At 43.7% G+C, this 56440-nt stretch carries 51 protein-coding genes and 1 pseudogene (1 of these 52 only partly in view); 24 read left to right on the top strand and 28 right to left on the bottom strand.

Annotated elements, in window-relative coordinates; genetic code table 11:
* The 3 genes and pseudogenes from K5R16_RS07655 to K5R16_RS07645 all read right to left on the bottom strand — a co-directional run.
* Positions 1-237, bottom strand: a pseudogene (locus K5R16_RS07655) (IS4 family transposase); the annotation flags it as partial.
* A gap of 358 nt (positions 238-595) precedes the next feature.
* Positions 596-2248, bottom strand: coding sequence for a chaperonin GroEL (gene groL, locus K5R16_RS07650; RefSeq protein ID WP_220736939.1), 1653 nt, complete (start codon positions 2246-2248; stop codon positions 596-598).
* A 95-nt stretch (positions 2249-2343) separates the two neighbouring features.
* Positions 2344-2634 carry a co-chaperone GroES gene (locus K5R16_RS07645; RefSeq protein WP_020910789.1) on the bottom strand — a complete coding sequence of 97 codons (291 nt, stop codon included), beginning with the start codon at positions 2632-2634 and terminating at the stop codon, positions 2344-2346.
* A 244-nt stretch (positions 2635-2878) separates the two neighbouring features.
* Between K5R16_RS07645 and K5R16_RS07640 the strand changes: the two genes are divergently transcribed.
* From K5R16_RS07640 to K5R16_RS07630, 3 genes are all read left to right on the top strand, one after another.
* Positions 2879-4246, top strand: coding sequence for an MATE family efflux transporter (locus tag K5R16_RS07640; protein ID WP_220736938.1), 1368 nt, complete (start codon positions 2879-2881; stop codon positions 4244-4246).
* A gap of 12 nt (positions 4247-4258) precedes the next feature.
* A complete protein-coding gene (locus K5R16_RS07635) occupies positions 4259-4915 on the top strand; it encodes a Qnr family pentapeptide repeat protein (RefSeq protein WP_220736936.1) in 657 nt (218 codons plus the stop codon).
* 179 nt (positions 4916-5094) lie between these two features.
* The gene (locus K5R16_RS07630) at positions 5095-5493 is read left to right on the top strand and encodes a c-type cytochrome domain-containing protein (RefSeq protein WP_220736935.1); all 399 of its coding nucleotides are present in this window, start codon (positions 5095-5097) and stop codon (positions 5491-5493) included.
* A gap of 75 nt (positions 5494-5568) precedes the next feature.
* Here the strand turns inward: K5R16_RS07630 and K5R16_RS07625 are convergent, their stop codons facing one another.
* A complete protein-coding gene (locus K5R16_RS07625; protein ID WP_220736934.1) occupies positions 5569-6513 on the bottom strand; it encodes a LysR family transcriptional regulator in 945 nt (314 codons plus the stop codon).
* Between the two features lie 192 nt (positions 6514-6705).
* Here K5R16_RS07625 and K5R16_RS07620 point away from each other — a divergent pair, with 192 nt between their 5' ends.
* The 4 genes from K5R16_RS07620 (at position 6706) to K5R16_RS07605 (ending at position 12109) form a co-directional block, all read left to right on the top strand.
* Positions 6706-7788 carry an efflux RND transporter periplasmic adaptor subunit gene (locus K5R16_RS07620; protein WP_220736933.1) on the top strand — a complete coding sequence of 361 codons (1083 nt, stop codon included), beginning with the start codon at positions 6706-6708 and terminating at the stop codon, positions 7786-7788.
* A gap of 123 nt (positions 7789-7911) precedes the next feature.
* A complete protein-coding gene (locus tag K5R16_RS07615) occupies positions 7912-10989 on the top strand; it encodes an efflux RND transporter permease subunit (protein ID WP_220736932.1) in 3078 nt (1025 codons plus the stop codon).
* Between the two features lie 333 nt (positions 10990-11322).
* Entirely contained in the window at positions 11323-11694 is a 372-nt protein-coding gene (locus K5R16_RS07610; RefSeq protein WP_220736931.1) for a hypothetical protein, read from the top strand.
* A gap of 64 nt (positions 11695-11758) precedes the next feature.
* Positions 11759-12109 (top strand): DUF6677 family protein, encoded by a 351-nt coding sequence (locus tag K5R16_RS07605; protein ID WP_220736930.1) that lies wholly within the window; start codon positions 11759-11761, stop codon positions 12107-12109.
* Between the two features lie 435 nt (positions 12110-12544).
* Here the strand turns inward: K5R16_RS07605 and K5R16_RS07600 are convergent, their stop codons facing one another.
* The 5 genes from K5R16_RS07600 to K5R16_RS07580 form a co-directional block, all read right to left on the bottom strand.
* Entirely contained in the window at positions 12545-12856 is a 312-nt protein-coding gene (locus tag K5R16_RS07600; protein WP_220736928.1) for a hypothetical protein, read from the bottom strand.
* Positions 12857-12992: 136 nt separating this feature from the next.
* Positions 12993-13397 (bottom strand): hypothetical protein, encoded by a 405-nt coding sequence (locus K5R16_RS07595; RefSeq protein WP_220736927.1) that lies wholly within the window; start codon positions 13395-13397, stop codon positions 12993-12995.
* Between the two features lie 149 nt (positions 13398-13546).
* Entirely contained in the window at positions 13547-15946 is a 2400-nt protein-coding gene (locus K5R16_RS07590) for a zinc-dependent metalloprotease (RefSeq protein WP_220736926.1), read from the bottom strand.
* A gap of 125 nt (positions 15947-16071) precedes the next feature.
* Positions 16072-19776: a response regulator gene (locus K5R16_RS07585; RefSeq protein ID WP_220736925.1), complete on the bottom strand. Its 3705-nt coding sequence runs from the start codon at positions 19774-19776 to the stop codon at positions 16072-16074.
* A 238-nt stretch (positions 19777-20014) separates the two neighbouring features.
* Positions 20015-21409: a PhoH family protein gene (locus K5R16_RS07580; RefSeq protein ID WP_220736924.1), complete on the bottom strand. Its 1395-nt coding sequence runs from the start codon at positions 21407-21409 to the stop codon at positions 20015-20017.
* A 312-nt stretch (positions 21410-21721) separates the two neighbouring features.
* Here K5R16_RS07580 and rapA point away from each other — a divergent pair, with 312 nt between their 5' ends.
* Together rapA and K5R16_RS07570 are read left to right on the top strand one after the other, a co-directional pair.
* On the top strand, positions 21722-24628 hold the full coding sequence (gene rapA / locus K5R16_RS07575; RefSeq protein WP_220736923.1) for an RNA polymerase-associated protein RapA: 2907 nt from the start codon (positions 21722-21724) through the stop codon (positions 24626-24628).
* 162 nt (positions 24629-24790) lie between these two features.
* On the top strand, positions 24791-25669 hold the full coding sequence (locus K5R16_RS07570) for a DUF3530 family protein (RefSeq protein ID WP_220736922.1): 879 nt from the start codon (positions 24791-24793) through the stop codon (positions 25667-25669).
* Between the two features lie 11 nt (positions 25670-25680).
* Here the strand turns inward: K5R16_RS07570 and K5R16_RS07565 are convergent, their stop codons facing one another.
* Both K5R16_RS07565 and K5R16_RS07560 read right to left on the bottom strand, forming a co-directional pair.
* Positions 25681-26178: a YqhA family protein gene (locus K5R16_RS07565; RefSeq protein ID WP_374758387.1), complete on the bottom strand. Its 498-nt coding sequence runs from the start codon at positions 26176-26178 to the stop codon at positions 25681-25683.
* Positions 26179-26289: 111 nt separating this feature from the next.
* Positions 26290-27096, bottom strand: a complete 807-nt coding sequence (locus K5R16_RS07560; protein ID WP_220736920.1) for a crotonase/enoyl-CoA hydratase family protein — start codon at positions 27094-27096, stop codon at positions 26290-26292.
* 383 nt (positions 27097-27479) lie between these two features.
* Between K5R16_RS07560 and K5R16_RS07555 the strand changes: the two genes are divergently transcribed.
* Together K5R16_RS07555 and K5R16_RS07550 are read left to right on the top strand one after the other, a co-directional pair.
* Complete coding sequence (locus tag K5R16_RS07555; protein ID WP_020910767.1) at positions 27480-28475, top strand: response regulator; 996 nt, start codon at positions 27480-27482, stop codon at positions 28473-28475.
* A gap of 13 nt (positions 28476-28488) precedes the next feature.
* Complete coding sequence (locus tag K5R16_RS07550) at positions 28489-29457, top strand: sensor domain-containing diguanylate cyclase (protein ID WP_220736919.1); 969 nt, start codon at positions 28489-28491, stop codon at positions 29455-29457.
* A 77-nt stretch (positions 29458-29534) separates the two neighbouring features.
* Here the strand turns inward: K5R16_RS07550 and rraB are convergent, their stop codons facing one another.
* From rraB to K5R16_RS07520, 6 genes are all read right to left on the bottom strand, one after another.
* Positions 29535-29930 (bottom strand): ribonuclease E inhibitor RraB, encoded by a 396-nt coding sequence (rraB, locus tag K5R16_RS07545; protein WP_220736917.1) that lies wholly within the window; start codon positions 29928-29930, stop codon positions 29535-29537.
* 28 nt (positions 29931-29958) lie between these two features.
* Positions 29959-30687, bottom strand: coding sequence for a 1-acylglycerol-3-phosphate O-acyltransferase (locus tag K5R16_RS07540; RefSeq protein WP_220736916.1), 729 nt, complete (start codon positions 30685-30687; stop codon positions 29959-29961).
* Between the two features lie 199 nt (positions 30688-30886).
* A complete protein-coding gene (locus K5R16_RS07535) occupies positions 30887-31672 on the bottom strand; it encodes a metal ABC transporter permease (RefSeq protein ID WP_220736915.1) in 786 nt (261 codons plus the stop codon).
* 79 nt (positions 31673-31751) lie between these two features.
* Positions 31752-32675: a metal ABC transporter solute-binding protein, Zn/Mn family gene (locus K5R16_RS07530; RefSeq protein WP_220736914.1), complete on the bottom strand. Its 924-nt coding sequence runs from the start codon at positions 32673-32675 to the stop codon at positions 31752-31754.
* Positions 32659-33855, bottom strand: coding sequence for a hypothetical protein (locus K5R16_RS07525; RefSeq protein ID WP_220736913.1), 1197 nt, complete (start codon positions 33853-33855; stop codon positions 32659-32661). The genes K5R16_RS07530 and K5R16_RS07525 overlap by 17 nt, the downstream gene beginning before the upstream one ends.
* A gap of 80 nt (positions 33856-33935) precedes the next feature.
* Complete coding sequence (locus tag K5R16_RS07520) at positions 33936-34226, bottom strand: ABC-type zinc uptake system zinc chaperone (RefSeq protein WP_259649795.1); 291 nt, start codon at positions 34224-34226, stop codon at positions 33936-33938.
* A 223-nt stretch (positions 34227-34449) separates the two neighbouring features.
* Here K5R16_RS07520 and K5R16_RS22475 point away from each other — a divergent pair, with 223 nt between their 5' ends.
* A complete protein-coding gene (locus tag K5R16_RS22475; protein WP_020910759.1) occupies positions 34450-34575 on the top strand; it encodes a hypothetical protein in 126 nt (41 codons plus the stop codon).
* An 82-nt stretch (positions 34576-34657) separates the two neighbouring features.
* On the opposite strand, the gene K5R16_RS07515 is transcribed toward K5R16_RS22475, so the two are convergent.
* Positions 34658-34921, bottom strand: coding sequence for a hypothetical protein (locus tag K5R16_RS07515; protein ID WP_308440803.1), 264 nt, complete (start codon positions 34919-34921; stop codon positions 34658-34660).
* 359 nt (positions 34922-35280) lie between these two features.
* On the opposite strand from K5R16_RS07515, the gene K5R16_RS07510 reads away from it, so the two are divergent.
* On the top strand, positions 35281-36888 hold the full coding sequence (locus tag K5R16_RS07510) for a mechanosensitive ion channel family protein (RefSeq protein ID WP_220736911.1): 1608 nt from the start codon (positions 35281-35283) through the stop codon (positions 36886-36888).
* Positions 36889-36952: 64 nt separating this feature from the next.
* Here the strand turns inward: K5R16_RS07510 and K5R16_RS07505 are convergent, their stop codons facing one another.
* Positions 36953-38665, bottom strand: coding sequence for a formate--tetrahydrofolate ligase (locus K5R16_RS07505; protein ID WP_220736910.1), 1713 nt, complete (start codon positions 38663-38665; stop codon positions 36953-36955).
* A gap of 140 nt (positions 38666-38805) precedes the next feature.
* Here K5R16_RS07505 and K5R16_RS07500 point away from each other — a divergent pair, with 140 nt between their 5' ends.
* Positions 38806-39696, top strand: coding sequence for an aldo/keto reductase family oxidoreductase (locus K5R16_RS07500; protein WP_220736909.1), 891 nt, complete (start codon positions 38806-38808; stop codon positions 39694-39696).
* A 61-nt stretch (positions 39697-39757) separates the two neighbouring features.
* Here the strand turns inward: K5R16_RS07500 and K5R16_RS07495 are convergent, their stop codons facing one another.
* Both K5R16_RS07495 and K5R16_RS07490 read right to left on the bottom strand, forming a co-directional pair.
* A complete protein-coding gene (locus K5R16_RS07495; RefSeq protein WP_220736948.1) occupies positions 39758-40591 on the bottom strand; it encodes a MaoC/PaaZ C-terminal domain-containing protein in 834 nt (277 codons plus the stop codon).
* Positions 40592-40721: 130 nt separating this feature from the next.
* Complete coding sequence (locus tag K5R16_RS07490; RefSeq protein ID WP_220736908.1) at positions 40722-41606, bottom strand: TraB/GumN family protein; 885 nt, start codon at positions 41604-41606, stop codon at positions 40722-40724.
* Between the two features lie 44 nt (positions 41607-41650).
* Here K5R16_RS07490 and K5R16_RS07485 point away from each other — a divergent pair, with 44 nt between their 5' ends.
* Positions 41651-41962: a prephenate dehydrogenase gene (locus K5R16_RS07485; protein WP_220736906.1), complete on the top strand. Its 312-nt coding sequence runs from the start codon at positions 41651-41653 to the stop codon at positions 41960-41962.
* A gap of 170 nt (positions 41963-42132) precedes the next feature.
* Positions 42133-43875 carry a GGDEF domain-containing protein gene (locus K5R16_RS07480; protein ID WP_220736905.1) on the top strand — a complete coding sequence of 581 codons (1743 nt, stop codon included), beginning with the start codon at positions 42133-42135 and terminating at the stop codon, positions 43873-43875.
* A gap of 30 nt (positions 43876-43905) precedes the next feature.
* Here K5R16_RS07480 and K5R16_RS07475 read toward each other — a convergent pair whose 3' ends face one another.
* Positions 43906-44445, bottom strand: coding sequence for a DUF3016 domain-containing protein (locus K5R16_RS07475; protein WP_220736904.1), 540 nt, complete (start codon positions 44443-44445; stop codon positions 43906-43908).
* Positions 44446-44703: 258 nt separating this feature from the next.
* On the opposite strand from K5R16_RS07475, the gene K5R16_RS07470 reads away from it, so the two are divergent.
* Together K5R16_RS07470 and K5R16_RS07465 are read left to right on the top strand one after the other, a co-directional pair.
* Positions 44704-45009, top strand: a complete 306-nt coding sequence (locus tag K5R16_RS07470; protein WP_220736903.1) for a hypothetical protein — start codon at positions 44704-44706, stop codon at positions 45007-45009.
* Between the two features lie 288 nt (positions 45010-45297).
* Positions 45298-45606 carry a hypothetical protein gene (locus K5R16_RS07465; RefSeq protein WP_220736902.1) on the top strand — a complete coding sequence of 103 codons (309 nt, stop codon included), beginning with the start codon at positions 45298-45300 and terminating at the stop codon, positions 45604-45606.
* Positions 45607-45663: 57 nt separating this feature from the next.
* Here K5R16_RS07465 and K5R16_RS07460 read toward each other — a convergent pair whose 3' ends face one another.
* Positions 45664-46173, bottom strand: coding sequence for a DUF4240 domain-containing protein (locus K5R16_RS07460; RefSeq protein ID WP_220736901.1), 510 nt, complete (start codon positions 46171-46173; stop codon positions 45664-45666).
* A gap of 171 nt (positions 46174-46344) precedes the next feature.
* Between K5R16_RS07460 and K5R16_RS07455 the strand changes: the two genes are divergently transcribed.
* The 5 genes from K5R16_RS07455 to K5R16_RS07435 all read left to right on the top strand — a co-directional run bounded on the left by K5R16_RS07455 (position 46345) and on the right by K5R16_RS07435 (position 49649).
* On the top strand, positions 46345-46731 hold the full coding sequence (locus K5R16_RS07455) for a hypothetical protein (RefSeq protein ID WP_220736900.1): 387 nt from the start codon (positions 46345-46347) through the stop codon (positions 46729-46731).
* Between the two features lie 130 nt (positions 46732-46861).
* Positions 46862-47659: a response regulator gene (locus K5R16_RS07450; RefSeq protein ID WP_220736899.1), complete on the top strand. Its 798-nt coding sequence runs from the start codon at positions 46862-46864 to the stop codon at positions 47657-47659.
* 137 nt (positions 47660-47796) lie between these two features.
* Entirely contained in the window at positions 47797-48069 is a 273-nt protein-coding gene (locus tag K5R16_RS07445) for an HU family DNA-binding protein (protein ID WP_020910742.1), read from the top strand.
* Positions 48070-48304: 235 nt separating this feature from the next.
* Positions 48305-49000: a TorF family putative porin gene (locus K5R16_RS07440; RefSeq protein ID WP_220736898.1), complete on the top strand. Its 696-nt coding sequence runs from the start codon at positions 48305-48307 to the stop codon at positions 48998-49000.
* 469 nt (positions 49001-49469) lie between these two features.
* Positions 49470-49649 carry a hypothetical protein gene (locus K5R16_RS07435; RefSeq protein ID WP_044555588.1) on the top strand — a complete coding sequence of 60 codons (180 nt, stop codon included), beginning with the start codon at positions 49470-49472 and terminating at the stop codon, positions 49647-49649.
* Between the two features lie 87 nt (positions 49650-49736).
* On the opposite strand, the gene K5R16_RS07430 is transcribed toward K5R16_RS07435, so the two are convergent.
* The 5 genes from K5R16_RS07430 to K5R16_RS07410 all read right to left on the bottom strand — a co-directional run bounded on the left by K5R16_RS07430 (position 49737) and on the right by K5R16_RS07410 (position 55221).
* The gene (locus K5R16_RS07430) at positions 49737-51107 is read right to left on the bottom strand and encodes a sodium:alanine symporter family protein (protein ID WP_220736897.1); all 1371 of its coding nucleotides are present in this window, start codon (positions 51105-51107) and stop codon (positions 49737-49739) included.
* Between the two features lie 248 nt (positions 51108-51355).
* The gene (arsJ, locus tag K5R16_RS07425; protein ID WP_220736896.1) at positions 51356-52564 is read right to left on the bottom strand and encodes an organoarsenical effux MFS transporter ArsJ; all 1209 of its coding nucleotides are present in this window, start codon (positions 52562-52564) and stop codon (positions 51356-51358) included.
* Positions 52565-52666: 102 nt separating this feature from the next.
* Positions 52667-53680 carry an ArsJ-associated glyceraldehyde-3-phosphate dehydrogenase gene (locus K5R16_RS07420; RefSeq protein ID WP_220736895.1) on the bottom strand — a complete coding sequence of 338 codons (1014 nt, stop codon included), beginning with the start codon at positions 53678-53680 and terminating at the stop codon, positions 52667-52669.
* Positions 53681-53800: 120 nt separating this feature from the next.
* On the bottom strand, positions 53801-54826 hold the full coding sequence (arsB, locus tag K5R16_RS07415; RefSeq protein ID WP_220736894.1) for an ACR3 family arsenite efflux transporter: 1026 nt from the start codon (positions 54824-54826) through the stop codon (positions 53801-53803).
* Between the two features lie 50 nt (positions 54827-54876).
* Positions 54877-55221 (bottom strand): metalloregulator ArsR/SmtB family transcription factor, encoded by a 345-nt coding sequence (locus K5R16_RS07410; protein ID WP_220736893.1) that lies wholly within the window; start codon positions 55219-55221, stop codon positions 54877-54879.
* 148 nt (positions 55222-55369) lie between these two features.
* Here K5R16_RS07410 and K5R16_RS07405 point away from each other — a divergent pair, with 148 nt between their 5' ends.
* Positions 55370-56440: the 5' portion of an alpha/beta hydrolase gene (locus tag K5R16_RS07405; RefSeq protein WP_259649794.1), read on the top strand. It continues 216 nt past the right edge of the window; only the first 1071 of its 1287 coding nucleotides appear in the window; its start codon is at positions 55370-55372; its stop codon lies beyond the right edge, outside the window.

Genomic DNA, 56440 nt, shown 5'->3' with positions numbered 1-56440 from the left:
GGTATAAATGAACTCGATATCGCGATGTAAATAGGTGTTACTACAAAGCCTATCTACGCGTTTAATCTTATGTTTTTCCATGGCTTTGCTCTCAATCTCACGACCAAGACCTGTGATTGAAAGTGAACCACCGTTCATTGAGCTTTCTATTGATGAGAATAAACTTTGTCGGCAAGTTTTGTGCATTAACGGGGTGACAAGGGATAGGCATTTTGATAAAACTTGTTTCGCATTCATGGTATTTACTCGTGGTAATTTTTGTTTGGCGATAAATTTGATCACCAAATGCCATGAATGTTCCTTATTATTTTGCCTATCTCATTATTTCTATTTGTCTTTTTGTGGGGATTCGTCAGGGTCAGAGTAAACTTTAACTAAACCGCTCTTAACCATCTAAAATCAAAAAGCCCCGATACCGTTAGGTATCGAGGCTTTTTATTCTTTTACAAGAAGTGGTTTTAGCTTTTAAGCTTCAGACCAGCAACGTATTTTACGTAGGATAAATCGTGTTAGAACAAGGCGCTTTACCACGACGTTTAGCTTTCTTAAACGAGTGTTGAAGCAACGCAGTTATCACCGATTTAGACCAGTAAAATTACATCATGCCGCCCATACCGCCCATTCCACCCATACCACCCATGCCGCCCATATCAGGCGCACCAGCTGCATCTTGTGGAACTTCACCAACCATTGCTTCAGTGGTGATCATTAGACCAGCAATTGAAGAAGCAAACTGTAGCGCGCTACGCGTTACTTTAGTTGGGTCAAGAATACCCATCTCTAGCATGTCGCCGTAAGTGTCGTTACCTGCATTGTAACCGTAGTTACCTGTGCCGTTCTTAACGTTGTTAGCAACAACTGAACCTTCTTCGCCCGCGTTAGTCGCGATTTGACGTAGTGGCGCTTCCATTGCACGTAGTGCGATAACCACACCGTGCTTCTGGTCTTCGTTGATCACTGCCACTTCACCGATTTTGCTTGCTACGCGTACTAGTGCAACACCACCACCGGCAACCACACCTTCTTCAACCGCTGCGCGAGTTGCGTGTAGTGCGTCTTCTACGCGAGCTTTCTTCTCTTTCATTTCAACTTCTGTTGCTGCACCAACTTTGATTACGGCTACGCCGCCTGCAAGTTTAGCCATACGCTCTTGAAGTTTTTCTTTGTCGTAGTCTGAAGTTGATTCTTCAGCTTGGATCTTGATTTGAGAAACACGTGCTTTGATTTGTGTCTCTTCACCCGTACCGTCGATGATAGTTGTATCATCTTTAGTGATAACAACACGCTTAGCTGTACCTAGGTCTTCTAGAGTGGCTTTTTCAAGCTCTAGACCTATCTCTTCAGCAATAACGGTACCGCCAGTTAGGATTGCGATATCTTGTAGCATTGCTTTACGACGGTCGCCAAAACCAGGGGCTTTAACAGCAGCAACTTTAACGATGCCACGCATGTTGTTCACAACCAATGTTGCTAATGCTTCGCCTTCAACGTCTTCTGCAACGATAAGCAGTGGCTTACCTGTTTTAGCTAGACCTTCAAGGATAGGGAGCAATTCACGAATGTTTGATACTTTCTTATCAACCAATAGGATGAATGGCGTTTCTAGTTCAACACTGCCAGTCTCTGGCTTGTTGATGAAGTATGGTGATAGGTAACCACGGTCGAACTGCATACCTTCAACAACGTCTAATTCGTTTTCTAGTGCTTGGCCTTCTTCTACAGTGATAACGCCTTCTTTACCAACGCGCTCCATCGCAGTTGCGATGATTTCACCGATAGTTTCGTCAGAGTTAGCTGAGATTGTGCCCACCTGAGCGATAGCTTTAGTGTCGCTACACTCTTGAGAAAGATTTTTAAGTTCAGCAACTGCAGCGATAACCGCTTTGTCGATACCGCGCTTAAGATCCATTGGGTTCATGCCAGCAGCAACCGCTTTAAGACCTTCAGTTACGATAGATTGAGCTAGAACTGTTGCGGTAGTGGTACCGTCACCAGCTGCATCATTGGCTTTAGAAGCAACTTCTTTAACCATTTGTGCGCCCATGTTCTCAAACTTATCTTCAAGTTCGATCTCTTTCGCCACTGAAACACCATCTTTAGTGATAAGTGGAGCACCAAAGCTCTTGTCTAGTACAACGTTACGACCTTTTGGGCCTAAAGTAACTTTAACTGCATTTGCGAGTACGTTTACGCCGGCAAGCATTTTTACGCGAGCGTCGTTTCCAAATAATACTTCTTTAGCTGACATGTTTATTATCCTTTAAATTCTTTTCGTTCCGCTGATGTGGCTAATGCACTGCCATCAACGGTGATCATGGTCTATCTATGTGGCTAGAGTGTGGTTTACCCAACAACTGCCATCAAGTCTGATTCAGATAAGATCAGTACTTCTTCACCATCAATCTTTTCTTTTTTCACGCCGTAACCTTCGTTGAAGATCACGATGTCGCCAACTTTAACGTCTAGCGCCATTACGCTACCGTTTTCAAGAATGCGTCCATTACCTACAGCTAAAACTTCACCGCGGCTAGATTGCTCAGCAGCACTACCCGTTAGTACGATGCCACCAGCTGACTTTGATTCAACTTCTGAACGTTTAACAATGACACGATCATGTAATGGGCGAATATTCATCGATGGATGCTCCTATTATTTTGTCGCCAACGCTTATTGCTGGCTATTAAAGATAGTAACGACTTTGGCTGATTTCACCTTAGTGAACCGCAAAAATCATTTGATGTTCGAGATATGGGGGTAAAGGTCGGCAGTTCCAAGCCCCATTTACAAAATAAATCGGTTTTTTTTGACTCTGATTTATAAATGTCGAGCCAATCCTGATAGAATTCGCCTCCGAGCAAAGACTAGGCAAGACTTCCCCATGAGAGACAGACACGGGCTGCTTACACAGCCAATTGGTCGTGTACTGCTAAATATGAGCCTCCCAAACCTGATTGGTATTCTAACCATTCTTGGGTTCAGCCTCGTTGACACTTTTTTTATCAGCCAGTTGGGCACTGAAGCGCTGGCTGCTATCAGCTTTACTTTTCCTGTTACGCTGATTATTTCAAGCATCGCTATCGGTATTGGCGCAGGCGTATCGACCAATTTGGGGCGTTTAATCGGTGGCGGGCATGCTGATAAAGCCAAAGTGTTTTTGCATGACGCCTTACTGCTCACCTTTTTGATCACCGCGTTAATATCGCTATTTGGCAGCTTGTTTATTGATCCCTTGTTTAGTTTGTTAGGCGCAAACCAAAGCAGCTTGCCGTTGATCCATGACTACATGTTTACTTGGTATTTAGGCGCGCCATTACTGGTGCTGTTAATGGTGGGTAACCAAGGGCTGCGCGCCACTGGCGATACTCGTTCCCCCGCCAAAATTATGATGCTAGCAGCATTGATAAACCTAATTTTAGATCCGCTACTTATCTTTGGTATCGGGCCGTTCCCTCGACTTGAGATCCAAGGAGCCGCGATTGCCACGGTGATCTCTTGGATAGTGGCACTGTCGCTATCGACTCATCTATTAATTTTCAAACGCCATCTAGTCGAGTTTGCCGAGTTCAATATTGCCAGACTTAGGTGCAACTGGAAGCAATTAGCGCATATCGCTCAACCCGCTGCACTAATGAACCTGCTCAACCCAGTTGCCAATGCGATGATAATGGCGATGCTGGCGCGTATTGACCACAGTGCGGTGGCGGCCTTTGGTGCAGGCACTCGCTTAGAGTCGGTAATGCTGATTGCAGTCATGGCGTTATCATCAAGCCTAGTGCCTTTTGTGGCGCAAAATCTTGGTGCAGGGCAAACCACTCGTGCCCGTGACGCACTGCTATTATCGCTCAAGTTTGTATTGATATTTCAAACCCTGCTGTACCTGCCACTCATTTTTATTGCCGAGCCGTTAGCACGACTATTTAGTAGCGACCCGCAGGTCATAGAGTGGTTAAGCTTTTACATCTTAGTATTGCCTGCTGCGTATGGGCCGTTGGGGATTGTGATTTTAGTGGCAACGTCATTGAACGCTTATCATAGGCCAATGAGTTCATTGGTCTTAAATATCTGCCGTCTATTTTTAATCATGCTGCCCTTGGCGGCCTTAGGTTCCTATTTAGGGGGTGTGAAAGGTCTATTATTAGCGCTACCTATCACCAATGCCATTATGGGCGTAGCTTGCTATATTCTGGCGCGCCGTATATCTGAGCCAGAACCTGAACTAATGCCTAACACTACTACTGGCGAGTAATCGAGGACGATAATGCAAGCTTCAAAGCAGATTTTTAGCCATGAAGATTTTAGCGACCAAGACCTACAAGATGCACATTTTGAGCATTGTGAATTTCATCACTGCCGCTTTAACCATGCAGACTTAACCGACGCCCGCTTTAGCCACTGTAAGTTTGTGCTGCAAGGTGAAGAGGATGGCTGCGACTTTAGCTACGCCACCCTCACCAGCGCCAGTTTTAAACATTGTAATTTGAGTATGGCGCTATTTAAAGGTGCTCGCTGCTATGGCATTGAAATGCGTGAATGCAACCTTCAGGGCAGTGATTTTAGCCGCGCTAGCTTTGCCAATTACATTACCGCCAAAAGCTATTTTTGCTCTGCTTATATCACCGCCTGTAACTTAGCCTATGCCGACTTAAACAGTGCACTACTAGAGGAGTGTGAGCTGTTCGATAACCGTTGGCGGGGCGCCAATCTAACAGGTGCTTCAATGAAAGGTGCCGATTTAAGTGGTGGCGAGTTCTCGGCCGAACAATGGGGCAGTTTTGAGCTTAGCGGCTGTAACCTCACCCGCGTCGAACTTGAAGGCTTAGATCCGCGCAACGTGTCCCTTGAAGGGGTGATGATTAACCAGTGGCAACAAGAGCAGTTACTGGCACCGTTAGGCTTGATCATTACTGCCGATTAACACTGTCATTGACACTCAATGCCTTGGCTATTTGAGTGTCATTTATTCTATATCAATTTATTATCAAATAAGCTGACAAAAGCGCCCCAATTGGGCTACTCCGCCAGAGCAACCACTATACTTAATATAGCAATTAACTCAGGCTCAACACTGTAAAAGTGTTATGTAAGGAGGTCTGTATGAACACCTTCAAAATTGCTCTTTTTGCGGCAGTGGTTTTCTTCGCTTTCTCTATTGGCGTTAGCTCTAACATCAGCTTTCAAAGTCAGGTTTTACCGATTTTTAATCACTCTTGCGTAGATTGTCACTCCACTGCGGGCGAAGCAACTGTACAAACAGGATTGCGACTCGATAGCTATGCTAATTTAATGCAAGGTACGCTTGATGGCCCCGTTATTGTCCCAGGTAGCTCAGCGTCGAGCACATTGTACTTAGCCATTAGCCAACAAGTTGACCCGGCGATACAGATGCCAAAACATCATGATGATGCGCTTAACGGTGATACTGATAACTCATTGACCTTAAATGACCTATACGTAGTTAGAGACTGGATTGAGCAAGGGGCACGTAATAACTAGGCTCATATAAAATAGTTGCAGTGACAGCTGAGTAACTTGACGGCAAGGCTGTAGATACGCTTGCCGTTTATCAGGCTACTTCATTGATTTAATCGCACCTCGAATACTGACGCTACGGTCACAACCGCCATTTTGAATACACTCTTCCATCGCCTCCATCATAAAATCGATAAAGCGTTGACTAGCTAGGCTAATAAAGCGCCTTGATGGATAAACTAGGTAACAGTGCCCTTCATGGGGTTCAACCTCTTTAAATAGCATCTCCAGTTTGCCAGCATCAACATGTTCTTGGGCGAAAGTGAGAGGCATCATCGCAATCCCTCGTCCCAACAATGTTGCTTCTAAACAAGTATCTAGGCTATTAACACAGAGGTTACCTTTTACTGAAAACATACGGTCGCTACCGAAAGGAACCTCATTGAAAATTCGACCATTAGGATAGCGAAATAAAATAAAGTTATGTTGTGCCAATGCTTCTGGCGTTGAAGGGTTCCCCGATTGAACGATATATTCTGGGCTTGCAAAAAAGTGCACTTTTTCAGTCAAAATATGCCGTGCAACCATCTCGTTTTCATTGAAAGCGTCTTCTAGCATAAATGCCAAATCGATATTATTGCGGATCATATCTTGTGGCTCTGAGCTAACGATTATCTCGACCGTTAATTCGGGGTGCTCATCCATAAAGTCGAAAATGGCGTGAGTAATATGCACCAATGCAGGAATCGGGTAAATAAGGATCCGTAAATGCCCCACCACCTCAGAGTCTTGACCCGTCAACTCTGATAATGTTTGCTCTAGAGTCGCCAGCATACCGGTGGTTTTATCGTAAAAATGGCTACCTGAAGCTGTTAAGGTCATGGTTCGACTTTGACGATGAAACAGCTTTACATTCAACTCATCCTCGAGCGATTGCAGTCGTCGACTCAAGGTCGATTTAGGCAGATTAAGTATGTCTGCGGCCTCCACTAAACTGCCAGTTTCTACAATTCGATGGAACAGAGCGATATCTTCAGTTTTCATTATTCAGGCTCTAAATATTAGGGGCTACTGGCTATTATCACTTTGCACACACTCAATTCGCTAAAGCAAGCATTAACAGTTCCGTTTTATGGAACTCATGATTCCATATAATTCCATTTTACTCAACTCAATTGGCTGTTATTGTTGCGCCCTAGTTAATACATATTGTCACATTTATACGGAATTCAATTTATGAAGCACTTGCCCACTACCCTCTCGTTTATTGTTCTTACCTCAGTGTTAGCGGGTTGCAGCGCAGAGTCAGTTGAAACACCAGCGCCAACTGTACGCCCAGTTAAACTACTTGAGGTCACCGATGTAAACGCCGGTTCCATTCGTGTATTCCCAGCCAAAGTGGCTGCAACTAAGCAAGCCGATCTTGCATTTAGATTATCGGGTCATTTAGTTGAGTTTGCCTTTTTTGAAGGGCAACACGTTAAAAAAGGCACAGTACTGGCAAGGCTAGATAGCCGTGATGCCCGCAATACCTTACTTAACCGTGAAGCTGACTATGAGTTAGCCTCTGCCGACTTTAAACGAAAAGGTGAATTGCTGCGCCGCGAGCTTATCTCTCAAGCAGAATATGACACTGCACAAGCACAACTTAAATCATCGCAGGCGAACCTTGCTAGCGCACAAGATCAACTCGGTTACACTGAACTAAAAGCGCCGTTTGACGGTACTATCGCCAAGATATCAATTGATAACTATCAGATGGTACAAGCCAATCAGTCTATTTTGGTACTGCAAAAAGATCGCAATATTGATGTGGTGATCCAAGTGCCTGAGTCGCTCGCCAGTAATATTGCCCGCTTTAATCCCAACGCGGTAACTCAACCTACGGTACGTTTTACCACTAAACCTGAGCTATCTTTTCCGGTAAAACTCAAAGAGCATGCCACTCAAGTGACCCCTGGAACTCAAAGCTACGAAGTGGTATTTACCCTGCCGCAGCCAACTGATATCAACATCTTGCCGGGTATGAGCGCCGAACTCACTATGGATGTCTCTAACAGCAAAGTGAGTGGCATTACCTCAGTATTACCCGCCAGTGCTATTACCAAACGCGACACTGATGGGCAGAACATTATTTGGACCTTCAACGCCGATAGCGGCAAGGTTCATTCACAGGTTGTTACCCTAGGTAAGGTGACCACCAACGGCATTGAAGTGACACAAGGTGTGAACGTAGGCGACAAAGTTGTGGTCGCTGGTGTGCAATATCTTGTTGAAGATCTCAATGTTAAGCCGCTTCGCTGGCAGCGAGGGGTGTAGTTAGCAACCCCATTCCAATCCCCGTTACTCACTCACATTCGATTGTTGTTGCTAGCGCATTAACAACCCATTGAGCTTGAGTGCTGCCAGCCGAGCAGGCGTTTTAACTAAGAGATTTTACCGATGAATTTTGCAGAGTATTCTATCACCCATAAGGTGATCAGCTGGATGTTTGCCCTACTGTTATTAGTAGGTGGTTCAGTGTCATTTTTGAACTTAGGGCAACTTGAGTTTCCAGAATTTACCATTAAACAGGCCTTGGTTGTTACCGCCTACCCCGGTGCCTCACCTGAGCAAGTAGAAGAGGAAGTCACCCTCCCGCTAGAAGATGCTTTGCAGCAACTTGAAGGGATTAAACATATCACCTCAGTTAACAGTGCAGGCTTGTCTCAGATTGAGATAGAGATGGCCGATAACTATGCCGGTGACCAATTACCACAAGTGTGGGATGAAGTCCGCCGCAAGGTGAATGACAAAATCAATGAGCTGCCACCGGGCGCACTAACACCGAAGGTTATTGATGATTTTGGCGATGTCTATGGTATTTTGCTCAACGTTAGTGGCGACGGTTATAGCGATCGTGAATTGCAGAACTATGCTGACTTTTTAAGACGTGAACTGGTACTGGTCGATGGTATTAAAAAGGTCACCATTGCCGGTAAGGTGATGGATCAAGTGGTGGTTGAGATCTCTCAGCAAAAACTTAATGCCCTCGGATTAGATCAAGACTATATCTATGGACTGATCCAAAGCCAAAATGTGGTGTCTAATGCGGGCAGCGTTCGTGTTGGGGACAACCGCATTCGTATTCACCCTACTGGTGAGTTCGACAATGTTAGCCAAATGGAACGTCTGCTAATAAGCCCCCCTGGTAGCGCTAAGCTTATCTATCTCGGTGATATTGCCAATATCTATAAAGACGTTGAGGAGACGCCAGGCAACATATACCACGCTGATGGTAAGCAAGCTTTGTCTATTGGTATCGCTTTTGCCAGTGGTGTCAACGTAGTGGATGTAGGCGCGGCAGTGAATGCCCGCATGAGCGAGTTAAATAGCGAGCTACCACTCGGTATGTCTTTAGATACCGTCTACGACCAAAGCAAGATGGTTGACGATACGGTTAGCGGCTTTTTGATTAACTTAGCCGAATCAATTGCCATTGTAATTGGTGTGCTGCTGATCTTTATGGGCGTGCGCTCAGGGTTGCTAATGGGCCTAGTGTTACTGCTAACCATTCTCGGTACTTTCATCGTAATGAATGTACTCAATATTGAGTTACAGATAATCTCCCTTGGCGCGCTGATTATCGCACTCGGGATGTTAGTTGATAATGCCATTGTGGTCACAGAAGGCATTTTAATTGGTATTAAACGAGGTAAAACTCGCTTAGAAACAGCCAAGAGTGTTATTTCGCAAACTCAGTGGCCGCTACTTGGCGCCACCATTATTGCCATTATCGCGTTCGCGCCAATTGGACTGTCTGACAATTCTACCGGTGAGTTCTGTGTATCGCTGTTTCAAGTGCTGTTGATTTCACTGTTTATCAGCTGGATCACCGCCATGACGCTCACACCGTTTTTCTGCAATATCATGTTTAAAGATGGCGTAGTCAACGAAGCGGTTGATGAAGATCCTTACAAGGGTTGGCTATTTACCCTGTATCGCCAAAGTTTAAACATCGCGATGCGCTTTCGTTCAGTCACCTTGTTATTGGTTATCGCGGCACTGGTAACGGCAGTGGTGGGGTTTGGACAGGTTAAGAACGTATTCTTCCCTGCATCAAATACACCGATGTTCTTTGTTGATGTTTGGATGCCTGAAGGCTCTGATATTAAAGCTACTGAAAAACTGCTTTCTCGAATTGAAGCAGATATTATGCAGCAACAAGCTAAGCAAGACTTCGGCCTTAGCAACTTAACCACGGTTGTAGGCCAAGGTACGCAGCGATTTGTACTCTCTTATGTGCCAGAAAAGGGTTATAGCGCTTATGGCCAGTTGCTCATTGAAATGAGCGATTTAACCACGCTTAATCAATATATGCGCAAGCTTGAAACAGAGCTGAGCCAAGACTATCCAGAGGCTGAATACCGCTTTAAGTACATGGAGAACGGCCCAAGCCCAGCAGCCAAAATTGAAGCGCGTTTTTATGGTGAAGATCCCGAGGTACTGCGTCAATTGGCCGCGCAAGCCGCCGCGATACTGAATAACGAACCGACTGCAACTGCAGTACGCCACAACTGGCGTAATCAGGTTAACCTTATTCGCCCGCAGCTTGCACTCGCACAGGCAAGAGAGACTGGCATTAGTAAGACAGACTTAGATAATTCGCTGTTGATTAATTTCAGTGGTAAGCAGATTGGTACCTATCGTGAAAACAGCCACCTACTGCCAATTATCGCTCGTGCGCCAGCCAGCGAAAGGCTGGATGCGGAAAGTATTTGGAAACTACAAATATGGAGTTCAGACAACAATACCTTTGTGCCTGTCACACAGGTCGTATCTAACTTCGAAACAGAGTGGGAAAACCCGCTAATTATGCGCCGCGATCGTAAGCGGGTTATTGCAGTGCTTGCTGACCCCATTAATGGCACTGGCGAGACCGCCGATTCGGTATTTAGAAAGGTAAAGACTGATATTGAAGCGATTACGCTACCACGCGGCTACGAGCTTGAATGGGGCGGCGAATATGAAACGTCACTGGAAGCGCAAGAGTCAGTATTTAGCTCAATCCCGCTCGGTTACTTGGCAATGTTTTTAATCACAGTAGTGCTGTTTAACTCAGTAAGACAGCCGTTAGTTATTTGGTTTACCGTGCCACTAGCAATTATTGGTGTGGTCGCTGGGTTACTGCTGTTTGATGCACCCTTTAGCTTTATGGCCATGCTCGGCATGTTAAGTCTAACGGGTATGATCATTAAAAATGGCATTGTGTTGGTGGATCAAATAAACCTTGAGCTCAGCGAAGGTAAAGATCCCTACCAAGCGGTAGTGGACTCTTCAGTGAGTCGCGTCAGACCAGTATTAATGGCAGCCATTACGACCATGCTGGGGATGATCCCATTGCTGTCTGATGCCTTCTTTGGCTCAATGGCAATTACCATCATCTTTGGTTTAGGTTTTGCGTCAGTGCTCACACTGATTGTACTGCCAGTAACCTACACCTTGATGTTCCGTATTCCTTATCCACATAAGCAAGCATGATAAGGGGGTTACCACGCATTAAATAACCCAATAGATCAAACAATAGCTCAAATGAGCTAGTTTCAAAAAATGCTTCCCGGCAGCTCAGGCTCAACTCAGTAATGTGTTGAGCCTGAATACGTCTATGGGATGTTGATCTTTCGAGCTTAGTTTTGTTCCAGTTAGGGCAAGGCTTGAGCGATGATGCTTAGCGAGCTAAGTGAAAAGCGGCTAACCCAGCGATACAGATCAACAGCCCAGAGTCACGTTCAATCAAAGATGAACAATATTTTATGAGTAATCACTAACAGACGCTGTTAATCTTAAATCAATTCACACTAAAGCTTGTCACTTATGAAATGCTTTGCACTAAGCCATGCTACTCGCTCAGCCACCGTTGTGGTATTACTGTTAAGCAGTTTGCTATCAGGCTCAGCATTGGCAGACAACGACTTATCGAATAACCAGTCAGAGTATCAAATTGGCTTCATGGTTAACGCCATCGACAAGGCTATAACTGATGCTCAGCCTGACTCCCTTGAATTAATCTACCAATACGGTACGGACTCAAGATATTACGTGATGATTAGAGGTTGGTTGGTACAAGAGCTAACGGGCGTGCAAAGTCAGCTTGATGCACACAGGCAGCAAGATGAACGTCGGCAACAGTTAGCACACAAGGTCAATTTTTTAAAGCAAGCCATTCGCCGAATTGATCTTGAGTAAGCGCTATAAATAGTAGCTGCTAAAGCGTATGTGGTTAGCCACTAAAAAGCACACAGGAAAGACCATGAAAACCTCAGTAAAAGCCGCGTTATTATCTGCATTTGTATGCCCAGGAGCGGGCCATTTTTACCTGAAGCAACGCACCGCTGGCAATATCATTTTGGTTACTGCTGTCGCTGCAATAAGTTATCTATGCTGGCATGCTTATCAAAAAGCGCTGCTGATCTCAGAGAAGATAATCAATGGTGAAATTCCACTACAGCTTGATGCTATTTACAGTGCTGTGACTCAAGCGCCTGCTGGCAAAGAGGCGCTGTGGATTAATATCGCGACTGCAGCCTTTGTATTATCCTGGCTTTTTGGTGTAGCAGATTCATACCGTTTAGGTCGGCAACAAGACAAACAAGAAAATTAGTTAAGTTGTCATAATTATACCAATTCCATTAAAGAGTTGCTCATTCAGCGGGAGCTAAAATCACTTTAGACAAGTTAGTGGCTTATCGCGAATAACTATTCTCGGCTCTGGCATCCTGCTTCGCTCTCGATAATTGCTCCTGCATTATTCTACCTTCGACTATCCTTGGTCTCGTACCTCCTAAATCTGACCGCCAAGGAGGGCCGCAATGTCTTATTTTGTATGGAACAAAATAGACCATTGAGTCATATATCGAAGGCCACATGCGCTGTATTAAGTGATTTCCCCATGCCTTAAATATCAACCGCACATTGTGAGCGTCTCTGAACTGAGTATATTCTTAATGGAATTAGTATTACGAGCCGTAATCCAATCACTCATTAAAAAAGGGCTACTCATTGAGTAGCCCTTTTTTTATCAATTAACTTAATCTATTTAGATGCAAACTTGATGAACAGCATCTGTTTTTGAAAAATCATGTTGAGTTGATGGTTTAACATGCTGCTTTACTTTCGCAGTAGGGTTTTTCGAGAACTCATAGCCATTTGTGGCAGCTGATGTTTTAGAGAAATCATGGCGAGTTGTGCCACGCTCAATATCATTGACCTGCTTAGCTGCAACATTTTTAGAAAAATCGTAATCAGCACGTGCTGCTGAAGTTTTAGAGAAATCAGGTCTTTCTGCCATTGCAGAGGCAGAAACTAAAGTAACAACTACTGACAAGGCTACGCTGGTTAACATTTTCATATACAACTCCAATCTTATTTGCCTATTCTTGTTAACAAACAGTCTAAGTCATTTACTTAGCATAGAGAACAAAAAAGAGGCTGAATTTGCAATTTGATACAAATAACATACAAAGCTTAAAAATTATGTTAGACGGTTATGCTATTGGAGGAGGATTAACTATATGAAGAGTAACTGTTTTAATTGACCAAGTTGGCGCAATTATTCTTTCGCGCTGTAGGCTATTTTGTGAGACGACAATGACATCATTGTGCAGTCCTACGCTACAACCACCATGAGTGGTGCACTGGCCTGATGCTAGTTCCTGGCACAAGGCTTCACAATCAAAGGTTATATTGTTGGTGGCAATATTAGATTTGAAGTCGTAAACGTCGCTTACGTTAGACACTGCTGATAATGGGGTAGACCGCGGTGCAGAGCTTATCGAATGCTGTTGACTTAAAGTATGTAGCATATCTGGCAGCGCCATCGCCGGCGTAAGCAGAAACTGCCCAAGCAAGGAAATGAGCAGCAAAATATGGGTTATAGCTTTAAATAACATTTTCCCAGTACTACAAGATAAAAAGGATGTGTAACCGTAGACTGCCTCGATGACTAAAAGTTGCACTATCCATCTAATTTATATCACTTTCAATAAAAAAGCGCTTAGTAAGTACCAAGCGCTTTTACAACATCTAAAAAGTAATCCGGTTAGATAGGCGAACCTGGCGGCATAGGTAGCGGTTTAACAATCAGTTTAATTTCGGGATTGAGTAATCCCTTTTCAATACCGTGCTGCAACCATGCAAAGTGCGCAGCTTCATATGCACTAACCCGCTTCACTTTGCGCTTCAATTGCTTAACGGTATAAGTTAATCGCTCAGCCAGTTGCGCTTTAACCTCAGGTCTGGTTTTTGCGTCATGGTAGGCCTGCAGTAACACATCGATAGTTACCGCATTAACACGCATCCATACACCAAGTTCTGGGCCGGTCGGAATGTCCGAGAACACAGTTTTAGCTAGCACCTTGTCGGTGATCTTAACCACTGACCACTGCTCTTTATCGTTAAGGTAAGCTTGATTCACTCGGTTAATTCGCTCTGGCACGAACACTTGCGACAATGCATGACGACTCAAGACTTCTGCCATTCCTAGCGGATCGGCGACGACACCTAATCCAGAGTGGAAACTCTCACGGGTGTTTTGATAGTTGCCCGCCTTGGGTACTAACATCTGCTGCAATGGTTCAGAGATAGTCAACTCACTGGGCGTCAACGTCGATATAATGGCTTCTAATGCCTGCTGTTGCAGCGCTGGCGCTAAGTAGTGCCAACTTTTACCATCGACGCTATCACCATAAGTATAATCTGTACCACCAATAAACTTAGCTGCTGCTGTTAGTTGAAACCTCGTTAGCAGATAGATAGGAACAAAGGCATCACTTAACTCGCCTTGCGGCTGCTCGGCTAGTAGTGTTGCTGCAGAAAAATCCTGTATTGCTTTAGCTCGTACTGCACTTAATCGTTTCAGCTCTGCAACAGGGTCGGTGCCATTGTCCCATAAACTCGCATAGGCATTACTCGCTCCAGCACTTCGAGAATCAGCCTCACCGATGTAGCGTAACCCTTGACGTTCAACCTGATTGCGAAGTTCTGCCAATTTAGCTTGCTCCTGCTCTGGAGCAAACTCACTGTAGCCATACGCTACGGTGTACTTATCCCATGCACCAACACCTTCATCATAAGGTTTGCTGATATCAATCTTACCGCCATTTACCGTGACCATAGGGTGTGGGTAATCCATCACCGAGGCATTGCTATTACTTGAGGCGGCGAAGTTATGATCTAAGCCTAATGTATGGCCAACTTCGTGCGCTGATAACTGCCTAATCCGCGCAAGCGATAATGCCATTGCAGCATCATCTGCTGCGGCTCTATCTTCCCAGCCTGCTGTTAGGCCACGGGCGATAAGATGATCTTGCCGCACACGCTGGCTACCCAGAGTCACATGTCCTTTGATAATCTCACCAGTGCGAGGATCGGTAACCGCAGAGCCGTACGACCAACCACGCGTCGCGCGATGTACCCATTGAATGACGTTATAACGAACATCTTGTGGATCGGCATCTTCGGGTAATAACTCCACTTTAAAGCCGTTAATAAAACCAGCATCAGTGAAAGCATCTTCCCACCAGCGGGCACCTTCAAGCAGTGCCGAGCGAATAGGTTCTGGTACTCCTGGATCGAGATAATAAGTAATAGGTTTAACCACCTGACTTGGCGCAGCTCCAGGGGTGACTTTTTCTAATCGATGCCGCAGTAAAAAGCGCTGACGAATGTCTTCGTCAACACGAGTACCATAATCGAGGTAATCATCAGACAGGTAACCGCTCATAGGGTGATAACTGCGCACTTGATACTGCTCTTCAGGTAAGGCAATAAACGAATAGCGAAGACGCACAGATAAATGCTTAGCATCAGGAGTGACCTGCGCGACGTAATTACCTGCTTTGGCACTATTAAAAGTCAGTAGTACATCAACATCGCTGTTGCGCTCAAAGGATTTCACTCCTTCAGGTAAGATCAAAGACTTGCTTTTATCTAACTGGTAGCTCCCCTGCTTAGTTTGCTCTAAGACTTCACTTATACCATGCAGGTCATTAACCACCAGCTCATTGATAGCGACTAAATTACGCTTGCCAGTAACCACTTTTCCGCGCCATAAAACTGATTCAGCAAAAGCTTCTTTAACAGCACGTTGCTCGGCAGCATTATCAGTACTTGCACGATAAGCCGTATTGAGCTGTTTAAGAATAAGATAAGGGCCATGACGCTCGAACTGCACCATACGTGTGCGACCGAGCTGACCTCTGTCTAGGCCAATGTCGTTAGAACCTACGCCATGAGGTAGACTCGTAAGCAGTAAGAATGGTTTATTTAGCTTGTTAGCTTCGAGATAGAGATCGCCAGATGCCTTCTCATAAAACAGATTAATGAAACCGGTGGCTGCTTGGCTCTTTTTTATAATAGTAGCGGTATTAGTCGCAGCATACACACTAGTCAATGGCACTGTCGCTAGGGCAATTGCCAGTGCGAGTTTGTAGGGTTTCATGATCTCTCCTTGAGCCTTATTGGTGCTATCGTCAATCTCGATAGTCTTAATTATTTATTAGCTTAATAAATAGGCTTGCATGTTAGCAAGCCTATATCAACTATTTGATGTGAAACATTTACGCATCATGACTTTCGGCCGCACTCTCCAATCCAATGACTCAAGGTTTCAAACAGTTCATTGAGCACGATAGGTTTAGTAATGTGAGCGTTCATACCGGCCGATAAACTCTTTTCTCTATCACCCGACATCGCATGCGCTGTCATCGCGATAACCGGTAACTCAGTCACCGGGTAGCGCTTACGCAGCTCTTTGGTTGCAGTTAAGCCATCCATCACTGGCATCTGGATATCCATCAATACCGCGTCATAGTTAGCAGCGTCAATCATATCTAATGCAATCTGACCATTCTCGGCCACATCTACCGTATAACCTGCGCTCTTAAGTAATTCGGTAGCAACCTGCTGATTAATAAAATTATCTTCTACCAGCAGTATGTAACCCGTATCCTTATCTACCACCTCTTCATTAACTTCAGGTAATGGGTTTAAGCTCGGTTCATCTGAGAATGCCGAAATAATCTCATCAAATAGGGAGGAGGCTTTAAACGGCTTTTGCAGCAATGCGTATACATTTGAACCCGCTATTTCCTTATGCATCGGCTCTGCGGCATAGGCAGTCATCATAATGATCACTGGACGCTTAGCTAGCTTGCCTGTGGCAACCATATCGTCTATCTCTTTAATTACTGCTATGCCGTCCATCTCTGGCATCATCCAATCAAGCAGCAACAGATCGACAGGATTCTTACTGAGTTTGTATAGCCCTTCAGGGCCGCTAGCGGCGGTATCGACGCTAAAATGGAAGTCGCGCATTACGCTTGAATAAATCTGTAGTGCCGTCGGGTTGTCGTCTATGACTAGAGTTTTCAAACTCCCTAATGTGGAAGGGATAACCAGTGGCTGCACTTCTGCCTCTTCAGCAATTTCAAAGCTAATGGTAAAGCTAAAGGTACTACCGACCCCCATCTCACTTTCAACCTGCATAGTGCCACCCATCATCGACACTAGATGTTTACTGATAGACAAACCTAGTCCTGTGCCGCCATATTTACGGGTAGTTGAACCATCGGCTTGGGCAAAGGCATCAAACAGAATCGCTTGTTGCTCTTTACTGATCCCGATACCGGTATCGCGCACCCAGAACTTCAATGTAATGCGATGGTCACGCTCACCAACGTCTTCACAACCAAGCTCAATTTCACCTGATTTCGTAAACTTAACCGCATTTGAGAGCATGTTAATCAGTACCTGACCGAGACGCAGTGGATCGCCCTCAAGAATTAGCCCTGCTGTGACTGGGGCATACAGTAATAACTCAACACCTTTCTCTTGGGCTTTTAGTGCATTAAGGTCTAGGGCATGATCCAGTACTTTATCGAGTGGGAATGCCACTCTTTCGAGTTCTAACTTACCGGCTTCAATCTTTGAGAAGTCGAGAATATCATTAATGATCCGCAGTAATGAATGAGCAGAGAAACCCGCTTTTTCTAGGTAGTCTTTCTGCTGAGCAGTTAACGATGTACGCTGCGCTAACTGCAACATACCAATAATCGCATTCATAGGTGTACGGATCTCGTGGCTCATATTGGCCAAGAATTCACTTTTATAAAGGTTTGCCATTTCAGCGTCTTGTTTCGCTTCAAGCATCGCCACTTCATTACGCTTATGGCGGGTAATATCTTTGTGAGTACCGACCATACGCTTAGGTTGGTTAGTCGGAGTGAACTCGACTACACGACCACGAGACAATAACCAATGATACTCACCACTTTTACCCAACATCCTAAATTCGACATCGTAAGTGCCAATAGGATTGCTCAAGTATTCATTACGATGCTCCTCAACCCTAATGCGATCATCGGGGTGGATCAGCTCATCAATTGTCGAAACCAGTGCCGGAAATTCATTACTCTTATAACCAAGCATTGAGTAGTAGGCAGGGTTACAAATAATTTGCTCAGAATCTAAATACCAATCCCATAAGCCATCCTCTACCGCATCCATCGCCAGATGATAACGCTCCTCCGACAAACGTAACTGCTCGGCCGACTCATATTCACGCGTGACATCACGCCAAACTGCAATCAAACCAAGCAGTTCATCGCGGCGGTTATAAAATGGAATTTTTAGGGTATCAAGTAATACAGGTTTACCGGCAAAGTCGACTTTTTCTTGGTACCGAAGTGGGACTCGATTGGCGAGTACTCTCTCATCTTCGGCGCGAATACGAACGGCTTGTTCGCTCGGGATCAAAGCATCTGCATACTGACCTACAATCTCATTTTCGGTGTAACCCAGCATCCGCTCAGCAGATTTATTACAGCCTAAATAGCGACCATCTTTATCTTTGAACACAATCGCTTCAGGGATTGAGTCGAGTAAAGAGCGTAGCAGTGCATATTCCTCTTCACGTCGTTCAGTGGTGTCTTTTAGTCGTTCTGTTCGCTGTGCAACCAGTTTATCCAGCCGTCGATTTTGCTCAGCAAGGTGACGAGTATATTGCTTGTTCTCTTCAAAAATCCGACTGACTAACTGGAACCAAGGTCCCCAGCCTTGAGTAATCTTCTCTGGCGGTTTAATTGGCTCAGCCGAGCACTCTTCTAAATGTGTCAGTAATTGAGTTGCAGGATTAACGAACGAGCGTCTGGTTTGCCAATGCACAATCGTCACTAAAACGGACAGTGCCATTACTACCAATACGAATGTCAGTTCGAGTTTTTCCCAAGAATCTTTAAACAGATCATCAACATCTTGCAGATACAACAAGCGCCACGGCGGATTGGCAAGTGCAACAGAGTGAATGTAGTAACCATTACGAATAATGCCTTCATGGGCGTCAAATAACTCAGATTCGGGAATCGAATGTAGTTCAGAGGGGATCTTCTGACTAATGTGGTACACCCGATTAAACTCAGACGTATCGATATCACTGTGAGACAGAATATTATTATCTTGATCCAGCAAGATCACCGTACCGGGCATTTTAAAATAGAGACGGATCTGTTTGGCAAGTGAAGCAAGAGTCATGTCTAGGTTGATCGAGCCAATAAATTCATCTTCTAGATAAATAGGCACACCTAATGTTGTTAACAACCCTTTTTCAGTTGGGTCAACGTAGGCAGGACTCCAAAAAATACTGCGCTGCGGATTCATTGCAGGCGTTGCGAGCTGAAATTGTTTCTTATTGAGTAGCTCATCCCGAAAACGTTGTTCATTTGACGGCCACGGGTAATAGGACATTATCCGTCGTTTAGAGGTGTAATAAATTGAGGATGCATTGGGGGCCGCTAGCGTCGCGACAGGAAATGAAAGAGACAGCTCAAATAGCATCTCCAGTTCTTGGTAAAATTTATCGCTACGACCATTAAGCGAACCCGCACCAGTAATGCGCCCCATGTTAGTGAAGGGTTCGCCACTTTTAGCGTAACTTGGTTCTAAGGTAAAAAACTGACCGCTTTCGTTAAATTTTTCATACTGAGGCAGGCGCTCTTTACGCACTAATTCGCCTAACCTTAAATGATCAATGGCGACGTTACGCAAACTTTTCACCGCCCTAATGCTCGACTCGAGCAATAGATCGATCTGCAGCACGTGACGCTCAACAAGCTCTTCACGCTGCTCTATCACTTGGATTTTTTGTCTTTCAAAAAAGAACCAAGCAGTTAATAGAGACATAATGATTACACCTATATAAGTGTAAAATACGGCTCTACTATAATTTTTCTGTATCGGTGACTTTAGCTGGGGCGCTTGATCAGTCGGTTTCATTTACAACCCTTGGTAATACTCAATCGAAATGCATCTTGGTTAGCGCCAATGCCTAAGGCAGATACTCAATTTGACTTGAACATAGACTTATCTTGGCATGCTACCTAATAGTATCAGGAAGATAACGTATTGGAATACTCAATAGTAGCTTAAAATGTAACGAATTATCGAACAATGGCCTCAATATCTTTGAGGCCATTTAGTTCAAGCTTATTAGCCTAATAAGCGATGACTTAGCTTACAAGTTCTCTTCAGCAAACTCTGCTAAACGAGAACGTACCACGCCGTTTAAGTATACATTGGCGCTACCATCAAAATCTTTAAAGCGCTCGACAATGTAAGTTAGACCTGAAGTCACTGCTGTCAGGTAATTGGAGTCGATTTGAGCCAAGTTACCACTACAGATCAACTTAGTCCCCTCACCCATACGGGTGATCATAGTTTTAATCTGTGATGCCGTTAGATTTTGACACTCATCAAGCAGCACTACCGAGTTTTGAATAGAACGACCGCGCATAAAGTTAATTGACTTAAACTGGATGTTGGCCTTGTCCATGATGTAGTTCATGCTACCACTGGGGTTAACATCATTTTTATGCAGTACTTCTAAGGTATCGGTAATAGCAGCAAGCCAAGGTGCCATCTTCTCCTCTTCTGTACCCGGCAAGAAACCGATCGACTCGGCAATCTCAGGAGTATTTCGAGTAACGATAACTTTTTCATACTTGCCACGCTCTACTACCATCTCAAGCGCTGCAGCCATTGCGAGCAAGGTTTTACCACAGCCGGCTGGCCCCGTTAGAATCACTAGATCAATCTCAGGATCAAGTAGTGCTTGCAGTGCCATACCTTGGTAAATATTTTTCGGTCTAATCCCCCATGCATCCAGATTCATTAACCGTTCCCGACCTAGATCTAAGAACTTAAGTTCGCTATCGGTTTTCTCGATAATACGGCCACAAAAGTCACGTCCTTCATCCAACAAGTACTGATTAGTGTAAAAAATGTCGTCGCCCAGTTTGTCGATTGGCACTTTATGAACGGTATGGCGGCCATTACTTTCGGTTGTGACATCATCGGTATGCTGCCAAAAATCACCATCAAATTTGTGGAAACCTTTCGTTAGGAAGCGGATGTCGTCAATAAGTTGATCGGTACGATAATCTTCAACACGCTGTATTCCTGCCCCTTTCGCTTTGAGGCGCATATTAATATCTTTGGTAACGAGTACGACGGTGCGGGGTTGATGGATCTCTTGTAGGTGCAGTGCGGTATTTATAATGCGGTTATCGTTATTGTCACCAGGCATGCTACCAATGGTGAATTCGATTTGATGGTCGGGAAAAATGGAGAGTGTGCCGTTAGCATCACAGTGATCTTCTCGCCTAGGCAATGGTACGCCTTGGACAATTTGCTCAGGTGTCGTTTGCCCACCGAGTATATCTTCTAATGCTCTAATTGCGACCCTTGCATCGCGACTAACGTCTCGCTTTCTATCCTTGATGAGATCCAGTTCTTCTAGAACTGTCATTGGTACGACTACGTCATGTTCCTTAAATGAATAAATAGCCAAAGGTTCATGCAGTAATACGTTGGTATCCAGTACAAACAACTTTCTGTCGTCTTGTTCCATGGCGCCTCCAATTGTGCATTAATTTTGATTACGAGATAGATGCAGCTCCTTTCCATTGGTTAATAACAAGTCATTAACTTCATATTGCCACCAATATTGTCTCGCATCAATGCTCTTACGTAATAAGCTGTCATCATTAGCGTTGAAATATGACAAGTTGATGATGCTGTAAAATACTCTTATTCAATTGGTGAATTTGTAATCTATCACCAACAGAATTAAGCTAATATTAGTAGGTTCAATTTCAAAATGTGTGGGATTGTTATAACATACGCGCCCCTTGTGATTCACCCAGTATATGAGAGTTTTTAAATGCCGTTTTCCCTTGGTCAACGTTGGATCAGCGATACCGAATCAGAACTAGGTTTGGGTACAGTCGTCGGTATGGAAGGCCGTATGGTCACTGTACTTTTTTCTGCGACTGGCGAGAATAGACTATTTTCTCGTTCAGAAGCCCCGCTAACACGCGTTATCTTCAATCCAGGCGATAAAGTTGAGAGCCACGATGAGTGGTCATTAACTGTCACCGAAGTCGAAGAGAAAGATAACCTTATTATCTACCACGGCATTCATAGCGAAACAGGTGAGCAAGCCAGCCTGCGTGAGACGCTGCTGAATCACAATATTCGTTTCAATAAGCCACAAGATCGTCTGTTTGCGGGTCAAATTGATCGCATGGACCGTTTTGGTGTTCGCTATCAGTGTCAATTGCTGAGAAACAAACTGGCGACCTCCGATCTACTTGGGCTACAAGGGCCAAGAGTTGGGTTGATCCCACATCAACAGTGGATTGCTCATGAAGTCGGTCAACGTTTTGCGCCGCGCGTATTACTTGCCGATGAAGTTGGCCTTGGTAAAACCATTGAAGCGGGTTTAATTATTCACCAACAGCTACTTACTGGCCGTGCTGAACGTATTTTAGTTATTGTTCCTGACACGCTGCGTCACCAGTGGCTGGTTGAAATGTTGCGCCGCTTTAACTTGCATTTCTCTGTTTTCGACGAAGACCGCTGCGTTGAAGCTTATGCTGATAACGATAACCCTTTCTACACCGAGCAACTGGTTATCTGTTCGCTTGAACTACTGCGTAAGAAAAAGCGTTTAGACCAAGCATTGGATGCCGATTGGGATCTAATGGTTGTCGATGAAGCGCACCATTTAGAATGGTCTGAAGATACCCCAAGCCGCGCTTACAAAGTGGTTGAAGCATTAAGTGAAGTGGTTCCAGGTGTGCTATTGCTTACCGCGACGCCTGATCAGCTAGGCCACCAGAGTCACTTTGCCCGTCTGCGCTTGCTCGATCCCGACCGCTTTTATGACTATCCTTCTTTCTTGAAAGAGGAAGATAGTTATAAAGATGTCGCTACCGCAGCGGATGCTTTAGCCGGTGGAGAAAGTCTCTCAAGTGAGGCTATTGCTAGCCTAACACTGTTACTATCAGAGAAAGATATTAGCGACAGCATCAACCTTATTCAAGATGAAAAGGCTAATGCTGACACACGCAACCAGGCTCGTGAAGAACTATTACAGGAACTACTCGACCGCCACGGTACAGGTCGTGTGTTGTATCGTAATAGCCGCGCCTCGGTAAAAGGGTTTCCAACTCGTAACTTGCATATTCATCCACAGCCGATGCCTGAGCAGTATGTTACCGCATCACGCGTTAGCGCCATGATGAACAAACACCTAGACACCAATGCCAAAGTACGACAAGTGTTGAGTCCTGAGAAAATCTACCAAGATTTTGATAGCGGCAGCGCCAGTTGGTGGAAATTTGATCCTCGTGTTGATTGGTTAATTGATTTCCTTAAAACCAATCGCAGCAAGAAAGTGCTTATTATTGCCAGCCAAGCTGAAACTGCCTTGAGCTTAGAAGAAGCGCTGCGCACACGTGAAGGGATCCAAGCCACCGTATTCCACGAAGGCATGTCGATTATTGAACGCGACAAAGCCGGTGCTTATTTCGCCCAAGAAACTGGCGGTGCGCAAGCGCTTATCTGTAGTGAAATCGGTTCAGAAGGTCGTAACTTCCAGTTCGCAAGCAATTTAGTACTGTTCGATCTACCGCTTAACCCTGATCTACTCGAGCAGCGCATTGGTCGTCTCGACCGTATTGGTCAGAAAAATGATGTTGAGATCCACCTGCCTTACTTAGCGGGTACTGCGCAAGAGCGACTAATGCAGTGGTATCATCAAGGATTGAATGCCTTTGAATGCACTTGTCCAAGTGGTCATATCCTATTTGGTGAGTTTTCGGGCGAGCTACTTGAAACCTTAACCACCGACGATGAATCAAGCCTAGAGACACTGCTTGATAACACCAAGTCGCGTTATCAAGAACTGAAAGTGGCGATGGAGCAAGGCCGCGATAAACTGCTAGAGATTAACTCTCACGGCGGTGAGCGTGCTAACAAGTTAGTTGAAAGCTTGGCAGCCAGAGATGAAGACACTCAGCTAATCGGGTCAGTGATCCGTTTATGGGACATCATCGGTGTGGAGCAGGAAGATAGCGGTGAGAATGCGATCGTGCTGCACCCAAGTGAACACATGATGTTCCCAACCTACCCAGGCCTGCCGGAAGATGGCATTACCGTCACTTTTGACCGAGATATGGCGCTTTCACGTGATGACATCGCGCTTATTACCCAAGAGCACCCTATCGTACAGACGGGATTGGATTTAATCACCTCTTCAGAAACTGGCACCACCAGTGTTGCCGTGTTAAAGAATAAAGCACTACCAGCGGGTACCGTGTTCTTAGAGCTAATCTATATGGCAGATGCATCAGCGCCAAAGTCTAGCCAGTTGTATCGTTACTTGCCGCCAACACCTATTCGTATCTTGCTGGATAAGAGTGGTAACAACCTGTCTGATAACGTTACTTACGAAAGTTTCGACAGACAGCTAAGTGCGGTTAATCGCCATATTGCCAGTAAGTTAGTCACCGCCTCACAGGCAATTTTGCACCCGTTATTTGCCAAAGGAGAAGCCTTTGCTGCAAGTGAACTCAAACTACTGACAGAGACTGCTCGCGAGAAGATGACCCAGCAACTAACTGGTGAGCTTGAACGACTAAAAGCACTTAAAGCAGTTAACCCAAATATTCGTGATGAAGAGTTAACTCACTTAAGCGAACAGATGAGCGAGCTAAACCGCTATCTTGATAGTAGCCAACTGCAACTTGATGCTATTCGTTTGGTGTTAGTCAGCCATGCTTAAAGCAACAAGCTAAAATTAAAGCCTCGCTTTTCAGCGAGGCTTTTTTGTTTTTTAACGCATACACCATTTTTTAACTAGCAGGCCTTAAGCACTGCGTTCCTTTGCGATATACTCGATGAATGAACCTCACTATTCTTGGCTGCATTAAGGTTGTACTCGCGTATGTATCAACGAACTTTAAATCCTTTAAAAATATTGCTTACGCTTGTCTTAACCCTATCAGTGACATTTGCAACAGCGCCAACCCTAGCGCAGGATTTCTCTTATCTACCAGAGGCTGAAGTCAACTACCTGCAGGTGGATGACCAACAATACCCAGCGCTTTTAAGATCGTGGCAAGGTAAGAAGAAATTAGGACTGGCGATCATTGTTCCACAGCTCGGCTTAAGCCCTGATGAAGCAGGCTTTACAGCATATATACGACGAGAGCTTAATCGTGCTGGCTGGGCAACACTTGCCATTACACCACCTAAAAAACCAACCATGCCCAACTACGCCACTCAAGCTGAAGATATTGCCAATGCTGGTGATAATCAGCTCAGCCAACAAAGTAGCCAAGCTATGCCAGTGTTCAGTGATGAGCAACTCACCCTCAATATTGAGCAACAGCAAAGCTTCCTAATTAGCAGCATGGCGCAGTTAGATAATTTAGGTAAGCAGTTTCAAGGTAAACGGATTTTAATCAGTTCAGGTGATAGCGCGGCTATTATCACCGAATTGCTAAAAGATAATCAGTTACCAATGCCAGATATGCTCGCGGTGATCAATCCCTATAGTGACTATCCAAGCCACAACCAAGCACTAGCAAAACATCTCGCAGAGCTGACCATACCAATACTTGATATCCAATCTAAAGATGGCACTGCCGCATCCCTTGCTACACAGCAAATGCGTTTAGAATTGTTACCGCAAAATCAACCTTACAAATATCATCAATACCGAATGTCTCTGGATCTACTACACAAAGAAGGTTGGAGTAACGGCATTAAATTAATTGAAGGTTTTGCACTGCGGATAAATAAAGCCTATCCGAACGGATAGGCTTATTATTTTTAGTCTTTGCTTAACTTTAATGCACCAGCAATCAGCACCACGGTTATACCCATATAAAGTAAGTCTAATGTTGTAACGGGCTTGATTTCACTAAAGAACGAAAACACTTTGATGATAAGCATCATCAGTATCACTTTGCCTAATTTGCTCTTAAGCGAATCAATACTGCTGATAATCAGGATCTTACCACCAGCTTCACTTTTACTCGCTTCATCTAAGTTACTAATGAATAACTCATATAAACCAAATGCAAAAATGAGTAAAACAGCGCCAAGTAAAAAGGTATCTAAAATCTCAACCACAACCATAACGAGATCATTACGAATCGCATGGCTACCACTAAACACATAACCCCAGATAAGGTGCAGCATGTGAATAACGTCTTTTAGCCCCATTGCAAAAACAACAAAAGCCGCAATAATGCAAGATAACACACCAAACATGACCGAAAGTCGGCTACTCCATAGAAAACGTTCAAAAAGCTCACGCACAATCATTTGTTCCAACGAGTTTTAATAAGATGCAAAAGTGTAAAATATGCCTCTTACTTCCACACAAACTTCATAGCCATTTGTGAAGCCGATCACAAATTAAACAATAGATCACAATTACCAACCAGACTGTCTATTTCTATACTCCTTTAGAGAGTCCTTAGACTGTCTTATTGCAGCAATAACTCGATTCTTCCCAGCCAATAATCTCACTTGATAACAAGACTCTCTGCGCAGTAATTGCCTAATAGGTGCACTCCAGCTTTTTTGAATGCTTTGCTTTATGGCCGCATTAGCATCAGGAGATGTTTGCATCAGCTGTTGAGCGAATATGGTTGCTGCAGCCATAGGTTCAACCTCGACGGCGGTGAGTAAATTGTAAGATAATGCCGCTTCAGCTGTTAGGATATCAGCAGTCATTGTTAACTTAAGCGCTTGATCTCTAGGCATTAGCTCTCTCAGCCCGACAAAACCCGCCATATCAGGTACCAGACCCCAACGCGCCTCCATTATCGACAACTTACAAGAAGGAGATGCAATTCTAAAATCAGCACCTAACGCAATTTGCATCCCGCCGCCATAACAGACCCCTTCCAATACTGCGATAACAGGTACAGGTAATCGTCGCCAACCTATTGATACCCGCTGCGCCAAATTGGCATTACCAGGAAGCCATTTAAACAATAGCTTTATAGCATCGAAGGGGGATTTACTGACACTTTTTACGTCGAGACCTGAGCAAAAGCTACCGCCCTCACCAAATAAGATAACGGCCCTTAGTGATTTGTCCTTTCTGAGTTGAGTTATGCAGGCGTCTATCTGCTTAAAAAGCTCATAATTCAAAGCATTATACTTTTCTGGGCGATTCAGAGATACGTACGCAATATTATCTTCTTTTCGTATCGAGACTAATTTATTGCTCATTTTCAAATCCTTTTACTCACTACTGGTCAGTCCAGATTGCAAGTTAACACGTTTGGCATAAATCGTTAATACCTATAACATGGCGTTGTTTTTTGACTATCGTCAATAAAATGTCATACAGTGCGACTTTCTATCATTGTCAGGATAGAGGATAATTATCGGTGCGAGATCTGTGTATTGCTTCATTTATGACATTGATGTGATCCGATTAGGAAACTAATTCAATTGCAATATTAGCGTGATAAAAGCAAAATAGTAACGCTGTGATTTTATATTAAATCAATTAAATTCATACAGATAGACACAAGTAAACTTACAGTTAGCTTTTAAAAATAACAAAAAATAGTTAACTTGAGCACGAACATTAGGATATAAGAACAATAATGCCCTTTCCTGTACTAATATGTGACGACTCTGCGCTCGCAAGAAAGCAGATGGCACGGACACTTCCAAAAGAGTGGGACGTAGAGCTCACCTATGCCGCAAATGGTGCGGAGGGGATCGATGCGATCCGTGAAGGTAAAGGCGAGATTGTTTTTTTAGACTTAAATATGCCTGTCATGGATGGATATGAAGTCCTTGAAGCGATCCAAAGAGAAGATCTTCCAGCGCTCGTCATTGTGGTTTCTGGTGATATCCAAATAAAAGCTCACGAACGGGTCAAAGTACTTGGAGCACTCGACTTCATTCAAAAGCCAGTAAGTGTTGACGCAATCAGTCACATCTTGCAAGAGTACGGCATTTTAGAACTCGCGATTGGTACTGGGCAAACTGAAAACCCTATGGTTGAGGTTGACCTACGTGATGCTTGCCAAGAAGTCGCTAACGTCGCAATGGGACGAGCCGCAGACTTGTTATCAAAACTACTCGATGTTTTCGTGTTACTGCCTATTCCTAACGTTAATGTGCTCGAAGTCAGTGAACTGACAATGACGCTAAAAGCGACAGAGGAAAACGGTACTGTCTCCGCACTTTGCCAAGGCTTTATCGGTGCAGGTATAGCAGGTGAAGCTTTACTGCTATTTCACGACTCCTCGTTCCAAGATATGGCCAAGCTGATGAAGCTTGAAAACCCAGAAGATGAAACCACTGAGTTAGAAGTCATGATGGACACCGGCAATGTGCTTATCGGTGCCTTTCTCAATGGGATCTCAGAGCAGCTGCACATGAAATTCAGCCAAAGCCACCCCGTGGTATTAGGCCGACATTGCACCGCCAATGAACTCATCCATGAGAACTCTGATAAATGGCAACGCACCCTAGCAATGGAAATTAACTATCAAATTGAAGATCATGATATTCAATGTGATTTACTGCTGCTATTTACTGAAGACTCATTGCCAACGCTTAATTATAAGCTCGGCTACTTGCTAGATTAAGATGGATCATAAGATGGCAGACGATCAAAGCGCGATGAACGAGCTACACTGGCTGATTGATATGGTACAAACCATTGAAGTTGGATTAGTGGTACTCGATAAGGATTACAACATCCAACTGTGGAATGGTTTCATGGAAAACCACAGTGGCGTCTCACCCAATTCGATTAAAGGTAAAAATCTGTTTGAGCAATTTGAGTACCTACCCTCAAAATGGCTTAAGCACAAAATGGAGTCAGTATTTCAGCTAAAAAATCGCGCCTTTATTAGCTGGGAACAACGTCCATTTGTTTTTCAGTTCAAAAACTATCGTCCGATTACCGGTCGTGCTGACTTCATGTACCAAAATGTCACTTTGCTACCGCTTTCATCGCTGACAGGTGAAGTCACTCACTTGAGTATGATTGTCTACGATGTTACTGATGTCGCCATTAACAAGTTGCAGCTGAAAGCCGTTAATGAAAGCCTTGAGGTTTTAAGTCAAATCGATGGCTTAACTCAGCTTTACAACCGACGTCATTGGCAGCTTTGCATGCAAAAAGAGTTCGACCGCAATAGTCGCTACGGCGATGAGACGACCTTGGTAATGATCGATATTGATAACTTTAAGGTGATAAACGACACCTACGGCCATCAGGCGGGCGATAAAGTGATTCAAAACGTCTCGCACCTAATCAATAAATCATTGCGAGAAACAGACTGTGCAGGCCGCTATGGTGGCGAAGAGTTTGGCGTTGTCCTTGCCAATACACCTGCCGCTAACGCACTGTTTTTTGCAGAACGATTGCGGAAAAAAGTCGAGCAATCAGAAACCGTGTTTGACGAACAGATCATTAAAGTCACTATCAGTATTGGGATATGCGATATCCAACCAGAAATACTGAGCAGTGAAGCGTGGCTTTCTTTAGCCGATCAAGCCTTATATCGAGCCAAAGAATCGGGCCGAAACTCCTGTGCGATCCATCAACACAAAAACAGTTAGCCACTTGATTGGCATTAGATAGCAAAATGCCCATCAATGATGGGCATTTTTGATTCGAATCTGGTTAGCAGTGATGCTTAATCCAGTTCGTCTTCCTCTTCATCACGGACTTCACCGTCTTCATCAATGAAGTAAGTACCCCAGCCGTCATAATCCACTTTTTGCTTATTAGCCAACAGTAGTAGTTTTTCACAAGCAGTGTCGAGTAACTCAACCTCAAGCTTGTGAGATGCAACTGCATCGAAGCAGATAATCACCGAACCATCTTCCAGTTCCATCTCTTCTGCATCATTCACCTCAAAACCTAATTTGAAGGCGTCTACAGCTGCTTTTTCTAAGCGATCAAAATTGGTCGATGAGAAGTGATGCTCAATGGTGTAATCAGCATCTGGCAATGAACCGTCAGCAAGGATCGCTTCTACGATTTCACGGTTCTCAGCTTTTTGTTCGTTTAACAGGCGTTCTATAGACATCAGTTGCTCCTCAAAAATTTCGCGAAGATTATACCGCTTTAGTCATTAATGCAGAAGCTTCTTGATTCAACTGTGACAACTTTTCCGACATCAAAGTATGAATACGTTTCGAAAGCTCTTTCACTTGTGTCTTATCAAACCCTTTGGTTTCGATAGGCTCCATCATTTCAATAATAACCACGCCATTATTCCAGCGGTTTAGTTTGATATGACCTTGGTTGGATGCCAACACAGGTACCATAGGCACTCCAGCCGCAATAGCAGTGTAAAAAGCACCCGCTTTAAAAGGTAGAAGCCCCTTGCCACGAGAGCGGGTTCCTTCGGGGAAAATCCAAACTGATAAACATTTGTCTTTGATTTTTCTTGCCGTCGCAGCCATGGTATCAAACGCTTTACTGCGATTTTTACGGTCAATCAATATGTTACCTGACAACCAGTAAATTTGGCCAAACAGCGGCATCCAAGCAAGGCTTTTCTTACCTAAGCTGACAGTACCTTTAGGTACAGCTGCCGTATGAGTAAACATATCGAAATTATTTTGATGATTAGCAAGGAAAACACAAGGCTCTTCACTTTCGCCTTTAGAGTTGCGAACAATGACCTTAATGCCGAGTACAGGCGCCGCCCAAGAAAAAATCTTAGCAAACATATGCACATTGTCACGGTGACGTGGTCGTAAAACGCAAGCTAAGCCACCGATAATAAAGGCTAAAACTAACATAACAGCTAAGATCAAACATCTAAGGATTAACAGCACTACAATCTCCCGCGATTTAATTGGCGCCAGTATAGCCAGCAAGTTCTGGCGACTCAATGTTTAGTTTACACATGTAGCCTGAACAAAGCCTATACAATGACGTACTCTTGTTACTTTAGCGCACGCAACTTAAGCGAACTTTAATCTAGCGCACATATTAAACATCGCGAATTCTAGCCTATAACCCACCCTTTCAAGGTCAGACCTCAGCTACGGTAACTTTCGGCCTACTCGAAAAATGCAGAATAAGTCTAAAGCCGATTGCACTTACCGCTAAGGTTGCAACGATTGCTGCGCCACTAGGCAGGTCAAATGTCGCTGATAGAACTAAGCCGGCAATATAACCAAATAGACCCACGAGGTATGCCCAACCAATCTTAAATCGTCCAGCATAATGATTAACCGCAAGAGCCGGAAGAATCAAAGAGCTAAAGACCAAATACACGCCAACAAGCTCGACTGAAAGGGTTATTACAATCGCAAAAATCAGGTAGAAAGCACGACCAGAAAGGATCTGAGGTTTAATCAGCAGCAAGCATAAAATCGCCGCATATAATATAGCTGGTAGCACCAACTGACTCCAACTGACCCAAAGGATCTGCCCCGACATCAGTTGTTTTAGCATCTCAGCCCCATGAGGGTCATTCGATAGCAGCAACATAGCAGCAACGGCAGCTAGTACGTAGAAGCAGCCAATAATAGCTTCGAGTTCATCAGCCATTCTCTTAGATAGCCAAGCGATGAAAGTGGCGCCAGCAATTGCGAACAGAGCAGGCATCCAGATATGAGAAAAAGGCAGCGCCTCAATATCGTGATTCATATGGCCCACAATAGCGCCTAAGGCTGCGACTTGGGCAATGGCAAGATCGATAAAAATAATGCCACGCTTTAACACTTGCTGCCCAAGTACAACATGGGTGGATAAAACTAACATTCCGGCGACGAAAGCAGGCAGTAAAATTGATAATAGGTCCAGATCAAACATCAGCATTAACTCTGGTTAGGTGATCAAATTGCAGCTGAGTATTAACAACAATACTCAGCTGCAGCGGGCTCATAGAAAACTATTGAGCGGCTAACAACAGATCGATTGCACTATCGTACAAGCTAAACAGATCAACACTATCATCATTACCACCCACAGACATTGGCAATACGATAACAGGCAGATCAGCACGTTCCCCTAGCCAGTCAGCACCGCGTTCACTTTGATATGAAGCGATGATAATAGCTAAAATATCGCCCTGCTTAGCACGATTTAACAAACCTGCTAGATGAGAGCTACTGGGCGGAATACCTGGTTTTGGCTCAAGATCGGCAACTTGTTCCAAGCCTAACCAGTTATACAAGTACTTAAAGCTTGAGTGATAAGCAATAACCTTCTTACCCTGTAATGGTTTAGCTTTCTCTTCCCAACGAGGAATAGCTTGGTTCCAACGTTCACTAAAACTAGCAAAGTTAGCTTTATACTCAGCAGCAGAATCTGCATCAATTTGAGCTAGCTTCTGTGTTAGTGCTTCTGCAACGCCCAGCAAACGTCTTGGGTCGAACTGCAGATGTGGGTTACCTTTAGCGTGAACATCTCCCATTGAACGGTCGACAGAACTCATCTGATCGAGAGTGTCAATTTGCTCAGCAGCAAAGAATAACCCTTGATCAGTTGAGCGTACTTTGGCGTTGGCCGATTTCATCTGTAGCATTGGCAGCCAGCCAATCTCTAAATCAGCTCCTGCACACACCGCTAAATCAGCTTGACGCATTTTTGCGATCAGGCTAGGTCTTGCCTGCACCTGATGAGGATCTTGCATCGCCGTTGTGGCCGAATAGATCCGCGCATCTGGAGCGAGCTCCTTTGCTAACGCCGCATACTCAGGCTCACAAGCAAAAATATTAAGCCCTGCGACAGCAGTGTTTGCCGTTCCCAATGCTAACGTTAATGTGAGGGCTTTTAGTCCTCCAGTTAAAAACTGCTTAGAATTGATGCGCACCGTGAGCCCCCAGAGTCATAACATATTGAAGAGTAATAACGTTATCATCTTCTATACCTTCAAAGTTAGTACCTTGTTGGTTGGTATACTGCAAACGTACCGTTGAGAAATGACTGTGATGCCATGCTAAGCTGACCTCAGTTTCTTTCAGTTTTTGCGCGTCAAAATGGTCATCATGCATCAATTGAGTATCTACCTGACCATAACGTACACCTGCTGACCACTTAGGCGAGAACTGATAGACACCGCTTAGGTACCAACCATCTTGGTAATCTTTACCTTCATCACCATGAGCATCATGTTCATCATGCTCTTCTTCTAATGGTTTAAAATCAGTCACTCTAAAGTATTCCCCACTTAGAGTAAGGTGCTGATATTTGTAGTTACCATTAGGTGCCCATTTGTAGACAAAATCTGCCACATAGGTGTTTTCACCGGTGTACTGTGCGCTATGACTATGATCATGCTCTTCTTGAACGGCGACATGATCATCGTGATCATCATGTTCTTCAGCTGTCATACGGCCATTTTCATTACGTAAATAGCTTAAACCCGCCTGCCATGAACCGTTAACACCTGCATCGCCACCAATCTTAGTGAATGCGGTATAAACACCAATGGTTTTATAATCTCGTTCACCATGCTCATCCTCGGCTTGCATGCTGTCGCCTTTAAAAGCCTCAGCTCCCATAGTCCAATATAGGTCCGTCGGTGCGACATAACTCACCCGCAGACCGTCATCAAAATAATGGCTACCTAGGAAGGCGCGGTACGCTGCTGGTCTGTCTGAGAATGCATCAGTATGTACATGTTGGTTATTCAAGTAGCCAATGTCTGATAAGAAACGACCCGCTCTCATCGAAAGGCCATAAGGCATTGCCATTGTTTGAATGAACGCTTCTTCAAGGCCTAGCTCAGTCTCACCATCATGCACCTCAATGACTGCGGTAAGCTTACCGTAGAACATATCATCGATATTGGCACTCATCGCAACTTCAGTGTGACCGAGGCCAAAACCTTCAGCCCGCTCGCTCATAGGGCGTTCAGTGTTTTGATAGTAACCATCTAAAACTGCACTTATTGCAGGGTTAGTTAAGCTTGAATCTTCCGCATAAGCGTTGATTGAAAAAAGCGCACATGCAGCAGCTACACCAGTTAGGCGCATAGTAGAAATAGTCATTTTGTCTCCGAAATACAGCTAAGCAAAGTCTTCCCAATAGGAATACTTAATTTAATTTTTTAGTTATTTGTTTTGAATTACTAGACTGTAAAAGGAGGAGCGCGGCTATTGAAGAAATTCACATGACGTGAATTAAAAACAGGTAGGATGTACTCTTGGCTCTCAATAAACTGGCGTTCTACCGCAATATGTAATTCAAAGCTAGGTAGCAGCTTATTGACATGGTGTTGGTGATAACACAGAGTACAATGGTTTTGAGCGCCATCATCCAAATGACTCAGATCATGAGCGGACGCTGCAAATGACAGGCACAAGAATACGGCAATAAGCCCTATTGCGAGTTTCTGCTTTACGCTACTCAGTTGAATCAAAGTGTTAACCTTGTTTATTATAAAACCCGCCAATTCTATTAACTTCAAGGTTGAAGTCAAGCCTTCAGGAACATAAAACGTTACAAAGTGTTTGTGATGTATATCACTAAAACTTGAATGAAAATTAATACTGTCTTAAGCTCATACAGCTAATATGACTGCTATAAAATGCATTCATAGTGATATGAAACAAGAGTTTATTTATTAATAAGGCGCAAATACTATGCTTGAACTTCTTCGCTCAAACTTAAAATTTCTTATTTTGACGTCGCTATTTTTTATTGTGGTACTTGGCGGAATTTATTACGTCGAAGCTGCACTTGAAGCACAAGTGCAAGTTATCGACTAATTCACTGCCAACATATTGATGAGTTAGCACTCGAATCAGATCTAGTGCTAACCCTATCGCTAATTAAAACTGCCGATAACAACTAACGATACTTCTGCCGCTCTTCGCTGTTATCTTTTTGCTCCGGCCTTTCGGTGACCTTCATATGATCCATCATATGACTCACAAGCAGTAACATCACCGCAAATATCGCTACCGGAATACAGATATTGCGAACACTTTCGTCGAAATACCCCCATACGATTGCCATAAATCCAATATAGAAACCTGCCATTTTTACTCGCGCCATGGGTGCACTTTTTCCTAACCATGCGTCACAAAGTGGACATTGGATCTCTCCACTCAAGCCTTTTCCCCTTTGGTTGACTATTTTATCGATTGCGAAAGACTTAGAACAATGTGCACATATCAAAGTGATTTCTCTCTATCATCAGTTAAATTAGTTACATGGCTAATAGCGCCAATTAAGGGCAAGTGTGAGCCAAAAATTGGCGACTAATTCTACCAGATTTGACACTCTATCAGGGCTTTATTTTGCTCGTAATTGTTAGCTAGTCACCTGAACTAATTCATAATGGCAATTCAGTCGCTTCTATTAGCAATAAAACCTATTGGTCTAAAAATTATCAATACCTCTGAATTGACTACCTATTTAAAATAATTGGTATAATATTATTACTTTAGGGAACTAACGGACGTTTACAGATGCAAAGACTGCTGATCCAACTGATCTTTATCAGCTTATGCTTTTTCTCCTCCATCATATCTGCAAATGATGAGCCGCTCATAACAGAGCTCAACAAAATCCAAAGCGCCATTGATAGCGATGCCAAGGTACTTACAGGGACTAAAGGCGAGATAAAGTCATTTCTTGAATATCGCATTAGCCGCAATGCCACTTTACTGCATGAAAAGCTCAAAGAGCAGATTGAAAGAACCGCGCCTAATTTGGAGCTGTTAAAGCCCTATATTGTTAAGCAGCTGGCCTTTACTAACTTAGTTGAAGACTATTTTAACGATCAAAAGAAAACGTTAATGGGTCAAGTTGGAGCCGACAATGACCGAAAGATCATGCTGCAGCTAGTTCACATACAGCGGGAGCAAGACAAGCTATATACAGCAGAGAAGGAGTTAATCGACTGGGCAAATATGGCTGGCGTTGATGTTAAGGATAAGAATCAACAGTTCATTAGCGCACTCATCACTAGAGCAGACGATCTCGACAGCTTTGTTCATTATAATCAATCACGACTGGCACAAGCCGTTGCAGATGTAACCATCGCAGGTAAAGATGTCAGCAGTGATCAAACGACCTTAGTCGTTGAGCTTAAAGAGCGCCTTGATCAAAGCTCCTCTAGCTTGTCTATAGCAATCGGCTTGCTCGATCAACTAGGCCAAGACACTGCGATGTACAAACAAACCCTATTTAGTATCTCAGGTGATATTACTCAGGATGTACTTAACTTCGATGTGGCAAGCAGCTTGCTTAGTGAATGGATGTCGATTGCCAAAACCCAAGCGTTGGAAAATGGCGCGAGTATCATCTTCAAACTGATCATTTTTAGTTTAATTCTATTTCTATCAAGTTTGGTTGGAAAAATTGTTAAGCGTGTCGTTCAAAAAACAGTAAGTAACTCTAAGCTTAAATTTAGTTATCTACTGCAAGACTTTTTTGTCTCCATGGTGGGGAAAGTGGTCTTTGCATTAGGCTTATTGATCGGCTTATCACAGCTTGGCTTCGAGCTCGCTCCCTTACTGGCAGGTTTTGGTATTGCTGGTGTAATTATTGGTTTTGCACTACAAGATACCTTGTCTAACTTTGCTTCAGGTATGATGATTTTGATCTACCGTCCTTTCGATGTCGACGACCTCATTAACGCTGCAGGTGTTACAGGACGCGTCAGCCATATGAGCTTAGTGTCTACCACCATTAAAACCTTAGATAACCAACGACTCATCGTTCCAAACAACAAGATTTGGGGCGACACGATTAATAACATCACTGTTGAGCATCAACGTCGTGTCGATTTAACTTTTGGCATTGGTTATGGCGACAACATCGAGCATGCCGAAAAAGTTTTAACAGAAATTATAATGGCGCATCCGAAAGTGCTTAAAGATCCAGAGCCGATGGTTAAATTGCATGTCTTAGGTGAATCTTCTGTCGACTTTATCGTCCGTCCTTGGGTAAGACCAATCGACTACTGGGATGTTTATTGGGATATTACCCGTGAAGTTAAAATGCGCTTTGATGCTGAAGGAATTAGCATTCCGTTCCCGCAACGCGATGTGCATATCTACCAGACCACCTAAAATTCATTTTTAGTAAAAGCCCCACCAGCAAGTGCTGATGGGGCTTTTTTATTACGAGTCGATTTTAGGCTAAGCCAATGATCTCATCATCAGCATCGATATCGACAGTCAAATAACCGGGTTTAATACCAAGTCCAGGCATGGTCATCACTTTACCTACTAGCACTGTAATGAAACCAGCACCCGCGTTCAGTCTTAACTCATTAATCGGCAATTCAAAGTTACGCGGCACTCCCTTCACATTCGCATCATGGCTAATCGACATGGGTGTTTTAGCAATACAAAGCGGCAACTCACTGTAACCGTGCTTATGTAACCAAGCTAGCTGCAACTTTGCCTTGTCTGACAGAGAAACACTGGCTGCGCCGTAACCAACCTCAGCCAAGGTCATCAATTTAGACTCTAACGTATCGACTGTTTCATATAAGTAGTTGAACTCGGACTCTATTTTTATTGCGGCATGTACCACTTTTGCCAACTCAGTAGCCCCTTGAGCGCCATTAGCGAAGCCATCACTTATCGCACAGCCAAATGCTTTGCTCCTTGCCACTTGTGCCTTTAACCAATCAAGCTCCGCTGTCGTATCTGTTGGGAAACGGTTAATCGCCACCACAACGGGCGCGCCGTATTGATGCACATTATCGATATGCCACTGCAGATTGGCAAAACCAGCCTCTAAGCGTGCCATGTCCGGTTGATCAATGGCTATATTAGATTCGATACCGCTATTAGCTTTCAGTGCTCTTAGTGTAACAACCACTACGGCGGCCGATGGCTTGTAACCTGATTCTCTTACCTTAATATTACTGAATTTCTCAAAGCCCATATCAGAACCAAACCCAGCTTCGGTAACCACTACATCGGCCAATTTCGCAGCGATATTATCAGCGATAATCGACGAGTTTCCGTGAGCGATATTGGCAAATGGACCAGCATGTATAAAGCAAGGATCACCCGATAATGTTTGCATTAACGTTGGCTCAATGGCATCACGCATGATCACCGTCATCGCTCCCGCAACACCGATATCTTCAGCCGTGATCGGATTAGCATCAGTATCGAGTGCTAATACCAAGCGGCCAATTCTTTGCCTAAGATCTTTCACATCTTGGCTAAGTGCCAGAATCGCCATCAGCTCAGATGCCGCTGTAATGTCAAAGCCAGAGCTATGCACCGGGCCGTTTACCGCACCAAACCCAACCTCAATTTGCCTTAAGCTACGCTCGTTATGATCAACAACTCTGCGCCATAGGATATTGTCAGCATCAATGTTGACAGCGTTAAGGCCTGACTCTTTTTTGAAAGCTGTGGCGCCTAATCTTGTTTCATGAAACAACCGAGCATCAATCGCCGCAGCCGCAAGATTATGAGCGCTACTCACCGCATGAATGTCGCCGGTCAAATGTAGATTCAACTCCTCCATCGGCACCACTTGAGCGTAGCCGCCCCCCGCAGCACCACCTTTGATCCCAAATACAGGTCCCATGCTTGGCTGGCGGATACAAGCGCAAGCTTTAACTCCAATAGCATTCATCGCCTGAGTTAAACCGATAGTCGTCACCGTCTTGCCTTCACCATGAGGTGTTGGTGTCACTGCTGTAACAATCACTAATTTGGCATCAGGCTTATCTGCTAGGCGCTTAGCAACAGATAACGAGACCTTGGCCTTATTCTTACCGTGCAAAGAGAGTTCGGATTCGACAATTCCGAGTTGGCTAGCAATGTCTGCGATAGGCTTGCAAACATGTTCACGAGAAATGTTTATATCTGAAAGCATTGGTATGTATCCACTTTTTTATTTGTTGTAGGGTAGACTAACGGATGCAATATAGTGGATCTGAAACGGCGGTAAAATAGTAAAATGTTGCTATTTTAGCTTTTCGTAATCTACATCAATAAAATAGACAGGAATAGGTCATGCAAAGCAGTGAATTTCAGCTATCACAATTTATCGCGGGATTTTGGCGACTCGCCGACTGGCAGCTAACAGCTCAACAACATTTAGCGATTATTGAGCGCTATATTGAGCTCGGCGTGTACAGTATGGACCATGCTGATATTTATGGCGGCTACCAATGTGAAGCCCTATTTGGTAATGCCTTAGCTTTGCAACCAAGCTTAAGAGAAAGCATACAAATCATCAGTAAATGCGGCATACAGCTGGTTACAGATAAAACTCCAGAGACTTATCTCAACCATTACGATACCAGTCGCCAACACATCATTAAAAGCGCTGAAACATCACTGCAAAAGCTGCAAACCTATCATTTAGATCTTCTATTGATCCACCGCCCCGATCCATTGATGAATGCTGATGAAGTAGCTTCAGCTTTCGACATTCTGCACCAACAGGGCAAAGTACGTCACTTTGGAGTATCAAATTTTAGCCCGCAACAATTTGACCTATTACAGTCACGCATGTCGCAAAAGCTAGTGTGCAACCAAGTTGAAATATCACCAACAAACATGACCACCTTGCACGACGGTACTTTAGATTACTGCCAACAACATAATTTGGCGCCTATGGCTTGGTCTTGCTTGGGCGGGGGGAATATATTTGAGGCTAACGATCCACAATCTCTAAGACTACGTGCAGTACTTGAAACCATTGCAGATGAAGTCAATGCACAGAACATCAGCCAAGTGATTTATGCTTGGGTGCTAGCTCTCCCGAGTAAGCCTCATCCAATCATTGGCAGTGGTAATATTAGCCGAATTGAGTCAGCGGTTAGGTCCGTTCAGATTACACTAACACGGCAACAGTGGTTTAGCATTTGGCAAGCATCTACCGGCCACGGTGTGCCATAATATCGGCAGGTTTTAGATACAAAAAAAGGCGCAATTACGCGCCTTTTTATATGTATACTGCTTACAAGAAGCTAATTTCACCCGTTAGGTGTGGGCGGCGACCTTTTTGATCTCTTAATTCAAAAACTAAACTATCTTGCTGTTTCTCAGCTGAAAAACTAACATTTCCAGGCATAAACAAAGGTAGCTTAAATGCGACATCGATCTTGCACGGCTTATTGACGATCTCTGGCATAACTTGTGCGATACAACGACCTTTAGACCACATTCCGTGGGCCAACACTCGGTCAAAACCGAAACGTTTCGACAATACAGGGTGCAGATGAATAAGGTTATAGTCACCCGATGCTTTAGCGTAACGGCGACCTAAATCTTCAGTTAGACTCCACGCTTCAGGCGCATCCCAATTCATATCACTCGCTTTGGGTGGACGCACGCGTTTGGTTTTACCTTCGATACGGTAAAGATAAGTCGACAGTGATTCCCAAACTAGCTCGCCAGCAACAAAGGCTTTTGATACTAATTCAAACTCCAGACCTGAATCTGTCATCTGACTGGTCGTTAACGAACATTCAATATCATAGTTTTCTGTCACACTTGTAGCGCGATGCAGAGTAATGCTGTTCTTTAAGTGGATCATTCCAAGCAAAGGAAAGGTAATCGCTTCGTGAGTAAAAATCATCGCATGTAGTCTAAATGCCATCACATACAAATATGTAGGCGGTAAGGTTTGACCATCAAACTCAAAACCACATACTTTGGCATACTGCTCGACCTTATCTGCAGCTAATGCCACATTGGGACTGCTCACTTTTATCATCGGCAGCGGCTGTTCATCCCACCCTGGTTTACGCCCAAAAAATATCTTTCGATAAAGCGAAAACAGCGATGGCATAGCCTTTAAATCAATACAGTATTCTTTACTCAAACTAATCAAACCTTACATTAGAACGCAGACAAAAATAAAACGAGCGGCGGATTATACCCTAAAATGCTCGAAGCCGATAATCCACATTAGAACAGCTTTAAATACAACTGCTTTGCCAACAGTTTTTACTGCTTACTCCGTAAGGCGCTAGATAGGTCTGCACGCTTTTTATACCCACTAAATGCCCTGCTCCAACGACCACAAATAAAGGTTGTTTTGTGGTCGCCGAATTCATCAGCTCGATCAGTTTACTCGCCATGCCCTTATTGCGACCCCATAACATCCGTTCCACCATCTCTGTATTACCATCACGTAGCATTTCGCCTTCCATCAAGTCGGCCAGTTCAGCTTCATCACCACTGCGCCATGCCGAAATCAGCTCCAACATATCGGAATCGGGTGCCTCTATTGCTTCACGTACCATTTCCCACTGTGTATCAGGACTAAAAGAGGACAACAGTTCAAACTGAAACTCAGTGCTTTCTAGCTCATAAATAGGCCGATGACCCGCTTGCTCCACTAAAACAGAATCAACACCATAAACAGCGCTATAACCTAAGGCTGTATAGCGTCCTATACTTAACTGCATCGATTGCAACCAAGGTGCATAGCGACTTAAAGATGCGCATAAGCTGGCTTTATCTTGACAATAATCGGCTAAAACCCGTTTAGTCTTATCATCTATCGGCAGCGGTTCAGCACCGTACTGTTGTAAAAGAGCTGGAACATTGGCACCACGAACATCAGCCTCAACGACTAACGCTTTTGATTGCAAAAATGCTTGCTCGATTTGGTCTGCAAAAGGGTAAAAATCAGCCTTACCAATGTGGATCGAGCCCAAAAGATATGCTGTTTTACCTTGATAATCGATTTGGTAAAACGGTGGTTTATCGGCAGGTGCAGCGTTAACAAACGTTGCCAACAATAGACTAGAGACACTCACTAACGACAATAAAGTTTTCTTGATACTTGTTGCCAACATACTTGCCCCTTATAATTCAGCAAATTTTAAAATGAGAGGCTGTTATGCCACACACACAGGTTACCGAGCAATTAAAAGCCAGTTTGCAAACCGCATACCGCCAAGCTATCGATGCAGATAGCAGACTTGATGAGCTTAAAAAAGCGGGTCACGTTAAGTTTGATACTATCTTTACCAAGGACGAGGGCTTTTCTACTACCAGCAATCGCTTTCAACCTTATGTACAAGAACTCGCTGCAGAGATGGAAGCCATGACTCAAAACACTGAGACGATGGCGCAAGCGCTTGAAGGTTATGTGCGTAAGCTTGGCCTATTATTGCAAACTATGCAGGCTTTTAAATCTAACGCCAAATAATTAAACAACAAGATCAGTCCATTAATGGCATAGCAGCCAACCTTAGCGCATTGAGGTCATCGGTTGCTACTAATTTGTTAATGGATTGATTTTTGTCATCTAAATGTCATTCTAGCGTCATATAATTTTCTTCCTCTTAGATACTAAGTATTAGATATTAGGTAGACGACATGACCGCCATTGATCTCAAAAATGAACTCGCTAAAATAATCGAGCGAGAAAAAATCAACGCGGTTTTTCAGCCTATCTGTAATATCTCAACTTACCAAATTCATGGTTTTGAAGCACTGAGCCGCGGTCCAGAACACAGCCCACTATATTCTCCTGTACCGCTATTCAAAACCGCAGCCTATGAAGGTCGTTTGTCTGAGCTTGAGAGCTTATGCCGCCGGATATCTATCCAACAATTTAAAAATAGCGCGCTGCCCGGTAAGCTGTTTATCAATATATCTCCTAAAGCACTACTCGACCCCAATCACGCTAAAGGGCTGACGTTAAGCCTAGTGCAGGATTTAGGGCTTCATCCTTCACAAGTAGTTATCGAATTGTCAGAGCAATACCCTGCGGATGATATCGATCTGCTGAAGTCTTGTTTGAATCACTATCGCAGCCAAGGTTTCTTGACCGCTATCGATGATTTAGGCGCAGGGTACTCAGGCTTAAGACTATGGTCAGAGCTAGCACCTGATTATGTAAAAATTGATAGACACTTTATTGATTCAATTGACTCATCGCCTGTTAAACAGGAGTTCGTTCGCTCTATCGTGGATCTTTGTCAGAACTTAAGTTGCAAAGTTATCGCCGAAGGGATTGAGACTGAAAAAGAGCTCGCGGTATTAAAACAGCTCGGCATTATTTATTGCCAGGGCTATTTACTTGGCCGTCCTGAAACATCACCAAAAACAAGCATTCCGCGTCAAGCCAATATTGAACCCATTACTCATCACATTAGGTTCGCAGACTCAGCAGAAAGCCTGAGTTGTAGCGCGGTAACCTGTGACTCAGGAACTAAACTGAAACTTATCGGCGAACAGTTTAACCAACAGCCGGCCTTACGGGCGATAGTTGTAATGGATAAGCATAAAGTGATCGGCCTCATTGCACGTTCGCACGTCATCGAGCTTTTCAGTACCCCTTATGGTCGCTCGCTACACGAACATCAAGCTGTTGATAATATTCTCGACAGCAATGTCATTCAAATAGAGGCCCACCAACCTTTATCTCAGGTGAGTCAGCGGCTAACGTCAGAATCAACAGGGCTTGTCGCACAGCAATTTATTGTCTTAAAGCAAGGGCGATTATTGGGTATTGGCCATACCAAAGATCTGTTAACACAAATCACTGAGCAAAAAATCACTGTCGCACGTCATGCAAATCCGTTAACAGGCTTACCGGGAAACATCCCTATTCAGCAGGAGTTACAACGATTAAGACAACAGAAAAAAACCTTTTATTTGGCGTACTTCGACCTATCGTATTTTAAGCCTTACAACGATATCTATGGCTTCAGCCGTGGTGATGAAGTCATCATGGAGGTGTCTCGATTATTACTGCGCCAGCAAAACAGCGACAACTTTGTCGGTCATGTTGGAGGAGATGATTTTGTAATAATAAGTACCTGTGATGATATTCAGCAGCAAGCACTCAGCATCATTGACGAATTTGAAGCAGTAAAATCACTGTTTTATTCAGATAAACACTGGATAGAGCAACGCATGTTGGCGGAAGATAGAAAGGGGATTACCTGTTATCACGGCTTAATTGCATTAACGGCAGGATTATTACCACCATTCATCACTACAAACTGCAATGAACATCAGTTGTCCGTCTATAGTGCCCAAGCAAAAAAACAGGCTAAGCAAGCCAGCAGCTCATTTAGCCTATTTCAGTTAAACCAAGAAAAAATTGCTTAACATTTAGATACTAAAGATGATTGACGCTAATCAAATCTTAGGTGCAACAGTATCTTTTAACCAAGATTTCAATAGCTCATTCTCGTAACGATTTGGCCTGCTATTGGTCTTGTTAATTGAATACATAAAATTCAGGTCAGTCAGCTTCTCATCGCCCGCGATGATCACTTGCTCGCCTTCAGTGATTTTGTAGCTAAAGGTAATACGCGGTGGATAAAGATCTTTAACCACTCTCAAATCATTGGTCGTCGCCCCAAATGTAGGTCTCACATCACCGGCTAAATCGAGATCTGTTACCACCATTTCCAGCTTTTGATTTGGCTTTAGAATTTTAGCTGCTTCTTTATTGAGGTTTTTAGTCAGCTCCTTAAAAGTTCGAGCTTCAAAGCGAGATTGAATATCACCGCTGGCTTTAACATCGCGAAAGCTTTTAGGGTCTTGCCACTCAACTTTAACAATACCATCTTCAGTAATCGGGTTTTCTACCGCTTCATCTGTTGCCATTGCCGATGTGGTTACCACTGAACCTGATAACATTAATCCTGCAACGAGTAAGTATTTTAAATTCATATATTGGCTCCACAGTTAAACAAAAGGTTTGTTCTATTTCACAAGTATAAGTGCCTTTAGCTGAATCACAGCTTAATATGAAACGTCTAATATTCAGCCAGCTTTATATTAGTAGACCACACTATATATCGATTTGTTGCATCAATCTGTATCAGTTCACGATTAGGCAAATTTTGGATAATACCTGTTTGCATTCTCAAGCTTAAATATTATCCTGTCAGCAACAGCCCATAATCTATATCAATTGGATATTTTTTCATGCAAAAGTTTGCTCCAATCATTTTAGTGGTCATCATTTTTTCGGCTCTCGCCTTGGCTATCGTCAGTATCAATGAGTCAGAGCAAAGCTCATCTTATGAGACTTGGTCCTCTTTCGTATATAAGAGTGGCTATAACTCGGGAGGATACGACAAAAAAGATAACTTTGATGATTACCCTAGCTGTAAGGCATTTTCTCAGCAGCAATCTAAACAGCTGAATGATGCAACTTGGGAGTGCGGTCTTAATTGTAGTTTTGATTCAATGCGCCAGGGATTTCATTGTGAAACAATGACTAACGAATAACAATGTTAATAGAATTGGTATTCCGCAATCTCTAACCGTAACAATTCTCAGTTACTCAACAAAAACACATGAACATGTAAGTATTTGTTTAAAATCATATTTACCAACCAAAAGTATTAAGCCACCCTCTGCTCACTTTTCGTTCAGCTTTGGTACATGAAGTATTCGATAACATACGTATCAAGCAAACGCATCCCCAGAGGAAAACCTCTTAGCTAAGTCGCAATATGCACAGGTTAAGAGAAAGCAGTTCCTATACTGGTCACTAATTAATACTTGGAGTCAAATATGAACTACTCAAACATTACAAAACTACCGTTTTCTGGTCGTCTAGCATTTATCGCTGCAATACTTTTCTCATTCAGCTTCATTGGCCAAGCGAGTGCCAATGACTTTACTCCAGCTGAACAAGCTGCAGTCGACGGACACTTTGAAATCCTAGCAGAGCAACAAGCTCAATCAGACCAAGAGCTAGAGAGTAAACTTCAAGCAGAGTTTGACGAGCAGGTAAGTGACTCAGAAGAAGAGTTTATGGAGCTAACATGCGAAGCACATGGTTATGACTTCGATAGCGAAGTTAGCGCTTGTACCGACTAAGTATCACGATACAAAAAAACGAGGCCTTGCCTCGTTTTTTTGTCTATTACTACCGTCTTAAAACGGAAAAGCTGCACTCAATAATGGATAAGTAGCCTTGAGCTGTTTTTTCTTATGAGAGAATTTCTTACCTGCTGGTGATGCCTGGCCTGATGGCACATAGGGAAGTTCATCATCGGCGCGTTCTTCATAAATCTGACCGGCGATCAAATCATATTCATCTAAAAATGGGTAAGCATAACCATCTTTCTCTGGCCACTGCGTCAAATTACCCAGTTCATCGGGTGACTCTACAACTTTGTCGTACCAATCCTTACCTAAAGATATCAAAAAACACCTAAATTCGGCAAAAGCGTACTCAGAATCACAACCAGTGATGATGTAAGCTGCGCCCCAAACAGCCCAAGAATAACTGCGGCGCATCTGCTGACCGAAGATTTTATCAAAATCACGCAACTCTTCATTACTTAAAAGTGCCAACTTCTGTTTCAATACTTCAGCTAAATCGGTTTGATTTTGCGAGGGAGAAGTTCGGCTAACCAGTTCCCAAAACTGTGACTCTGTCATTGTGCTCTCTAAAAATGCGGTGGCTATAGCGCTATTCTAGCGTACTCCTCGATAAAAGAGTTAGCTCTGCCATTAAAACTACAAGGATCCCCACTAGACTCAATGCGTTGATTTTTTTACACTCACAGGGGTCTACACATAACCGCTCTATACAACTAAGTTAGGAAGCCAATGAAGAAGCCTCACCCCATGCTGGCAGTGTTAATGTTTATCTATGTCCTGCTAGCTTTTGCCGCTCTATGGCGCACCGCGACAACCCAATCCTATGACCTGTTCACTTTAGGCGTTTTCCCAGTGCTATACGGGCTTATAATGCGCCGCTATTGGGCTGCTGTAGTACTCAAAATATATTTGGTAATTCAGACTGTAGCACTATTAGCATTAGCCACTGCAGCCGTTATTGCTTACCAAATTACTCCAGAAGATGTAAAAGTGATTTTTCAAGGGCGTGATATTCCTATTAGCGCGATAGTTATCTCAGCATTGGTTGCTATGAGCTTCCAATATTGGATTGCCTTTAGCCAGAAGACGAAAGATTATTTAAAACAAGCAGAATAAGTTTCAATTTAACAAGGATTACTGTCGCATTATAATGCGACGGATAGCCAAAATGGCCAACAAATTGCTGCAAAAACAACCATAAAAGATCAATAGCCCCTAATAATAACGATAAGTGGTAAAGCTAAATATGAGCGATTTACAACCCAGTGAACTGTCGATACTGCTCGTTGAGCCTTCTGATACTCAGCGAAAAATCATTGCAAACCGATTAGAGCAAGAGGGTGTCAAACAGATCCAAACTGCTACAAATCTTCAGCAGGCACTGGATATAATTAAACGCCACCAGCCGGATCTCATTGCCAGCGCAATGCACTTTGAAGATGGTACAGCCCTAGAGCTGCTAAAAACGCTCAAGTCGACAGAGCAATTTAGTGATATTCAGTTCATGTTAGTCTCTAGCGAGTGCCGCAGAGAGCAACTAGAAAGCTATCGGCAATCTGGTGTTGTGGCCATTCTGCCAAAGCCATTTACGTCGAGCCATCTAGGTAAAGCACTCAACGCAACGATTGACCTACTTAGCCACGACGAATTAGATCTGACGCATTTCGATGTACAAGATCTACGAGTCCTGGTGGTCGATGACAGTAAAATGGCAAGAAATGTCATTAAGCGCACCATCACCAACCTGGGTTTACGCATGATTACCGAAGCGCAAGATGGCCAAGAAGCGATTGAGATCATGCAGCAGCAGATGTTTGACCTGGTGATTACCGATTACAATATGCCCAGTGTTGATGGCTTAGCACTGACGCAATTTATTCGTAACGATAGCGAGCAATCTCACATTCCTATTCTAATGGTGTCATCTGAAGCTAATGACACCCACCTAAGTAACGTGTCACAAGCTGGAGTGAATGCACTTTGTGATAAGCCATTTGAGCCTCAAGTGGTCAAACAAATCCTGTTTCAACTGCTCGAAGAGTAGAAAAATTGAGAAATCGTTCCTATTTTTGACTTTAAAGGCCATTTCATAGGCTTAAAGCGCTTTTCAAATGCAAAAGCTTGTGGCATGTTAGATAGCGCTACTAACAAATAAATCTACGGAAAGAAGAGACGATTCAAATGAATAAGACTGAACTTGTTGCAAAAATGGCTGAATCTGCGGAATTAACGAAAGCTGAAGCCGCACGTGCATTAAAATCTTTTGAAGAAACTGTTGCAGAAGCGATGAAGAATGGAGAGAAAATCTCTATTGTTGGTTTTGGCTCTTTTGAAACTTCAGAGCGTGCAGCTCGCACAGGTCGTAACCCACAGACTGGTAAAGAGATCCAGATCCCAGCGGCTACAGTACCTAAGTTTAAAGCGGGTAAAACGCTTAAAGATAGCGTTAACTAATCACAATCTCTGTGATTAATATAAAACCTCCTCTAAGGAGGTTTTTTTATGCCTGCAGAAACCTAACTACCGCTTCAATATTGCACTAAACCAGTGCCCTCTGCCCTAGATTGACACAAAAGAGATATGTAGCACCGCATAACAATAGCTAAAGCAATGTTTTATAACATTAAATTTTCTGGCTTGGTCCTTGCTATATCTTCTATGACAAAAATGATAATTCTAGGGGAAGAGAATGAACAAGCTATTAATAGGAACTGCATTTATTACCACGACGGCATTACTGAGTATCTCAGCGCATGCTGCAGTCGAAGCAAATATTGGTGCAACATCTAACTATTTGTGGCGCGGTATTACCCAGACAGATGATGCTGTCGCGGTTCAAGGCGGGATTGATTACAGCCATGATGCGGGCTTCTATGCCGGAACTTGGGCTTCTAATGTCGACTTTGGCAATGAGACCAGTTATGAAGTTGATTTTTATGCTGGATTTGCTGGCAGTATTGGCGATGAGTTTGGTTATGACATTAGTTATCTTTATTACGCATACCCAGATGCTAATGACAGTATTGATTTTGGTGAAGTGACGCTAGCTGCCAGCTGGAAATGGATTGAGGTCAGCTATGCGCATGTGGTTAATGCCGGCAACGATGTCACTGGCGACGCTACACTCGATGAAAAAGATATGGGCTACCTGCAAACAACCTTAACTTTTCCACTCTCAGAAAGCTTAACCATTGCTGCCCATTACGGTTACTCAACGGGTGATGTGGTTAGCGCCTGGTATGGCACCGATAACTATGCCGACTACTCACTTGCGCTCAGCAAGGATACGGACTTTGGCACCGTTTCTTTCGTCGTTAGCGATACCGATCTTGAAGAAGATGATGCAAAATTTCTGCTCGGTTACAGCTACAGCTTCGATCTCTAATCGCTAAATTAACTATAAGCAAGCGATCTGCACTGGGTGTGTTTGGCAAACGAGTGCAAAGTGAATGCATGATGCAGTGGGCTCCCATTGCATTTTCATTCAATGCATAATCAGCGCTGGCAACCCAAAGCGCCCTCCTAGCTCGCGATCTTAGCGGTAAACTTAACTGAATCAATCCGAGGTTAAACCTAACACAACGCAATATACCGTTATTTAATTTCACTAAAACTCGCATTAAGCAGTATTTAAAACCATTCAATTGATCAAACTGTAATTTTGTTACATGGATCGCATATTTTTATTTAATTGCCTGCTAAATTCCTTCTTAAGCGCTCACTAATGTGGCGGAAAAACCCGTTAAAGTGAGCACGATAAAATCTGTTATTAACCTATAAGTATCAATAACATTTTCACTATTCGGCAATACAAAATGCCAAGAGAATGGATACTTCTTAAAGAGGAATTCGTGATGGCTCAGATACTAGATTTTGTGCCCAACGATGCAGAAATTGAAGCGTTAACAGCCCCTAAAAACAAAAAGGCTGCTGATGATTTAGCGCACAAGAAAGATGTCAAAAAACGCTTAGAAGCCTACTTAGAAAGAACCCAGTTAAAACAAGCAATGGGTGATGACGAGTTCTGGGCTTAATACCAAAGATATAAGCGCAACAAAAAAGCTCCTGAATAACATCCAGGAGCTTTATGAACTTAATCTATTATAGACTTACACTACAAACTACGACTCAGCAGCTTCCGTTTCACGCTTCTTAAGAAAGTACTCTCTTGTCAACGCAAACACGACTGGGCTTAGCAACGCCAAAGCAATTAGGTTTGGAATCGCCATCATTGCATTTAACGTATCTGCTAGTAGCCAAATAAACTCTAGAGAACTCACTGCACCTAAAGGCACCACGATCACCCAAAGGATCCTGAAAGGCTTAATCGCTTTTACGCCAAATAAGAACTGCACACATTTCTCACAATAGAAGCTCCAGCCTAAAATAGTGGTAAATGCAAAGACTGACAAAGCAATTGCGACCACATAGTTACCCATAGGGAATGCATGTGAAAATGCAAAAGAGGTTAATGCCGCGCCATTTTCACCTGATGTCCATGCGCCTGACACAATAATCGCCAAACCGGTAATGGTACAAACGATCAAGGTATCAATGAAGGTACCTAGCATAGCCACTAAACCCTGAGCCACTGGATTGTTAGTTTGAGCTGCAGCATGTGCAATCGGCGCGCTACCAAGACCAGCTTCGTTAGAAAACACACCACGAGCTACACCAAAGCGAATGGCCGCCCATACAGCAGCACCAGCAAAGCCACCTTGTGCAGCAACAGGATTAAATGCACTGTGGATAATCAATTCAAATGCCGCTGGAATTTCTGCAGCATATACCACCAATACCGCAATACCCGCCGCGATATAAAAAATGGTCATAATAGGTACAAGCTTACCAGCAACATCAGCAATACGCTTGATACCGCCCATTAATACTGCGCCAACTAAGACCATCAATACCAAACCAGTAACCCAAGTCGGTACGCCAAAGTTACTGCTCAACGCATCGGCCACTGAGTTAGCCTGAACAGTATTACCAATACCGAAACCTGCTAGAGAACCAAATAGAGCAAATGCTGTACCTAACCAAGCCCACTTTGAACCTAGACCATTCTTGATGTAGTACATTGGGCCACCCACGTGGTTACCATTGTCGTCCACTTCACGGTATTTAACTGCCAATACCGCTTCGGCAAACTTGGTGGCCATGCCGACTAACGCCGTACACCACATCCAAAATAGCGCCCCTGGGCCGCCAATAAAAATGGCGGTTGCAACACCAGCAATATTACCAGTACCAATGGTTGCTGATAATGACGTCATTAGCGCGTTAAACGGGCTAATCTCACCTTTCATGTTTTTGTCTTTATCAGGAATACGACCTGACCAAAGCAGTTTAAAACCAGTGCCCAGTTTTAAGATTGGCATTAAGCGTAAACCAAAGGTGAGGAATAAACCCACCCCTAAGATCATGACTAGCATAGGAGTACCCCACACTACACCGTTGATCTTGCCAACAAATTCAGTAATAGCTTCCATTCAAACCTCGTTGATACAGATTATTTATAGTTATTTTTTATCGTTTTATTTTTATGTAAGGCTTTTTGATCTTCCCCATAACAAGAGCAAGGTCAAAAGGTCCTAATGCAACGTGACTTAAGTCAACAAAATACATCGAACAAACAGAGTACAACGAAATGTTCACCTTTGAAAAGGCCACATGAGAGAAAGGCGCTTGAAGATTATGATACTAGCGTCCAATGACGCTATTAGATGTTAGCGATTGATTACTTTCTTGGTAACTTAAAAGAGATAAGCCAAGTCAGCAGTAAGAAGGTTGTTGAAATAGCTAAACACGCCCCAAGCCCAGCAACTTGATATACCCAGCCAGACAATATGGTACCAATAAGCCTTCCCATTGCATTCGCCATATAGTAAAAGCCAATGTCGAGAGAGACACCATCATCCCCTGCGTAGCTGACAATCAAATAGCTATGCAATGAGGAGTTGACGGCAAATACAGCGCCGAAGACCAACAAGCCAACAATTAGGGCCACTTGGGGAGCAACCCAAGAGGTATAGATTGCCAAAGTTAATATTGCGGTCACCAGCGCCAGTAGTCCAGCCCAGAGTGTTGCGACTCTGCCGTCTGGGACAGATTTTCTAGCCGTTAGCGATGGCGCGATAGATTGCACCATCCCATAAGCTATCACCCACAGAGCGAGAAAAGCGCCAACACTGCTGTGATCCCACTTTAGCTGGCTCGCAAGAAACACCGGCAGTGCAATGACAAACCACACATCTCTGGCTGCAAATAAGAATAACCTCGCAGCAGAGAGGATGTTGACCTTGTCACTCTTAGAAAAAATTTGAGTGAATTTGGGTTTAGACTTAGCTTTACCTAAATCGGCTTTCAAGTTCACTAGACTACACAGCCAAACAACGAGCAAAGCAGCGGCCATAATGGCGATGGCACCAGTAAATCCAGCAACAGTCAGCAACACTCCTCCGAGAAAGAAGCCAGCACCTTTTAACGCATTTTTGGAGCCTGTTAGCATGGCCACCCATCGATACAGCGTACCTTCGGCATCTTTGGGTACTAGAGTCTTTATCGCACTTTTGGCACTCATTTTGTTGAGGTCTTTAGCTATTCCAGACAGAGCCTGTGCAGCCATCACCCAAGGTACGGTCAGCATTGCAGTTGGTAGTAATAGCATAGACAATGCGGCAATTTGCAGCCCCAAGCCAATATTCATAGTGCGATTAAGCCCAAGCCGTGCCCCGAGCCAACCACCGACTAGGTTGGTAATAACACCAAAAATTTCATAGAACAAAAACAACATTGCAATAGCAAGTGGTGTATAGCCTAAGTCATAAAAGTGCAGCACCACCAACATGCGCAGCGCACCGTCAGTGAGTGTAAAGGCCCAGTAGTTTCCGGTAACCAGTAAATACTGCCGAATACTTTCAGGTAAAGCACGATATTTTGCTAACACTTTTATCAACCTAATTTTTTTCAAAAGCCACAGTAGTCACTGACCAATAGAAATCAAGCAGCTCAGCAAAATACAGGCTGCCTCAACTCTTTGGCTGTCAGCCTAACTTGCTAGATCTTGCAGACCAACCATAATAGCTAACTCTGCGGTGCGATTAGCGTAGCCCCACTCATTGTCATACCAAACATAGAGCTTAACTTGTGTGCCATTGACGACCATAGTTGATGGCGCATCAATAATGCTCGAACGAGGATCGGTTTTGTAATCAACTGAAACCAAAGGGCGCTCTTCAAAGCCTAGAATGTCTTTTAACTCACCCTGCGCCGCTTGTTTCAGTAGCGCATTAACTTCTGCTTCAGTGGTATCGCGCTCAACTTCAAATACGCAATCGGTCAACGAGGCATTAGCAAGCGGAATACGAACAGCATGACCGTTTAACTTACCTTTTAACTCAGGGAAAATATGGGTAATCGCCGTAGCACTACCAGTTGTTGTCGGGATAAGGCTCAAACCACAAGCGCGTGCGCGCCTAAGGTCTTTATGGGGCGCATCTAGAATCGTCTGTGTATTGGTGATGTCATGAATAGTTGTCATCGAACCATGCTTTATACCGATATTCTCATGAATAACTTTTACCACTGGCGCCAAGCAGTTAGTGGTGCAAGATGCCGCGGTAACAATCGGATGAATATCTTTGTTATACAGCTGCTGATTCACGCCCATGACAATATTTAGCACCCCCTCCTCTTTAACAGGCGCTGTCACCACAACTCTTTTAACACCTTGATCTAAATAAGCCTGCAATAAGGCTTTGGTCTTCATAACCCCAGAAGCCTCAATTACCACGTCACAACCCGACCAGTCTGTAGCCCCAATAGTGTTATTACGGCTGGTCGCAATAGTGTGGTCACCAACAATAATATTGTCACCGTCAGCGGTGGCTTCTTCAGACCAGCGACCATGGATAGAGTCGAAAGTCAGTAGATGGGCTAATGTCGCCGCATCGCCAGCAGGATCATTAATTTGTACAAACTCAACATCGCTATGATGCCAAGCTGAACGTAGTGCTAAACGTCCCATTCTACCGAAGCCATTGATACCAATTTTGATTGTCATAGTGATCTCTTAACCTGTTATTTAACTATCTAAGTAGTTCTAGCGCTCGAGTCTATACTCAAGCCTAGCGTTGAAATCTATTTGCGATAAAGCATGTGCCATATATTCAGTGATAACCGCCTAAATTTCATCTAAAAACACATGTCGACTGCGATTAGCGATTGCCACCAGCGACAGCATCACTGGGACTTCGACAAGTACACCGACTACAGTTGCTAACGCTGCGCCGGAGTGCAATCCAAATAAAGATATCGCGACTGCGACTGCTAGCTCGAAAAAGTTAGAGGTGGCAATCATGCAAGCAGGAGCAGCAATTTTATGGCTTAACTTAAGCTTCTTAGCGGCATAAAAAGCGATAAAGAAGATGCCATAGGTTTGGATTATTAATGGAATTGCAATAAGGAATATGTCTTGCGGCTGCGCAATAATTGTCTCTGCTTGAAAGCCAAATAACAGCACTACTGTTGCCAATAACCCAACCATAGACCACGGCTTTAAGTTGGCAACAAATGCATTGAGCTGAGTATCGCTGCCCTTTTTCTGCAAGAAGTGTCGAGTAACAGCACCTGCCACTAATGGCAAAACGACATATAAAGCAACAGATGACAGCAGTGTTGCCCATGGCACTTGAATATCACTTACGCCCAATAGCAATGCAGTTATAGGAGCAAAGGCCACAACCATAATGAGATCGTTGACTGACACTTGCACTAATGTGTAATTCGGATCGCCCTTTGTCAGCTGACTCCAAACAAAGACCATGGCAGTGCACGGCGCCACCCCAAGTAATATCATACCGGCAATATATTCACTGGCTGTTTGCGGATCGACAAACTCGACAAAAAACACCTTGAAAAAGAGCCAACCTAACGCCGCCATGGTGAAGGGTTTAATTAACCAGTTAATCACCAAGGTCAGTATTAATCCTTTCGGGCTCTTACCGACATCCTTCACTGCAGAGAAATCGATCTGCACCATCATCGGGTAGATCATGACCCAGATCAGCACCGCAATAACCAAATTAACATGGGCATACTCAAGCCCTGCAACAATAGCAAAAGAGTCTGGAGACAAGTTTCCTAAAACCACACCAGCCACAATTGCGAGTCCAACCCAAACACTTAAATACCGCTCAAAAATACCCATTACATCTGACCTAATTTAAAATAGTGAAACAGCATAAAAATAGCAGCCTGCTAGCAGCACTTTCTAGTGCGCTCAGGACGATCGCCCATTTGTTTAAGCTGACTTAAGTTATCTTTGATAACCTCATTTTGCTCTTTAGCTAACGTCGCTAAAATTTCACCTGCCCACGCGGGTAGTTCTGGGTTCACTCGATAAAAAACCCATTGACCTTGGCGTCTATCAACCAATAACCCAAGCTTGCGCAGTTGTGCTAAATGGCGAGATATTTTAGGTTGGATCTCATCAAGCGCCGTCATCAACTCACAAACACAAAGCTCTGTTTCTGCTTGTATAAGCAATAAACTACGCAGCCGAGTATCATCGGCCATTGCCTTAAAAAACGTTAAAGGTGTCATTATCATTACTCGAAAAGTATAAGTACCCAAGACAGGATATACGAAAAATAATATATATGTTTTTCCGTATGTTCAAGTTTAGATTTGAAAAATGATGAATTCGTTATGAAAATTTAGTTTTAGATCAGTTTGCTGCTAAGTTATCTATATGATTTATAAAAATTGTATTCATATCATCGCAATGAAAATAGCAAAAATGCTTTTAGCTGTAGCACTCATTAGTGTAGTCAGCGGCTGCGCCAATTTTAGAGATCTAGCTGAAGAGGTCGACTTACTTGAGCAGGTTTACGTCGAGTATCAGGTTAATATCAACTCGGAGCATCAAGTTGAATCTTTTGTACTGGTGCTACTACAACAAGTCGATGCAGAGACTATCGATGGTTACGAAGTGGTGATTGGTAACAGAAAAATCACTGTTACAGCTGATACATTGAGCAAATATCTATTTACTTTCAACGATATTAATCATGATTTGCGCTTTCAAGTCGGCGAAGCGTTCTCGATTACGCCATTAACAGAAAATAGTGATAACACAGAACTGACAATAACACTCAGTGAGACTGGAGACATTCCGCCAACAGCACTAATTGATAGGCCACTAAATAACTTAGTCAACGTCAAAATTAGCCCAGCAAAAATAGGTGCAAAAGCAGTTCTAAATGAAGAGAAATTTGACCGAGACACCGCTAAGCTAGGGATGTGGAAACCTGTTACTCATCTGCTTGAAGGTAACAGCGGGGTTTTCTTTCTTGATAAGTTTGATAGCGATAAAACTCCTATTCTCTTCATTCACGGCATGAACGGTACAGCCAGAGATTTTGCGCCACTGCTCGACAAAATCGATAAACAGAAGTATCAAGTTTGGGTGATGAACTACCCTAGCGGTTTACCGCTTGAGTTGATAGCCAATGGTCTTAACAGCCTGATTAAAATCATCGACTATCGCTATAACGTAAAAACACTGCACATAGTGGCTCATAGTATGGGCGGCTTAGTGGCTCAAGCTTACCTCGATCTTTGCCGAAACCAATTAGGCTGTAATGATATTGCCAGCTTCACTTCAATATCGAGCCCCTTTGGTGGAGTAAGCTCAGCTCAAAGCGGTATTGATTACGCCCCAGTTGTAATGCCAGCATGGCGTGACCTTGCGCCGTCTAGTGATTTCATTGGCAAGCTATTCTCCGGCAGTGAGCTTCACTCTACAACACCGCCACATCTA

Origin of the sequence: Shewanella sp. c952, assembly GCF_019654975.1 — a bacterium.
GTDB lineage: Bacteria > Pseudomonadota > Gammaproteobacteria > Enterobacterales > Shewanellaceae > Shewanella.
This window is presented reverse-complemented; position numbering and strand designations above follow the sequence as displayed.

Coding starts and splice junctions, on each gene's coding strand:
- K5R16_RS07640 (WP_220736938.1), top strand. CDS start 2,879: ATGAGAGACAGACACGGGCTGCTTACACAGCCAATTGGTCGTGTACTG.
- K5R16_RS07645 (WP_020910789.1), bottom strand. CDS start 2,634: ATGAATATTCGCCCATTACATGATCGTGTCATTGTTAAACGTTCAGAA.
- K5R16_RS07470 (WP_220736903.1), top strand. CDS start 44,704: ATGCAAAAGTTTGCTCCAATCATTTTAGTGGTCATCATTTTTTCGGCT.
- K5R16_RS07490 (WP_220736908.1), bottom strand. CDS start 41,606: ATGTTGGCAACAAGTATCAAGAAAACTTTATTGTCGTTAGTGAGTGTC.
- K5R16_RS07500 (WP_220736909.1), top strand. CDS start 38,806: ATGCAAAGCAGTGAATTTCAGCTATCACAATTTATCGCGGGATTTTGG.
- K5R16_RS22475 (WP_020910759.1), top strand. CDS start 34,450: ATGCTTGAACTTCTTCGCTCAAACTTAAAATTTCTTATTTTGACGTCG.
- K5R16_RS07460 (WP_220736901.1), bottom strand. CDS start 46,173: ATGACAGAGTCACAGTTTTGGGAACTGGTTAGCCGAACTTCTCCCTCG.
- K5R16_RS07495 (WP_220736948.1), bottom strand. CDS start 40,591: ATGCCATCGCTGTTTTCGCTTTATCGAAAGATATTTTTTGGGCGTAAA.
- K5R16_RS07505 (WP_220736910.1), bottom strand. CDS start 38,665: ATGCTTTCAGATATAAACATTTCTCGTGAACATGTTTGCAAGCCTATC.
- K5R16_RS07455 (WP_220736900.1), top strand. CDS start 46,345: ATGAAGAAGCCTCACCCCATGCTGGCAGTGTTAATGTTTATCTATGTC.
- K5R16_RS07485 (WP_220736906.1), top strand. CDS start 41,651: ATGCCACACACACAGGTTACCGAGCAATTAAAAGCCAGTTTGCAAACC.
- K5R16_RS07610 (WP_220736931.1), top strand. CDS start 11,323: ATGAAATGCTTTGCACTAAGCCATGCTACTCGCTCAGCCACCGTTGTG.
- K5R16_RS07590 (WP_220736926.1), bottom strand. CDS start 15,946: ATGAAACCCTACAAACTCGCACTGGCAATTGCCCTAGCGACAGTGCCA.
- K5R16_RS07630 (WP_220736935.1), top strand. CDS start 5,095: ATGAACACCTTCAAAATTGCTCTTTTTGCGGCAGTGGTTTTCTTCGCT.
- rapA (WP_220736923.1), top strand. CDS start 21,722: ATGCCGTTTTCCCTTGGTCAACGTTGGATCAGCGATACCGAATCAGAA.
- K5R16_RS07475 (WP_220736904.1), bottom strand. CDS start 44,445: ATGAATTTAAAATACTTACTCGTTGCAGGATTAATGTTATCAGGTTCA.
- K5R16_RS07435 (WP_044555588.1), top strand. CDS start 49,470: ATGGCTCAGATACTAGATTTTGTGCCCAACGATGCAGAAATTGAAGCG.
- K5R16_RS07445 (WP_020910742.1), top strand. CDS start 47,797: ATGAATAAGACTGAACTTGTTGCAAAAATGGCTGAATCTGCGGAATTA.
- groL (WP_220736939.1), bottom strand. CDS start 2,248: ATGTCAGCTAAAGAAGTATTATTTGGAAACGACGCTCGCGTAAAAATG.
- K5R16_RS07600 (WP_220736928.1), bottom strand. CDS start 12,856: ATGAAAATGTTAACCAGCGTAGCCTTGTCAGTAGTTGTTACTTTAGTT.
- K5R16_RS07615 (WP_220736932.1), top strand. CDS start 7,912: ATGAATTTTGCAGAGTATTCTATCACCCATAAGGTGATCAGCTGGATG.
- K5R16_RS07550 (WP_220736919.1), top strand. CDS start 28,489: ATGGCAGACGATCAAAGCGCGATGAACGAGCTACACTGGCTGATTGAT.
- K5R16_RS07525 (WP_220736913.1), bottom strand. CDS start 33,855: ATGACTATTTCTACTATGCGCCTAACTGGTGTAGCTGCTGCATGTGCG.
- K5R16_RS07635 (WP_220736936.1), top strand. CDS start 4,259: ATGCAAGCTTCAAAGCAGATTTTTAGCCATGAAGATTTTAGCGACCAA.
- K5R16_RS07555 (WP_020910767.1), top strand. CDS start 27,480: ATGCCCTTTCCTGTACTAATATGTGACGACTCTGCGCTCGCAAGAAAG.
- K5R16_RS07595 (WP_220736927.1), bottom strand. CDS start 13,397: ATGTTATTTAAAGCTATAACCCATATTTTGCTGCTCATTTCCTTGCTT.
- K5R16_RS07510 (WP_220736911.1), top strand. CDS start 35,281: ATGCAAAGACTGCTGATCCAACTGATCTTTATCAGCTTATGCTTTTTC.
- K5R16_RS07420 (WP_220736895.1), bottom strand. CDS start 53,680: ATGACAATCAAAATTGGTATCAATGGCTTCGGTAGAATGGGACGTTTA.
- K5R16_RS07535 (WP_220736915.1), bottom strand. CDS start 31,672: ATGTTTGATCTGGACCTATTATCAATTTTACTGCCTGCTTTCGTCGCC.
- K5R16_RS07625 (WP_220736934.1), bottom strand. CDS start 6,513: ATGAAAACTGAAGATATCGCTCTGTTCCATCGAATTGTAGAAACTGGC.
- K5R16_RS07605 (WP_220736930.1), top strand. CDS start 11,759: ATGAAAACCTCAGTAAAAGCCGCGTTATTATCTGCATTTGTATGCCCA.
- K5R16_RS07585 (WP_220736925.1), bottom strand. CDS start 19,776: ATGAAACCGACTGATCAAGCGCCCCAGCTAAAGTCACCGATACAGAAA.
- rraB (WP_220736917.1), bottom strand. CDS start 29,930: ATGTCTATAGAACGCCTGTTAAACGAACAAAAAGCTGAGAACCGTGAA.
- K5R16_RS07480 (WP_220736905.1), top strand. CDS start 42,133: ATGACCGCCATTGATCTCAAAAATGAACTCGCTAAAATAATCGAGCGA.
- arsB (WP_220736894.1), bottom strand. CDS start 54,826: ATGGGTATTTTTGAGCGGTATTTAAGTGTTTGGGTTGGACTCGCAATT.
- K5R16_RS07620 (WP_220736933.1), top strand. CDS start 6,706: ATGAAGCACTTGCCCACTACCCTCTCGTTTATTGTTCTTACCTCAGTG.
- K5R16_RS07465 (WP_220736902.1), top strand. CDS start 45,298: ATGAACTACTCAAACATTACAAAACTACCGTTTTCTGGTCGTCTAGCA.
- K5R16_RS07580 (WP_220736924.1), bottom strand. CDS start 21,409: ATGGAACAAGACGACAGAAAGTTGTTTGTACTGGATACCAACGTATTA.
- K5R16_RS07450 (WP_220736899.1), top strand. CDS start 46,862: ATGAGCGATTTACAACCCAGTGAACTGTCGATACTGCTCGTTGAGCCT.
- K5R16_RS07565 (WP_374758387.1), bottom strand. CDS start 26,178: ATGATTGTGCGTGAGCTTTTTGAACGTTTTCTATGGAGTAGCCGACTT.
- K5R16_RS07430 (WP_220736897.1), bottom strand. CDS start 51,107: ATGGAAGCTATTACTGAATTTGTTGGCAAGATCAACGGTGTAGTGTGG.
- K5R16_RS07560 (WP_220736920.1), bottom strand. CDS start 27,096: ATGAGCAATAAATTAGTCTCGATACGAAAAGAAGATAATATTGCGTAC.
- K5R16_RS07570 (WP_220736922.1), top strand. CDS start 24,791: ATGTATCAACGAACTTTAAATCCTTTAAAAATATTGCTTACGCTTGTC.
- K5R16_RS07410 (WP_220736893.1), bottom strand. CDS start 55,221: ATGACACCTTTAACGTTTTTTAAGGCAATGGCCGATGATACTCGGCTG.
- K5R16_RS07440 (WP_220736898.1), top strand. CDS start 48,305: ATGAACAAGCTATTAATAGGAACTGCATTTATTACCACGACGGCATTA.